This is a genomic window from Bradyrhizobium sp. WSM4873, assembly GCF_055811355.1.
Map to the genome: position 1 here is coordinate 194647 of NZ_JBVVPS010000002.1, position 55188 is coordinate 249834.

58 protein-coding genes and 1 tRNA gene (1 of these 59 only partly in view) are annotated in these 55188 nt (G+C 64.0%); 36 read left to right on the top strand and 23 right to left on the bottom strand.

Annotation, left to right across the window (positions count from 1 at the left end; translation table 11 throughout):
- The first annotated feature begins 164 nt into the window (after positions 1-164).
- From AC0L21_RS04970 to AC0L21_RS04985, 4 genes are all read left to right on the top strand, one after another.
- Positions 165-998: an ABC transporter permease gene (locus AC0L21_RS04970; RefSeq protein ID WP_473258798.1), complete on the top strand. Its 834-nt coding sequence runs from the start codon at positions 165-167 to the stop codon at positions 996-998.
- A 3-nt stretch (positions 999-1001) separates the two neighbouring features.
- Entirely contained in the window at positions 1002-1880 is an 879-nt protein-coding gene (locus tag AC0L21_RS04975; RefSeq protein WP_473258800.1) for an ABC transporter permease, read from the top strand.
- Positions 1881-1884: 4 nt separating this feature from the next.
- Positions 1885-2616: an aspartate/glutamate racemase family protein gene (locus tag AC0L21_RS04980; protein WP_473259431.1), complete on the top strand. Its 732-nt coding sequence runs from the start codon at positions 1885-1887 to the stop codon at positions 2614-2616.
- A gap of 173 nt (positions 2617-2789) precedes the next feature.
- Positions 2790-3284, top strand: coding sequence for a hypothetical protein (locus AC0L21_RS04985; protein WP_473258802.1), 495 nt, complete (start codon positions 2790-2792; stop codon positions 3282-3284).
- Between the two features lie 173 nt (positions 3285-3457).
- Here the strand turns inward: AC0L21_RS04985 and AC0L21_RS04990 are convergent, their stop codons facing one another.
- Both AC0L21_RS04990 and AC0L21_RS04995 read right to left on the bottom strand, forming a co-directional pair.
- Positions 3458-3805 (bottom strand): hypothetical protein, encoded by a 348-nt coding sequence (locus AC0L21_RS04990; RefSeq protein ID WP_473258804.1) that lies wholly within the window; start codon positions 3803-3805, stop codon positions 3458-3460.
- Between the two features lie 104 nt (positions 3806-3909).
- Entirely contained in the window at positions 3910-4212 is a 303-nt protein-coding gene (locus tag AC0L21_RS04995) for a hypothetical protein (RefSeq protein ID WP_473258806.1), read from the bottom strand.
- 111 nt (positions 4213-4323) lie between these two features.
- On the opposite strand from AC0L21_RS04995, the gene AC0L21_RS05000 reads away from it, so the two are divergent.
- Complete coding sequence (locus AC0L21_RS05000) at positions 4324-4488, top strand: ribosome modulation factor (protein WP_198034864.1); 165 nt, start codon at positions 4324-4326, stop codon at positions 4486-4488.
- A gap of 2 nt (positions 4489-4490) precedes the next feature.
- Here AC0L21_RS05000 and AC0L21_RS05005 read toward each other — a convergent pair whose 3' ends face one another.
- Together AC0L21_RS05005 and AC0L21_RS05010 are read right to left on the bottom strand one after the other, a co-directional pair.
- Positions 4491-5021 carry a gamma carbonic anhydrase family protein gene (locus AC0L21_RS05005; protein WP_027567784.1) on the bottom strand — a complete coding sequence of 177 codons (531 nt, stop codon included), beginning with the start codon at positions 5019-5021 and terminating at the stop codon, positions 4491-4493.
- A 90-nt stretch (positions 5022-5111) separates the two neighbouring features.
- Positions 5112-5441 (bottom strand): DUF6949 family protein, encoded by a 330-nt coding sequence (locus AC0L21_RS05010; protein WP_473258810.1) that lies wholly within the window; start codon positions 5439-5441, stop codon positions 5112-5114.
- A gap of 219 nt (positions 5442-5660) precedes the next feature.
- Between AC0L21_RS05010 and AC0L21_RS05015 the strand changes: the two genes are divergently transcribed.
- Together AC0L21_RS05015 and AC0L21_RS05020 are read left to right on the top strand one after the other, a co-directional pair.
- A complete protein-coding gene (locus AC0L21_RS05015; protein ID WP_473258812.1) occupies positions 5661-6368 on the top strand; it encodes a hypothetical protein in 708 nt (235 codons plus the stop codon).
- A gap of 199 nt (positions 6369-6567) precedes the next feature.
- A complete protein-coding gene (locus tag AC0L21_RS05020) occupies positions 6568-6963 on the top strand; it encodes a PaaI family thioesterase (protein ID WP_473258815.1) in 396 nt (131 codons plus the stop codon).
- Positions 6964-7071: 108 nt separating this feature from the next.
- On the opposite strand, the gene AC0L21_RS05025 is transcribed toward AC0L21_RS05020, so the two are convergent.
- Both AC0L21_RS05025 and cysE read right to left on the bottom strand, forming a co-directional pair.
- Complete coding sequence (locus AC0L21_RS05025; RefSeq protein WP_007602550.1) at positions 7072-7290, bottom strand: DUF3126 family protein; 219 nt, start codon at positions 7288-7290, stop codon at positions 7072-7074.
- Between the two features lie 180 nt (positions 7291-7470).
- Positions 7471-8295 (bottom strand): serine O-acetyltransferase, encoded by an 825-nt coding sequence (cysE, locus tag AC0L21_RS05030; protein WP_007602549.1) that lies wholly within the window; start codon positions 8293-8295, stop codon positions 7471-7473.
- Positions 8296-8570: 275 nt separating this feature from the next.
- Between cysE and AC0L21_RS05035 the strand changes: the two genes are divergently transcribed.
- Positions 8571-9944, top strand: a complete 1374-nt coding sequence (locus AC0L21_RS05035; protein WP_473258817.1) for a hypothetical protein — start codon at positions 8571-8573, stop codon at positions 9942-9944.
- On the opposite strand, the gene AC0L21_RS05040 is transcribed toward AC0L21_RS05035, so the two are convergent.
- Entirely contained in the window at positions 9930-10685 is a 756-nt protein-coding gene (locus AC0L21_RS05040) for an alpha/beta fold hydrolase (protein ID WP_473258820.1), read from the bottom strand. The genes AC0L21_RS05035 and AC0L21_RS05040 overlap by 15 nt on opposite strands.
- Positions 10686-10719: 34 nt before the next feature.
- Positions 10720-11853 (bottom strand): hypothetical protein, encoded by a 1134-nt coding sequence (locus AC0L21_RS05045; protein ID WP_473258821.1) that lies wholly within the window; start codon positions 11851-11853, stop codon positions 10720-10722.
- Positions 11854-12158: 305 nt separating this feature from the next.
- Here AC0L21_RS05045 and AC0L21_RS05050 point away from each other — a divergent pair, with 305 nt between their 5' ends.
- A complete protein-coding gene (locus tag AC0L21_RS05050) occupies positions 12159-12404 on the top strand; it encodes a zinc-finger domain-containing protein (RefSeq protein WP_007602543.1) in 246 nt (81 codons plus the stop codon).
- A gap of 19 nt (positions 12405-12423) precedes the next feature.
- On the top strand, positions 12424-13626 hold the full coding sequence (locus tag AC0L21_RS05055) for an FAD-dependent monooxygenase (RefSeq protein ID WP_473258823.1): 1203 nt from the start codon (positions 12424-12426) through the stop codon (positions 13624-13626).
- Between the two features lie 25 nt (positions 13627-13651).
- On the opposite strand, the gene AC0L21_RS05060 is transcribed toward AC0L21_RS05055, so the two are convergent.
- Positions 13652-14065, bottom strand: a complete 414-nt coding sequence (locus AC0L21_RS05060) for a twin-arginine translocation pathway signal (protein ID WP_473258825.1) — start codon at positions 14063-14065, stop codon at positions 13652-13654.
- Positions 14066-14237: 172 nt separating this feature from the next.
- On the opposite strand from AC0L21_RS05060, the gene AC0L21_RS05065 reads away from it, so the two are divergent.
- The 3 genes from AC0L21_RS05065 (at position 14238) to AC0L21_RS05075 (ending at position 15932) form a co-directional block, all read left to right on the top strand.
- Positions 14238-14326: transfer RNA gene (locus AC0L21_RS05065), tRNA-Leu, on the top strand.
- 160 nt (positions 14327-14486) lie between these two features.
- Entirely contained in the window at positions 14487-15737 is a 1251-nt protein-coding gene (locus tag AC0L21_RS05070) for a multidrug effflux MFS transporter (protein WP_473258840.1), read from the top strand.
- Positions 15738-15791: 54 nt separating this feature from the next.
- Positions 15792-15932 (top strand): hypothetical protein, encoded by a 141-nt coding sequence (locus tag AC0L21_RS05075; RefSeq protein ID WP_473258852.1) that lies wholly within the window; start codon positions 15792-15794, stop codon positions 15930-15932.
- A gap of 9 nt (positions 15933-15941) precedes the next feature.
- On the opposite strand, the gene AC0L21_RS05080 is transcribed toward AC0L21_RS05075, so the two are convergent.
- Together AC0L21_RS05080 and AC0L21_RS05085 are read right to left on the bottom strand one after the other, a co-directional pair.
- Positions 15942-17537, bottom strand: a complete 1596-nt coding sequence (locus tag AC0L21_RS05080) for a glycosyltransferase family 39 protein (RefSeq protein WP_473258861.1) — start codon at positions 17535-17537, stop codon at positions 15942-15944.
- A 241-nt stretch (positions 17538-17778) separates the two neighbouring features.
- Positions 17779-19386 (bottom strand): ABC transporter substrate-binding protein, encoded by a 1608-nt coding sequence (locus AC0L21_RS05085; RefSeq protein WP_473258864.1) that lies wholly within the window; start codon positions 19384-19386, stop codon positions 17779-17781.
- Between the two features lie 280 nt (positions 19387-19666).
- Between AC0L21_RS05085 and AC0L21_RS05090 the strand changes: the two genes are divergently transcribed.
- From AC0L21_RS05090 to AC0L21_RS05125, 8 genes are all read left to right on the top strand, one after another.
- Entirely contained in the window at positions 19667-20797 is a 1131-nt protein-coding gene (locus AC0L21_RS05090; protein ID WP_473258866.1) for a M20/M25/M40 family metallo-hydrolase, read from the top strand.
- Between the two features lie 167 nt (positions 20798-20964).
- The gene (locus tag AC0L21_RS05095) at positions 20965-21906 is read left to right on the top strand and encodes an ABC transporter permease (protein WP_007602533.1); all 942 of its coding nucleotides are present in this window, start codon (positions 20965-20967) and stop codon (positions 21904-21906) included.
- Positions 21907-21927: 21 nt separating this feature from the next.
- Positions 21928-22815: an ABC transporter permease gene (locus AC0L21_RS05100; RefSeq protein ID WP_007611875.1), complete on the top strand. Its 888-nt coding sequence runs from the start codon at positions 21928-21930 to the stop codon at positions 22813-22815.
- A 14-nt stretch (positions 22816-22829) separates the two neighbouring features.
- A complete protein-coding gene (locus tag AC0L21_RS05105) occupies positions 22830-24479 on the top strand; it encodes an ABC transporter ATP-binding protein (RefSeq protein ID WP_473259434.1) in 1650 nt (549 codons plus the stop codon).
- A 234-nt stretch (positions 24480-24713) separates the two neighbouring features.
- On the top strand, positions 24714-26219 hold the full coding sequence (locus AC0L21_RS05110; RefSeq protein ID WP_473258869.1) for a M81 family metallopeptidase: 1506 nt from the start codon (positions 24714-24716) through the stop codon (positions 26217-26219).
- Between the two features lie 13 nt (positions 26220-26232).
- Entirely contained in the window at positions 26233-27405 is a 1173-nt protein-coding gene (locus AC0L21_RS05115) for a M20 aminoacylase family protein (protein ID WP_473258871.1), read from the top strand.
- Complete coding sequence (locus tag AC0L21_RS05120) at positions 27398-28819, top strand: amidase (RefSeq protein ID WP_473258873.1); 1422 nt, start codon at positions 27398-27400, stop codon at positions 28817-28819. Before AC0L21_RS05115 ends, AC0L21_RS05120 begins: the two co-directional genes overlap by 8 nt.
- A 149-nt stretch (positions 28820-28968) precedes the next feature.
- Positions 28969-29859 carry a crotonase/enoyl-CoA hydratase family protein gene (locus AC0L21_RS05125; protein ID WP_473258875.1) on the top strand — a complete coding sequence of 297 codons (891 nt, stop codon included), beginning with the start codon at positions 28969-28971 and terminating at the stop codon, positions 29857-29859.
- A gap of 12 nt (positions 29860-29871) precedes the next feature.
- On the opposite strand, the gene AC0L21_RS05130 is transcribed toward AC0L21_RS05125, so the two are convergent.
- A complete protein-coding gene (locus AC0L21_RS05130; protein WP_473258878.1) occupies positions 29872-30849 on the bottom strand; it encodes an NADPH:quinone oxidoreductase family protein in 978 nt (325 codons plus the stop codon).
- Positions 30849-31457 (bottom strand): DsbA family protein, encoded by a 609-nt coding sequence (locus AC0L21_RS05135; protein ID WP_473258880.1) that lies wholly within the window; start codon positions 31455-31457, stop codon positions 30849-30851. The genes AC0L21_RS05130 and AC0L21_RS05135 overlap by 1 nt, the downstream gene beginning before the upstream one ends.
- Positions 31458-31567: 110 nt before the next feature.
- Between AC0L21_RS05135 and AC0L21_RS05140 the strand changes: the two genes are divergently transcribed.
- The gene (locus tag AC0L21_RS05140) at positions 31568-32590 is read left to right on the top strand and encodes a methionine synthase (RefSeq protein WP_473258882.1); all 1023 of its coding nucleotides are present in this window, start codon (positions 31568-31570) and stop codon (positions 32588-32590) included.
- A gap of 100 nt (positions 32591-32690) precedes the next feature.
- Complete coding sequence (locus tag AC0L21_RS05145; protein ID WP_473258884.1) at positions 32691-32822, top strand: hypothetical protein; 132 nt, start codon at positions 32691-32693, stop codon at positions 32820-32822.
- Here the strand turns inward: AC0L21_RS05145 and AC0L21_RS05150 are convergent.
- The 3 genes from AC0L21_RS05150 to AC0L21_RS05160 all read right to left on the bottom strand — a co-directional run bounded on the left by AC0L21_RS05150 (position 32819) and on the right by AC0L21_RS05160 (position 34845).
- Positions 32819-33436, bottom strand: a complete 618-nt coding sequence (locus tag AC0L21_RS05150) for a hypothetical protein (RefSeq protein ID WP_473258886.1) — start codon at positions 33434-33436, stop codon at positions 32819-32821. The two genes, AC0L21_RS05145 and AC0L21_RS05150, sit on opposite strands and share 4 nt — an antisense overlap.
- A 107-nt stretch (positions 33437-33543) precedes the next feature.
- Positions 33544-34071 (bottom strand): xanthine phosphoribosyltransferase, encoded by a 528-nt coding sequence (gene gpt, locus AC0L21_RS05155; protein ID WP_007602504.1) that lies wholly within the window; start codon positions 34069-34071, stop codon positions 33544-33546.
- 36 nt (positions 34072-34107) lie between these two features.
- Entirely contained in the window at positions 34108-34845 is a 738-nt protein-coding gene (locus AC0L21_RS05160; RefSeq protein ID WP_473258888.1) for a competence/damage-inducible protein A, read from the bottom strand.
- A 277-nt stretch (positions 34846-35122) separates the two neighbouring features.
- On the opposite strand from AC0L21_RS05160, the gene AC0L21_RS05165 reads away from it, so the two are divergent.
- The 5 genes from AC0L21_RS05165 (at position 35123) to AC0L21_RS05185 (ending at position 40175) form a co-directional block, all read left to right on the top strand.
- Entirely contained in the window at positions 35123-36541 is a 1419-nt protein-coding gene (locus AC0L21_RS05165) for a circularly permuted type 2 ATP-grasp protein (protein ID WP_473258890.1), read from the top strand.
- A 4-nt stretch (positions 36542-36545) separates the two neighbouring features.
- Positions 36546-37490 (top strand): alpha-E domain-containing protein, encoded by a 945-nt coding sequence (locus AC0L21_RS05170; RefSeq protein ID WP_027567757.1) that lies wholly within the window; start codon positions 36546-36548, stop codon positions 37488-37490.
- Between the two features lie 169 nt (positions 37491-37659).
- Complete coding sequence (locus tag AC0L21_RS05175; RefSeq protein ID WP_473258893.1) at positions 37660-38508, top strand: transglutaminase family protein; 849 nt, start codon at positions 37660-37662, stop codon at positions 38506-38508.
- 123 nt (positions 38509-38631) lie between these two features.
- Positions 38632-39390, top strand: a complete 759-nt coding sequence (locus tag AC0L21_RS05180; RefSeq protein ID WP_473258895.1) for a proteasome-type protease — start codon at positions 38632-38634, stop codon at positions 39388-39390.
- A 26-nt stretch (positions 39391-39416) separates the two neighbouring features.
- The gene (locus AC0L21_RS05185; protein WP_007602492.1) at positions 39417-40175 is read left to right on the top strand and encodes an SDR family oxidoreductase; all 759 of its coding nucleotides are present in this window, start codon (positions 39417-39419) and stop codon (positions 40173-40175) included.
- A 248-nt stretch (positions 40176-40423) separates the two neighbouring features.
- On the opposite strand, the gene AC0L21_RS05190 is transcribed toward AC0L21_RS05185, so the two are convergent.
- On the bottom strand, positions 40424-41662 hold the full coding sequence (locus AC0L21_RS05190) for an MFS transporter (RefSeq protein ID WP_473258897.1): 1239 nt from the start codon (positions 41660-41662) through the stop codon (positions 40424-40426).
- A 158-nt stretch (positions 41663-41820) separates the two neighbouring features.
- On the opposite strand from AC0L21_RS05190, the gene AC0L21_RS05195 reads away from it, so the two are divergent.
- The gene (locus tag AC0L21_RS05195; RefSeq protein WP_473258899.1) at positions 41821-43071 is read left to right on the top strand and encodes a NupC/NupG family nucleoside CNT transporter; all 1251 of its coding nucleotides are present in this window, start codon (positions 41821-41823) and stop codon (positions 43069-43071) included.
- Between the two features lie 128 nt (positions 43072-43199).
- Here AC0L21_RS05195 and AC0L21_RS05200 read toward each other — a convergent pair whose 3' ends face one another.
- Together AC0L21_RS05200 and AC0L21_RS05205 are read right to left on the bottom strand one after the other, a co-directional pair.
- Complete coding sequence (locus AC0L21_RS05200; protein ID WP_473258902.1) at positions 43200-44270, bottom strand: threonine aldolase family protein; 1071 nt, start codon at positions 44268-44270, stop codon at positions 43200-43202.
- A 27-nt stretch (positions 44271-44297) separates the two neighbouring features.
- On the bottom strand, positions 44298-45218 hold the full coding sequence (locus tag AC0L21_RS05205; protein WP_473258904.1) for an amino acid ABC transporter substrate-binding protein: 921 nt from the start codon (positions 45216-45218) through the stop codon (positions 44298-44300).
- 155 nt (positions 45219-45373) lie between these two features.
- Between AC0L21_RS05205 and AC0L21_RS05210 the strand changes: the two genes are divergently transcribed.
- Together AC0L21_RS05210 and AC0L21_RS05215 are read left to right on the top strand one after the other, a co-directional pair.
- The gene (locus AC0L21_RS05210) at positions 45374-46294 is read left to right on the top strand and encodes a LysR substrate-binding domain-containing protein (protein ID WP_473258906.1); all 921 of its coding nucleotides are present in this window, start codon (positions 45374-45376) and stop codon (positions 46292-46294) included.
- Between the two features lie 209 nt (positions 46295-46503).
- Positions 46504-48630, top strand: a complete 2127-nt coding sequence (locus AC0L21_RS05215) for an O-linked N-acetylglucosamine transferase, SPINDLY family protein (RefSeq protein ID WP_473258909.1) — start codon at positions 46504-46506, stop codon at positions 48628-48630.
- Between the two features lie 12 nt (positions 48631-48642).
- On the opposite strand, the gene AC0L21_RS05220 is transcribed toward AC0L21_RS05215, so the two are convergent.
- Both AC0L21_RS05220 and AC0L21_RS05225 read right to left on the bottom strand, forming a co-directional pair.
- A complete protein-coding gene (locus tag AC0L21_RS05220) occupies positions 48643-49182 on the bottom strand; it encodes a cupin domain-containing protein (RefSeq protein ID WP_473258911.1) in 540 nt (179 codons plus the stop codon).
- Between the two features lie 151 nt (positions 49183-49333).
- On the bottom strand, positions 49334-49621 hold the full coding sequence (locus AC0L21_RS05225; protein ID WP_007602477.1) for an usg protein: 288 nt from the start codon (positions 49619-49621) through the stop codon (positions 49334-49336).
- A 378-nt stretch (positions 49622-49999) separates the two neighbouring features.
- Between AC0L21_RS05225 and AC0L21_RS05230 the strand changes: the two genes are divergently transcribed.
- The 3 genes from AC0L21_RS05230 to AC0L21_RS05240 all read left to right on the top strand — a co-directional run bounded on the left by AC0L21_RS05230 (position 50000) and on the right by AC0L21_RS05240 (position 52434).
- Entirely contained in the window at positions 50000-50314 is a 315-nt protein-coding gene (locus tag AC0L21_RS05230) for a co-chaperone GroES (RefSeq protein WP_007611913.1), read from the top strand.
- Positions 50315-50358: 44 nt separating this feature from the next.
- Positions 50359-51999, top strand: coding sequence for a chaperonin GroEL (groL, locus tag AC0L21_RS05235; protein WP_007602475.1), 1641 nt, complete (start codon positions 50359-50361; stop codon positions 51997-51999).
- 147 nt (positions 52000-52146) lie between these two features.
- Entirely contained in the window at positions 52147-52434 is a 288-nt protein-coding gene (locus AC0L21_RS05240) for a GIY-YIG nuclease family protein (protein ID WP_473258913.1), read from the top strand.
- Between the two features lie 64 nt (positions 52435-52498).
- On the opposite strand, the gene lepB is transcribed toward AC0L21_RS05240, so the two are convergent.
- Together lepB and AC0L21_RS05250 are read right to left on the bottom strand one after the other, a co-directional pair.
- Positions 52499-53245, bottom strand: coding sequence for a signal peptidase I (gene lepB / locus AC0L21_RS05245; RefSeq protein WP_473258915.1), 747 nt, complete (start codon positions 53243-53245; stop codon positions 52499-52501).
- 107 nt (positions 53246-53352) lie between these two features.
- Positions 53353-54186 (bottom strand): LysR family transcriptional regulator, encoded by an 834-nt coding sequence (locus tag AC0L21_RS05250; protein WP_473259436.1) that lies wholly within the window; start codon positions 54184-54186, stop codon positions 53353-53355.
- Between the two features lie 132 nt (positions 54187-54318).
- On the opposite strand from AC0L21_RS05250, the gene AC0L21_RS05255 reads away from it, so the two are divergent.
- Both AC0L21_RS05255 and AC0L21_RS05260 read left to right on the top strand, forming a co-directional pair.
- Positions 54319-54912: a cysteine hydrolase family protein gene (locus AC0L21_RS05255; RefSeq protein WP_473258917.1), complete on the top strand. Its 594-nt coding sequence runs from the start codon at positions 54319-54321 to the stop codon at positions 54910-54912.
- A 13-nt stretch (positions 54913-54925) separates the two neighbouring features.
- Positions 54926-55188, top strand: partial view of a glutathione binding-like protein gene (locus tag AC0L21_RS05260; protein ID WP_473258919.1) — the 5' end (the start) only. Its footprint extends 376 nt past the window's final position; 263 of the gene's 639 nt are visible here — the first part of the coding sequence; the start codon lies at positions 54926-54928; its stop codon lies beyond the right edge, outside the window.

Consider the following 55188-nt stretch of genomic DNA (forward strand, 5'->3'; position numbering starts at 1 on the left):
GCGCATTTTTTCCATTTTTTCCGGGGGGTTTTTTTTTTCCCCCCCCCCCCCCCCTCACCCCCCCCCCCCCCCCCCCCCGGGGGGGGGGGGTGGGGGGGGGGGGGGCCCCCCCCCCCGGGGCGCGCCTGTCGCCCTCCTTCATCTCCTGGCTCCAGGCCGGGCCGATGATGCTGGTGTTCCTCGCCTTCTTCCTGATCCCGCTGGTCTTCGTCGTCATCGTCTCGTTCTGGGACTACAACGAATACCAGTTGCTGCCGGCCTTCTCGGGCCGCGGTTACACCGACACGTTCGAAGGCTGCATCGCGCAGCTCCCCGACCTCTGCACGATCGCCAAGACTTATCTGAAGACGCTGAAGCTCTGCTTCCTCGTGTGGGTCATCACCCTCTTCATCGGCTTCTGGGTCGCCTACTTCCTCGCCTTTCACGTCAAGTCGAAGACCTGGCAGATGGGACTGTCGCTACTCTGTACGATCCCGTTCTGGACCTCCAACGTGATCCGCATGATCGCCTGGATCCCGCTGCTCGGGCGCAATGGCCTTGTCAACTCAGGCTTGGTCAAGACGGGGCTGATCAACCATCCCGTTGAATGGCTGCTGTTCTCCGAATTCTCCGTGGTGCTGGCACTGGTGCACCTCTTCACCTTCTTCATGGTGGTGCCGATCTTCAACTCGATGGTGCGCATCGACAAATCGTTGATCGAGGCCGCCTATGACGCCGGCGCCACCGGCTTTCAGACGCTCGTCAACGTCATCATCCCGCTCGCCAAGCCCGGCATCGTGATCGGCTCGATCTTCGTCATTACCATTGTGATGGGCGACTTCATCACCATCGGCGTGATGGGCGGGCAGCAGATCGCGGCCGCCGGCAAGATCATCGAGACGCGGGTGAACGCGCTGCAATTCCCGGCGGCCGCTGCGAACGCCGTGATCCTGCTCGTCATCACGTTCCTGATCATCACCATGATGTCGCGCATCGTCGACATCAAGAAGGAGCTCTAGAGCATGAAGGAAGGACGGCCGCGCTCTTTCTACGTGCTCGCGATCTTCTTCGCGGCCTACACGCTGTTTCTCTACGGCCCGATGATCGCGATCTATGTGCTGTCGTTCCAGGGGCCGCAGGGCGGCCTCACCTTCCCGATGAACGGTGTGTCGACTTTCTGGATCGCAAAACTATTCCAGGGCACCGGCATCGTCGATCTCGGCGCGGCCTTTCGCCGCTCGCTGCTGCTCGGCGTTATCGTGATGATCGTCACCGTCGTGCTGTCGGTCGCCGCCGGCATGGCGTTTCGCCGCAAGTTCAAGGCGCAAAGCATCCTGTTCTACTCGGCGATCGCGAGCCTGATCGTGCCCTCGATTATCACCTCGCTCGGCATCTCGCTTGAATTCCGCATCATCGACGACCTGATCAAGGGCACCTTCAACGAGAATTTCGAGACCTCGATGGGTCTGCTCACCTCGGGCCTCGGTGCACATCTGACCTGGACGCTGCCGTTCGGCCTGCTCATCATGTTTGCGATCTTCAACCGCTTCGATCCCAGGCTCGAGGAAGCCGCGCGCGATCTCGGTGCAACGCCGTGGCAGGCCTTCCGTCATGTCGTGCTGCCGATCATCCTGCCTTCTGTGATCGGCATTGGACTGTTCGGCTTCACGCTCTCCTGGGACGAGCTCGCACGTTCCAGCCAGGCGATCGGGGCGGTGAACACGCTGCCTCTCGATCTCCAGGGCCTCACCACCACCGTGACGAACCCCGATATCTATGCGCTCGGCACCGTGATCTCGGCCGTCTCGTTCACGGTGATCGCGCTTGCGCTCGGCACCATCCACATGCTCAACAAGCGGCAGGCGGCCAAAGGCTCGGACGCCGGCAAAGGGCTTGTCTGATCTGATGCGGCTTCACGTCGTCAATCCCAACACCACTGCGACCATGACGGCGAAGATTGCTGCTGCCGCGCGAAGCGTCGCCCTGCCCGACACCGTGATCGATGCGCGCCAGCCCACGATGGGCCCGGTCTCGATCGAGGGATTTTACGACGAGGCGTTCGCGGTGCCGGGCATGCTCGGCTGCATCCGCGAGGCCGACCGCGACGGCGCGGATGCGCACATCATCGCCTGCTTCGACGACACCGGCCTCGACGCCGCGCGCGCCGCGGCAAAGGCACCCGTGATCGGCATTGGCGAGGCGGGCTTCCACATGGCGAGCCTGATCGCGGCGCGCTTCGCCGTGGTGACGACGCTCGGTGTCTCTATCGTGCCGATCGAACACAATTTGCGGAAATACGGCCTCGCCGATCGCTGCGTCCGCGTCCGCGCTGCCGAGGTGCCGGTGCTCGCGCTGGAGGAGCGCAACACCGATTCGCTCGCAAAAATCTCTACGGAAATTACGGCCGCGATCCGCGACGATCGCGCAGAGGCCATCGTGCTCGGTTGCGCCGGCATGGCCGATCTCGCCAATGAATTCGCCGCCACGCACGGCCTGCCCGTGATCGACGGTGTCGCCGCCGCGGTGACCTTGGCGGAATCATTGGTGCGACTGGGGCTGAAGACCTCCCGGCTCGGACCCTATGCGACGCCGCGCTCGAAGACCTATTCAGGTCCGTTTTCGCCGTTTCAGCCCTGATCTCTGCCTCTGACGGACGTTCGGAGGCCCTAAGGCATCCTGATTGTTGGTTTTTTTGCTCTTGGCCTCTTTTTGGTCCCATTCCTTGCCGAAACGTAACGCTTTCGGGACCCCCGGTGACCTCAGGGTTGCCGGTCTTCGCCACTCAAGTTTCAATTTGGGTTTTGTCAGCGATGATCGATCTCGCAGAGGACACACGGTCCCATCCCCTCCTTCGCCTTGGCGCCCAGCCCATCGCGCTGACGGCCGCCGCGCTCCTGCTGCTGATCGCCGGTGTGACCTCGATCGCGATCTGGCGCGCCTATACCGGCTCAGCCCCCGAGACCGACCGGGTGGTGGCCTCGCGGCAGCTTCAGGCACGTACCGCACAGGCGTCCGAGCAGCTGGTCGAGAAGACCAAGGGGTTGGAAGCAACCCAGCAGGAATCGATTGACCAGCTCCAGGTCGTGCAGGACCAGCTTCAGAGTGTGAAGCGGTTGCTCGCATTCCAGCAGGCCGACACCAAGCGTCTGTCCGAGCAGGTCACGGCACTCAATGAGTCCATCGACGGCCTGCGGCAATCCTTTGCCAGCGCCCGGGCGACCGAGGCCGAGACTCCTTCGGTTACCCGCAGGAAACCTGCACGGCATCGTGTCCAGGCCAGTGCACGCAAGCGCTCGCGCGGCTGAGCAGTCGGCGCCGCTAAATTTTTGGACTTGTGAACTGGATCACATTCGCCCGTATGATTCCAAGCGATGCTCGCCGTTACCGGATGGCGTGAGCCGATTTCAATGTCCGGGGCTGGCAAGGCCGTTGACGGTATATTGCGTCAACGGCCTTGTTTTTTAGTGGCCCACCCGCCTCATTCGCAGACGTCGACGCGACGGTATCGCCATCCCGCAGGCGTCATCACGCGCTTCCGGACGACGTAACAGCCACCATAACCGCCGTCGTCGTATCCGGTACCATAGTAATAGGAGCTGCCGTAGGAGGGGTAACCGTAGCCGTAATAGCTGCCGTAGTAACCGGCGCCGGCGATACCCGCCCCGATGGCGACGCCTGGCCAGAAGCCACCGCCATGCCAGTGGCCGCCATGACCCCAGCCGCCACCATGGCCCCAGCCACCGTGACCGCCCGCTTGTGCCGCCTGCGGTATCGACAGCCCAACCGCCGCCACAGCCAGCGCCGTCAACATCATCTTCCGTAACATCACTCGATCCTCCGCGTGGAGACGCTCCACGCTTCAAAAGCAGGATCAAGCTAATTGGCTTGCGGCGTTCCTGACAGCCTCACTGTCTCACTTCCCCGCGAGCATCAGCAGCCGCGGCAGATGCTCTTGAGCTTCTTGTCGAGCAGCCGGTTCTCGGCGTTGACGGCGGCGTCGGTGGATCCACCTCCACCGGTCCCGGTGGTGGTTCCGGAGGTGGCATTCGCTCCCGATGATTGAGCAGTACCCAGACTGTTGGTGCCGGGCGCAGTCGCCGGAGAATTGGCCACACCTCCAGCCGATCCCGCCGAGCCGCCGGTGGCTTGCGCGAACGATACGGCCGGCATCGCGGCAAGGGCGAAGATCACGATCACGGTCTTGATTGAACAGGTTGTGGGCAATCTGGCCATTCTAATTCTCCTTCGCCGATCAACCGCCGCAGCAATGACCGGTTCCGGAACAAATGCCGTCGCATCAGCTTGAAACCGGGAAGGCTCCGAAAACAGAAAGGCGCAGTCACGATGAACGATCGCGATGCTTTTGCAGAAGGCGAACGCGCGGCGCGTCAAAACATTCCGGCGGAAGCCAATCCGTACCAAGACGGCAGCGACGAGCATGCCCTGTGGTCCGCGGGGCACGAGAAGGTCGCAAGCGCACTAGAAGCGCGCGAGTCCGAAGGAAGCTGAGCTCACCCGATCCGCTTGAGGCCCTTCGTGAAGCGCGGGCCGTTGGCGACGTAGAACTTCGCCGCGCTACCCATCTTCTGCACCTGGGCGTCGTCGAGCGTGCGGATCACCCGCGCCGGCGAACCGATGATCAGGGACCGTTCGGGGAATTCCTTGCCCTCGGTGATGACGGAGCCGGCGCCGACGATGCTGTTGCGGCCGATCCTGGCGCCGTTCATCACGATGGAGCCCATGCCGACGAGCGCGCCCTCCTCGATGGTGCAGCCGTGCAGGATGACGTTATGGCCGACCGTGCAGTTCCTGCCGATGTGAAGCGGAAAGCCGAGATCGGTGTGGCAGGTCGAGCCGTCCTGCACGTTGGCGCCCTCGCCGATCTCGATCCACTCATTGTCGCCGCGCAGCACCGCACCGAACCAGACGCTCGCGCCGGGCTTCAGGCGCACGCGGCCGATCACGGTGGCGGTCTCCGCGATGAAGTAATTGCCGTCGGCGGGAAGATCGGGCGCTTGCCCGTCGAGCTCGTAGATCGCCATGAGGGTCTCCTGTCGCGTCAACCCCAGCCATAGCGAAACGGCAGCCTCGACGCAAAGGGCCGCCGCGCAGGCAGCCCTACAGGGCGGGCATCAGACCAGAACGCCGGCCGCGCGGAGCGTCATCAGGAAGAAGGTGCCGCTCATCATGCTCCAGAAGCCGGCGATGACGGTCGCCATCATCACGAATTCGACGCGGCGGCTCTCCAGCTGCCTGCCGCGCAGGGTGTTGCGCATGATGATGAAAGGCGCCGCGAACACCAGGAACGGAACCGCCGCGAAGGTCTTCGGCGCCACGCCGTCCTGCAACAGACCGAAGCCGGCGGGCCGCTGTGCGATCGTCTGGTATCCGCTCACGAGCGCTCCCGCGAGCGCGAAACCGATGCCGATCGAGAAGAAGGTATTGAGAGCTTCAGGTGTCATCGGAACGGTCCGCCCTTACGCAACGCGAGGTGCCTTCCTGTGACAAATAGTGCCGGTTAACGCTACATTATCCTTAAGGGAAGGTTAACGCCGCCGGCCGACCCACGCAGGCCCCTCTCCATTTCGTGCAGCCGGTGAACGCTCCGCGAAATCGCAGCCGCGTGGCATATTCGCCGCTGATTCGTCGGCCATCGGCCGACTTCCGGCTCATTGCGGCTCATGACGGTGTTTTCGGCAACCTCCCCCCAGTCTCCCCGGGCGCGCACCCGGGCCTACGTCATCCCGATCGTGCTCGGCGGCATTGCCGCGGTGTGTGCCGTCGCGCTCGTCGCCTATTTGTTGTGGCCGACCTGGGGCCCGAGCGGCGCGAGCGCCCCGAACAAGCTGCCGGTGAGCGTCGGCGGCACGCTGTTCAACCTGCCGACCAACGCGATCCGCATGAAGATCCAGCGCCACTCCGGGCCGCAGGAGCGGATCGATCTCGATTTCCTGTACCCTTCGCTGGAGCCGCCGGGCGCGCCGAAGCACGTCACCGCCGATAGCGTGGATGCGGCGATGCAGCCGATCGACCGCATCTTCCTGTCGATCGCCGCGCATCGCGATGCGCTGTCGCCCGAGCAGCGCGCAGCCACGATCTATCCGCGCTATCTCGACCAGGCCGCGGCAATGCCTCAGGACGGGCTGACGATGCGGATATTCCGTGTCGACACGCCCTATGGCAGCGAGGATCTCTATTCTGCCGCAAGTCCCGCGCTGACCGCGCGCTGCACCCGCGATGGAGCGACGCCCGGCATGTGCCTCGCCGAACGCCGCGTCGGCGGCGCCGACCTCACCTTCCGCTTTCCGCGCAGCTGGCTGTCGCAATGGCGCGATGCGGCGGAAGCGATGGACCGCCTCACGGCGCAATTGCGCGGGCCGCGGGGCTGAGCGCGGCGTCTCTGCCGTGCCGCGCGACAGGCATGCGGGGACAAGCCTGGAGCCGTCCCAACAATAATCTCGAAAACAACCCCATGCACAGTAGCCAGGCGTCTGTAATCACTTCGTATTTTTGATACTTCGGTTTTTCGCAATCGAACTTGACCCGTCGGGCAAAACAGGAGCATGATGCCATCATGGGGCGATCGACTTGAACGATGCGGCAGCAGATCTCCCGCCCGGAGCCCAGTTGCTGGGACGGGAATGGCTTGGCTTCGACGACAACGGGGATGCGCTAATCCGCTTCCAGGCTCAGCCGGCTTTCACCAACAGGCACGGGACGATCCAGGGCGGATTTCTGGCGGCGATGCTTGACTCCGCCACCGGCATCTGTGCGCTGGCCGCGCTCTCGTCCGAGTTGACCGTCGTCACAAAGAGTCTTGATACCCGCTTCCTGAAGCCGGCAGCGGTCGGCCCCATCACGGCCCGGGCGCGTGTTGTCGAGCAGACCGATCGCGACATGGTCGTGCAAGCCAAGCTCGTCGATGAAGCCGGCATCACTGTCGCCGATGCCACGGCGCGGCTGCGTGTTCTTGCAAAGAAATAGCGTATGAGCTGCGGGAATAGGATCCGTCATTGCGAGCAAAGCGAAGCAATCCAGACCGCGTCCACGGAGAGACTTTGGATTGCTTCGCTCGCAATGACGAAAAGAAAACTATTCCTGGTCGACCAGGTCGTCCTCGAGGATCGCCATCTGGAACTGGAACGAGCGATCGTCGTCCTCGTCATCGACGAAGAGCACACCGATGAATTCCTCGCCGATATAGACCTCGGCGGAATCATCCTTCTTCGGCCGCGGCACGACGCGGATCTTGGGATTGCCGAATACGCGCTTCAGATACGCGTCGAGCTTCCTAACTTCCTTGACGTCCACGGCAAGTCTCCAATCGAAATCTGGGTTGGCGCGGGTTTTAGGACGAGACGCGACCAACCGCCAGCATGAATTGCCAAAGAATTTTGGGGACGAAAGGGGCGGAAAATCCGCCCCTTCCGACAAGCTCGAAGTCCCGCCTCAGAGTCCGCTCTCAGAGACCCACCTCAAAGTCCCGTGGCGTTAAAGTCCCATGGCGTTGATCATCTGATCCATGGTGCGCGACGGCTCGGCGCAGCCGGCTTCGCCGACGACCTTGGCGGGCACGCCCGCGACCGTCACGTTGTGCGGCACCGGTTTGACCACGACCGAGCCCGCCGCGATGCGGGCGCAATGACCGATCTCGATGTTGCCGAGGATCTTCGCGCCGGCGCCGATCAGGACGCCGTGACGGATTTTCGGATGGCGGTCCTCGTTCTCCTTGCCGGTGCCGCCGAGCGTGACGCCGTGCAGGATCGAAACGTCGTCCTCGATCAGCGCCGTCTCACCGCAGACGAAGCCGGTGGCGTGGTCGAGGAAGATGCCGCGGCCGATACGCGCGGCGGGATTGATGTCGGTCTGGAATACCGCAGATGCCCGGCTCTGCAGATAATACGCAAAATCCTTGCGGCCCTTCAGATAGAGCCAATGTGCGAGGCGGTGGGTCTGGATGGCGTGAAAGCCCTTAAAATAGAGCAAGGGATCGATGAAGCGCGAGGTCGCGGGGTCGCGGTCGTAGACGGCGACGAGATCGGCGCGGAAGGCGTTGCCGAGATCGGGATCGTCGCGCAACGCCTCGTCATAGGTCTGGCGCACGAGATCGCCCGACAGCGCGGAGTGATCGAGCCGGTCGGCGACACGATGAATCACCGCATCTTCCAGGCGGCTGTGATGCAGCACGGTCGAATAGATGAAGGTCGCAAGCTCCGGCTCGCGATGGACGATGTCCTCCGCTTCGCCGCGGATCCGATCCCAGATCGGATCGAGCGTTGCGAGCTTTCCTCCCGGATTGACCTGATGCACTGCCATGAGATCTGCTCTTTCGAATTGGCTCGTTTCACTGGTTCTATAACACAGTCTAGGCGACAAAGTCCTGACGGGCTTGCCTGAGAGTGAACAGTGTGTTGCCCAGCGAGGGTATGCCAACACGTTGAATCACAACAGTTTCTTCCGACACCCCGGGCGGCAAGGTCGGCTCAAAATGGTCAGGGTTTCGCCAAATTCAAGCCGGGCGGCGTCAAACTATTGGTGAATTCCGCCTCAACCGTGATTGCGGGCATGGTCCGAGTGAGGACGGAGCGGATTTGACCATCACCACTGATCATGCGCGCGCGGGCGCCGCGGGCTCACTCTGGCTGCGGCTGGCCGGGATCGCCCTGCCGCTGCTGTTGATCGCGCCGGCGTTCTGGAACGGCTATCCGCTGTTGCAATGGGATACCGGAGGCTATCTGGCGCGCTGGTACGAGGGCTATCTCGTCCCGAGCCGCTCCACGGTGTTCGGCATCTATCTGCACTATGGCGAGAGTTCTGGTTTCTGGATCAACCTCGCGGTCCAGTCGCTGGCGACGCTGTGGCTGTTGCAGCTCACCTTGCGCGTGCTCTCGATGATGCAGACGTTCCGCTTCATCGCGATCAGCCTGCTTCTGATCCTGTCGACTGCGCTGCCCTGGCTGGCCAGCATGTTGCTCACCGACATCTTTGCAGGCCTGTCGGTGCTGTCGCTATTCCTGCTGGTCATCGGTGGACAGCGGACCTCCGGGCTCGAAAAGATCACGCTGTTCGTCTTCACCGCCTTTGCCGCTGCGACCCACAGCGCCACGCTCGGCGTGCTGCTCGGTCTCTGCGTTGCAGGCTGGATGCTGCGGCCATTCCTGCGCGCGCGTCTGCCCGTCGCAGGACTGGCGCAGGCGAGCCTGACCATCATCGTGGGCGGGCTGATGCTGGTGTCAGCCAACCATGCGCTGTCAGGCAAATGGGCCTGGACCCCCGGCGGCACGGGGGTCGCCTTCGGCCGCATGATGCAGGACGGCATCGTCGCGCGTTATCTCAACGACCATTGCCCGCGCGAAAAACTCAAGCTCTGCCCCTATCGCGACCAATTGCCGGCGACCGCCGACGAATTCCTGTGGGGCAAGAGCATGTTCAACACGCTCGGCCGGTTCGAGGGCATGAACGACGAGATGGGCGCCATCGTCGTGGGTTCGCTCGCCGACTATCCCGCCTGGCAGGTCGGCGCGGCGTTGCGGGCGATGGGCCAGCAACTGCTGCATGTGGCGACCGGCGAAGGCGCAAGTGTCTGGATCCCGCACACCTACGGCATCATCGAGCGCTACATCCCCTCCCAGGTCGCGCCGATGCGGGCGGCGCGCCAGCAGAACTGGGCCCTCGACTTCGACTACGTTAACTGGCTGCACGTGCCCGTCGCGCTGGCCTCGATGCTGGCGCTCCTCGTGCTGCTCGGCCACGCGCTCGCACATCGCCGGCTGGACGATCTGACGCTGCTGGCGGCGACCGTGACCCTGGCGCTGCTCGGCAACGCCTTCATCTGCGCCGTCATCTCCGGCCCCCATGATCGCTACGGCGCGCGGATGGTGTGGGTTGCGACCTTCGTGGTGCTGATGGCGCTGTTTCGCTCGTTCGGCGATGAGGCCGCGGACGAGACCTCAGCCGCGGCGTGACAGGAAATCGAGCACGCCAGTCTTGTAGACCTTGTCGCCGACCGCCCGCATGTGATCGCGGTTCGGAATGTCGAGCACTTCCGAACCCGGGATGATGGCGCCGAGTGCGCTGGCCGAGCCCGCGACGTCGTCGATCGAGCCGACCGCGATCAGCACGGGCACGTCGATGCGCGCGGCTTCGTCCTTGGTCATGAGATCGCGCGTGCCGCGCAGGCAGGCGGCGAGCGCCTTGCGGTCGGAACGGGTCTGGTCTGCAAAAGCACGAAACGTGCGGCCGACGGGATCGGAGACGTCGTCGAGCGAGGGCGCTTCCAGCGCCTTGGCGACGTTCTCGCCGGGCCCGGTGCCCTCGATCAGGCCTCCTATGCCGATGCCGCCGAGGATTGCCGAACGCAGGCGCTGCGGCTCGTTGAGGGAGAGCCAGGCCGTCATCCGTCCGCCCATCGAATAACCCATGAGATCGGCCTGCGGGATGGCGAGGTGATCCATCAGCGCGAGCACGTCGCCGGCCATGGTCGGGATCGAGTACTGCGCGGGCTCGTAGAGCTTTGCGCTTTCGCCATGGCCGCGATTGTCGAGGGCAATGACGCGACGGCCGTTCTTGCGCAGCTCCGAGACCCAGGTCGGATAGACCCAGTTCACGTTCTTGCTGGAGGCAAAGCCGTGCACCAGGATGATCGGATCGCCCTCGCCTTCGTCGAGATAGGCAATTTCAACGGCGCCGTTGTGAAAGCTCGGCATCATCAGTTCCGCAATCTTGAGGGGAAGAGGTATCTTAGGCCGTGACGGCAGCGCTTGTCAGGACGGCCTCGGCGATCCGGGCCTGGCGAAGTCGCCGCGCCCGCCTGCGATCGCACCAGGCCTGGGTCAGGCGCTCCGTCGTCGCCTTGATCGAGGACAACAGACCGAACAGCGTCAAGGCCGCGCCGAACAGCCAGAGTGCAAGATTGAACGCCCCGCCGATCAGCAGCAGCGCGCCGCGGCCGAGCAGCTTCAGGATCGCGCGCGTCTTGCCGCCCTGGGCTTCCGCGAGCCGCGCCGCGCGTGCGACGTCCTTGGGACCTTCAGCGATGCGCAGGCTATCCATCGCGCCGCGCGTGCCGGTCTTCTCGACGACTCGCGTGACATCCTTGCCGAGCCGAACCAGCGCGCCGGCTTTCTCGGCGCGGAACGCAGCCTTGATCGCGCTCAAGGTCTGGCCCGGCCGCAACACGGAGCCGGAGGCAACCGCGTTCTGGAGCATCGGGGTATCGACGACCTCGCGTGCGGACCGGCCGGCCCATGCCGCCAATCCCTCGCCGAGCCGGCCCACCTTGCGCGCGTCCTTCACCAGCGTCAGCCCGGCGCGAACCGGCGCGGCACCGCCGACAGACACGTAGGTCACGGCCGTGACCGCGAGACCCGCGGCCGCAAGGCCCAGCACGAGGCGATCGGTCTCCTCGCCCATGGCGAGGTGCTTGCCCTCGCGCACGACATCCCTGATGTCGCCGATGACGAAGAGATCGCCGGCCACGGTCCCCGACAAGCTCGCAACATCGTCCGCGTTGCCGGTGACGAGACCCGTGGCAAACCGTTTTGCGAAATGCGAGGTGGAATCTTCGGCTTTGACCGCGTCGCTGACACGGCTCAGGAGGTTGTCAGGCAGCGCGATGTTCCGGTCGCGCGCCAGCGCGACAAAACTGTCGGCGAGATCGGCATCGCCCGATGCAAGCGCGGCCTCGATGTTGTCCTGAATCAGGCGGTCGTTGTGCCGCAGCAGTGCGTCGAGCTTGATCTCGGACAGCGCGGCGGGATCGTCCCGGGCGGCCAGAATCGCGCCGGCCTCTCGGGCGTGCGGTGCTACCTGCGCGAGCAAGAAGCCGCATGCCGCGATACCGGTCAACGCTGTGCTGATTCGCAACCACTTCATGCGGAGAGCCTGGACGGTCCTGAGATCGTTGACGCCTGACGGTTCGTCTTTCGTCGCAATTACGCTCGTCCACCGAGATAGTATGCCAAAATTGCGACACAACGTCCCCGACGAAAGAAGGGCTTCTCTCAGGCCGCAAGATTGTGTCGAATTTGCATGAGCAAATGAGCATGGGGCATTGCGGAGCTTTCGGTTCCGCTGGACTAGCAATCATCTACACCCAACAGTATGGTCCGCGGCGCCTTAATAATGCCGCGTCAGTCATGATTGTTGTCTGCCGCCATTGCCACTCCAGGATGAGTACGATGTCCGACCATGTCGTCCCGCACTTCCACAACGATGCCGGTGTCCCCGTCATCGAGATCGGCTCGCAAGAGTTCATGTGCGTGGGCGCCAACCCTCCGTTCGATCATCCGCACGTCTTCCTCGACCTCGGCAATGACAACGAGATCATCTGCCCCTACTGCTCGACGTTGTACCGTTTCGCCGCCGACCTGAAGGCGGGCGAAGCCCGTCCGCCGGAATGCGTCCTGAAGGACAAGGTGGCCTGACCGCTTCCATCGGCCAGGGGTGGCGCTCTCCCGAACGATTGTCATCGCCGGTGCCGGCATAGGTGGACTAACGGCTGCGCTTGCGCTCGCGGCCCGCGGCTTCCGCATCGTCGTCCTGGAAAAGGCCGAGCGGCTCGAGGAAGTCGGCGCCGGTCTGCAACTCTCCCCCAATGCCAGCCGCGTGCTGGTCGAGCTCGGCCTTGCCGAGCACCTCAAGCTGCGCGCCGTGATCCCGGAGGCGGTCTCGATCATGAGCGCGCGGGCCGGCGGCGAACTGTTGCGGATGCCGCTGGGAGAAGCCGCCGCCGCGCGCGCCGGCGCCCCCTATTGGGTGGTGCACCGCGCCGACCTGCAATCCGCCCTCGCCGGCGCAGTCTCCGACCATCCCGATATCGACTTGAAACTCGGCGCGACCTTCGAAGACGTCGCGCCTCACGCCAAGGGGCTGACGGTCGTCCATCGCAGCGGCACGATCCGGCGCAGCGATCTCGCCAGTGCGCTGATCGGCGCCGACGGCATCTGGTCGACGGTGCGCCAGCATCTGTTTCCCGAGGTGCAGCCGCGCTTCTCCGGGCTGATCGCCTGGCGCGGCACGCTCGATGCCACGCAACTGCCGAAGGACTACACCACGCGCCGGGTCCAGCTCTGGATGGGCCCGAATGCCCATCTCGTCGCCTACCCGATCGCGGGCGGACGCCAGATCAACGTGGTCGCGGTGCTGCCGGGCACCTGGAACAGACCGGGCTGGAGCACGCCCGGCGATCCCCGCGAGGTGATGGACGCCTTCGCCGCGCCGCGCTGGCCGCCAGCGGCGCGCATGATGCTCGCCACGATCGACAGCTGGCGGAAATGGGCGCTGTTCGGCGTCCCCGACGACTGCCCCTGGAGCAAAGGGTCGGTCGCGCTGCTCGGCGACGCCGTGCATGCGATGCTGCCGTTTGCGGCGCAGGGCGCCGGCATGGCAATCGAGGACGCCGCGGTGCTCGCGCAGCATTTGAGCCCTGAGATCGCCGAGAGCACCGCGGGAATCACGGCTGCGCTGAAACAATACGGCCGGACGCGTCAGGCGCGCGTGCGGCGGGTGCAGCGGACTGCGCGGCAGCAGGGCCGCATCTATCATTTCACTGGGCCGCTCGCGTTCGCGCGCGATCTTGCGGTCCGGGCGCTCGGCCCGGAACGCATGCTGGCACGGCAGGACTGGATCTACGGCTGGCGGCCCTGACGCGAGACGCTGATGGCAGGACGTTTCAGCGCACTGCTCTTGTCGATTTCGGGCCAGGCTGGTTCAGACCAGGATTGGCCGCGGGCGCCTCGGGCGGCGTTTCCCGGCACCTGTTGCGGCGCCAAGCGTCATCGGCCATCTGCGCCTGCCCGCGTACCGCGACGTAATCGTTGCGGTAGGCAAGCTCCGACACCACGGCGCCGCCCGCGCCGGTTTGTGCCTTGTCCATCAGCCTCTGCAAATCAGCGGTGCGGCTGGCGAGCGACTTGCGCTCGCCTTCGAGCTGCTTGCAATCGTACAATTCGTACTTGGCGGGATCGGCAAAGGCCGGAGCGACCGTCTCGCTCATGCCGGCGCAGCCGGACAGCGCGAAGCCGGCCGCGAGCAGCGCGGCGGCCACGCAGCACGTGCGCAGGCGAGATTGGACCAAAGCAGACATGTCGGATGAATAGTCCCCGTCGATTGAGAATGCCTAAAGCAACAACAGATGTCCGGATTGAGGCTTTGCCTTGTGCCGCCGGCTCGCCTAAGGAAGAACCGCCCCTCCGGCCTGCAAATGCCAATTCCAGACCGCCGGTAAGGGACTTAAGTGGCTGATCTCGTTGGATCAAGCGGGCATGGCGGAATTGGTAGACGCAAGGGACTTAAAATCCCTCGGCGCGCAAGCGCTGTGCCGGTTCGACCCCGGCTGCCCGCACCACGAAAGCTGCGCGGACGATCCCACCGACCGCCGCGGCCGCAAGCGCTGATACCTCATCAATTCCTGCCTGCTCCTGCACCGCCTGCCAGCCATCCCGAATCATCGCTTGTGCAACGCAGCATCGGGGTTAGACAAGGACCTCAAATCAGAGGTGAGCTACTTGTCCGACGTCAATGCCGACGATTGGGTGTCCTCGGGACACCGCCCCATGGGTTTTCCCGAATTCATCATCGTGATCGCGTCGATCATGGCGCTCAATCCGCTTGCGATGGACATGATGCTCCCGGCGCTGCCCAACATCGGGTCGGCCTTCAATATCCCCGTCGCTAACCATCTTCAGCTGGTGCTGTCGACCTTCCTGATCGGCTTTGGCGCGGGGCAGTTCGTCATGGGCCCGCTGTCGGACCGCTTCGGCCGCCGCCCGGTGCTGCTCGGCGGGATGGCGGTCTATGCGGTGGCAAGCGTGCTGGCGATTGCCGCGCCGTCGTTCGAGACGCTGCTGCTGGCGCGCGCATTGCAGGGCTTCGGCACCTCGGCGACGCGGGTGATCGCGACCTCGATCGTGCGCGACTGTTACGTCGGCCGCCGCATGGCGAGCGTGATGTCGCTCGCGATGATGATCTTCATCGCGGTCCCCGTAATCGCCCCCTCGTTCGGACAGGCGGTGCTGCTGGTGACGGCGTGGCGCGGCATCTTCGTCGTGCTGATGCTCTACGGTCTGCTCGCGCTTGCATGGTCGGTGCTGCGGCTTCCGGAGACCCTGCCTGAGAGCGAACGCAGGTCGCTCGCGCCGGCCGACGTGCTCACGGCCTACTGGCAGACCGTGACCCATCGCCAAACTCTCGGCTACGCGCTCGCAGCTGGCAGCGTCATGGGTGCGCTGTTCGCCTACGTATTTTCGGCCCAGCAAGTTTTTGTCGGCATCTATCATCTTGGCCATTATTTTCCGCTCGCCTTCGCCGCGATCGCGGCCGGCACCGCGATTGCCGGCTTCCTCAACGCGAGATTCGTCGGGACCCTCGGCATGCGCGTGATCTCGCACGGCGCGCTGACGCTCTACACCGCGGTGGCGGGTGTGATGCTGCTGACGGAAAGCCTCGGCGCGTTACCGCTTCCCCTGTTCATGGTGCTTTCGGCGCTGATGATGTTCTCGTTCGGCATGATGGTTGCCAACTTCACCGCACTCGCGATGGAGCCGCAGGGCCACATCGCCGGCACGGCGTCCTCGCTCTACGGCTCGATCACCACGCTGATCGGCATCGCCGTCGGCATGGCGATCGGGCAAAGCTTCGACGGCACGTTGCTGCCGTTCTCGGTCGGGTTCTTCGTGTCGTCACTCGCCGCGCTCGGGATCGTGCTGGTGGTGGAGAGAGGACGGTTGTTCAAGCCGCATCATCGCGCCATCGGGTGAGGAACTTCGCGGCGCTCTCGATGTTGTACTGCAACAATTTGAAAAGGCGCTTCAATGGAACCGAAAACCCGTAAAGACAACGACGCCGCGGAGCGGGCGAAGACGGAACGCACGCCGTCGGGCGCCGAAAAGACCGCCGTCACCGTGCCATTCGCGAGTGAAGGGCTCGAGCGGGTCCGCGACAGCCACTGCTGACGAAGACGCCTATTGCGTTGCGCGCCTGCTGGCGCTGAAATCGTCCGCAATGCCTTCGGGTGCCGCACCACTTCCACGGGGCGGCACCATCAGCACAACCACTTCCCGTGTGAGACCGGGCCGGCCCCATAGCTGCGCCTGTACAATCAATTCCCGCCTCATGAAGTGCCCGGCACGCCCGGCCACCCAGTCCATCCACCGGCTGCAATCATCCTGATCGCGGAAACAGAGCGCGGCCCAGCCGCGGTCCAGCGTCACCTTGCGCGGCAAACCCCCGGGATATTGATCCTCGAACGGCCGCACGTAGTGCGGATGGTCCGGGCTGTAGAACGCTGTCGCGAACGCCAGCGAATCGTCGCCGCTGACGCCGGCGAGCGGCTCGTCCGTCAGTTCGCGCCACTCGCGTGTCAATCGGCTCGCCGCCTGCGCGTAGAAATTGCGCCCCTCCTCGTAACCGTGATCGTTGCGATAAACCGCGTGGATCGGCGCGGCGACGAGGACGGCCGTAAGCGCGACGCTGGCCACGACCACGGTGAGGTTGACGGTGTAAAAGCGCTCGATTGGATAATTTGTGCCGCAGACCACGAGAATGGCGAACAGAAACAACCCTTGCAAAGCCCACAGCGACGGCAGATCGGTGCCCATCACGAGCGAGATCAGGACCGGCTGCGCAATCGTGCCGACGGCAACGTAAAAGAGAAGCCGCAGGCCCGGATGCATCGCCGCGAAATCGTCCGGAAACTGCTTCAGCCGCCTGCCGGCGATCAACACCCAGGCGACGGCTGACACGCTGATGGCGGCCAACAGCCCCAGCAGGAAGTTCCTGGCCTCACCGAGCGAGCTCACCGCAGTGCCGTTGGCATGGTTCAGCGCGTAGGTGAAGGTCGGTGCCCCCGTCGTCGCGAGCCAATGAACATGCGGTGACAGCGCTGCAAGCCCGACGACCACCGAGATCCAGGGCGAAGCAGAAGTGAAATAGGCGCGTCGCGCCGGATGTGCCAGCGCGGCAAGCGTGAAGCTCGCGACGAGGAAGATCGAATAATATTTGCCGACCATGGCCAGCGCCGTCGTGCATCCCACGGCGATCGCCCACGACGCCGCTCGGGTCTCGAATGCGCGCAAGAAGCACCAGGTCGCCAGCGGCCAGACGGCCAGCAGCACCGCATTGGCGTTGAAGCGCTGGGCATGAAACTGATAGGCCGGTGTCAGCATCAGGAGCAACAGCAACAGCACCCGCTTGTGCCCCGTCACGAATTGCCGCGCGATCCGGTCGACGAAGACCAGCGCAAGCCCGGCATTGGCCATCGCCATCAATTGCAGCGACCACTCGCTGAGCGGAAAGATGGCGCTCCAGCTCGCGGCAACCCAGCCGGTCAATGGCGGATGCTTGTGATAGCCCCAGGCGAAATGCCGCCCCAGCGTCCAGGCTTCCAGCGTATCGGGGTGCAGACCGCCGCCGGCATAGGCGACCGCCAGATAGAGTGTCCAGATCGCGACGAAGCAGGCGATGAGAAGCGGCGCGGCCCAGCCCGTCTCGACGCCATCGAGCCAACGCAGGAATGGCCGGCGCCATCGCGCCGGCGCGCGATCGGACCGTTCGGCCATCGCCTGGAATGCAAAATCGATCGGCACTGGAATCAAATGGAGGAAGGAAGGTGATGCGCAAGAACGGCACATCTAGTTCAGTACGGAAACAAATAGCAATGATTGGAAACTGGAAAAGATTGAAAACGTCCGCCTTCTCAGCCGGCGCAAGGTCGACAAACGACTAAGATCGACAAACGACAACGGCGCCGCTGATGACAGCGGCGCCGCATGGTGAGCCGGAGGAAAGGAAGAGTTCGCCCTACTCCGACTTGTCGACGTTCCAGAACAACGGGGTCGCGGGACCGTCGAGCACGCCGGTCAGCGATTTACGCCAGCCGCTCGGCAGGAGATACTGTCCCAGCGGGATGTAGATCACCTGCTCATAGGCTTCCTTCTGGATCTCAGCGGCGATCTTCTTCTGATCGTCGAGCGAGGCGGCGCGAACGAAGTCATCCTTGAGCTTTTCGATCTTGGCGTTCTCGGCCCAACCAAACCAGCCCTTCTTGCCCTGGCCGCCGATCGAGAGATTGGCGATCGGGTTGGAGACGTCGGCCGCGACCCAGTTGGTGAAGAACATGTTCCAGCCGCCCTCCTTCGGAGGCTTCTGGCTGGCGCGGCGGCTCACCACCGTCTGCCAATCGGTCGCTTGCAGGTCGACCTTGAAGCCGGCCTCGCGCAGCAACTGAGCCGCAACGATCGGCTGCGCCTTCAGCGTCGTGACATCGCCGGGGGCCATGATCACGATCGGGGTGCCGTCATAGCCGGATTCGGCGAGCGCCTTCTTGGCTTCGGCCATGCCGTTGCCCTTCACCAGCGTCTCCCCGCCGACTTCGGTCGCGAACGGCGTATCGCACACGAAGAAAGCGCCACAGATCTTCTGATATTTGGCGTTGCCGACGAGTGCGTCGAGAACATCCTTCTGGTTGATCGCCAGCAAGGCAGCACGGCGCACTTTGACGTTATCGAACGGCGGATAGAGGAAGTTCATCCGGCCGAGAGTCTGGAAACCGAACTTGTTCGAGACCTCGATCGTGATCTCCTTGTTCGCCTCCAGCAACGGAAGCATGTCGTAAGGCAGATTTTCCACGAAGTCGATGTCGCCCGACTGCAACGCGTTCACCGCGGTCTGCGAGTCCGGCATGGTGATCCACTCGACGCGGTCGACCTTCACCACCTTGCCGCCGGAGGTCCAGCTCGACGGCTCCTTGCGCGGCACGTAGTCGGTGTTCTTGACGTAGACCGCCTTCACGCCTGGCTGGAATTCCGACTGCACGAACTTGAAAGGACCCGAACCGATCTGCTCGGGGATCTGCTTGTCCGGCGGCGTCTCGGCGAGGCGCTTCGGCATCATGAAGGCAACGCGGGAGGACGGCTTGCCGATCGAGTCGAGCACGAGGCCGTAGGGCTCCTTCAGTTTCAGCGTGATGGTCTTGGCATCGGTCGCCTCGATGCTCGCGGTGAAGTCGAACAGTTTCTGGCCCATGCCGTCGACTGCGCCCCAGCGCTTGAGCGAGGCAACGCAGTCCTCCGCCGTCACCGGCGCACCGTCATGCCACTTCAGGCCGTCGCGCAGCGTGAACGTGTAGGTGAGCTTGTCGTCGGAGATCTTCCAGTCCGCCATCTGCGGCTGGATCTTGAAGTTCGAATCGGGCGCCACGAGCGTGTCGTAGATCATGTAGCCATGGTCACGCGTGATGTAGGCCGTGGTGAAGATCGGATCGATGATGCGCAGATCCGAATGCATCACCGCCGTGATGGTCTTGCCGGCCGCAAGCACCGGCGAGGCCAGTGCGGTCGAAAGCGCGACGACCGACAGCGCAAGTTTGGAGGCGAACGCGCGAGGCCCCCGGCGCATCAACTTAAACATAAAAAGTTCTCCTGACGTGAAACTGTTCAAAGGCAGGTTATCGATTGAGCATCCGGTTCGTTCTTTAGGCGAACTAACCTCATGCAATGCCTTTATCTTTTCGAGACTTGCAGACAGTGCCGAGCGCGTCAATCCGGTTTCGCTGCAAGCCCAAGCGGCGCGCGCACGGGCTCCACAAGGATCGGTTTGGCTCTACAACGCTCTCCGCCCGTCCTGCCCCGCGCCGATGCAATGCGCGTTCCATGTTCCGAAGCCCAAGAGACATTGGAGAGACATTGAGATGAATCCAGCCAATCTTCCCTTCGATTCCGAAGCGATGCTCCAGGGTCTGCGCGACTGGGTGGAATGCGAAAGCCCGACCTGGGACGCGAATGCCGTGAATCGCATGCTCGATATCGCGGCGCGGGAGATGGCGATCATGGGTGCGACGATCGAGCGCATCGCCGGTCGCCAGGGCTTTGGCGGCGTGATCCGCGCCCGCTTTCCGCATCCGAAGCAAGGCGAGCCCGGCATCCTGATTGCCGGACACATGGATACCGTCCACCCCACGGGCACCATCGAGAAGCTGAAATGGCGCCGCGAGGGCAGCAAGTGCTACGGACCCGGCATCTACGACATGAAGGGCGGCAATTATCTTTCGCTGGAAGCGATCCGGCAACTTGCCCGCGCCTCGTTCACGACGCCACTGCCGATCACCGTGCTGTTCACGCCCGACGAGGAAGTCGGCACACCCTCCACGCGCGATATCATCGAGGCGGAGGCCGCGCGCAACAAATACGTGCTGGTGCCGGAGCCCGGCCGCGCTGACAACGGCGTCACCACCGGACGTTACGCCATCGCGCGATTCAATCTCGAGGCGACCGGCCGGCCCAGCCACGCCGGCGCGACCTTGTCGGCGGGCCGCTCTGCTATCCGCGAGATGGCGCGGCAAATCCTCGCCATTGACGCGATGACGGGCGAGGACTGCACGTTTTCGGTCGGCGTCGTGCATGGGGGTCAATGGGTCAATTGCGTTGCCACGACCACCACCGGCGAAGCGCTTTCGATGGCCAAGCGCCAGGCCGACCTCGATCGCGGCGTCGAGAGGATGCTGGCGCTCTCCGGTACAACCAATGATGTCACCTTCAACGTGACGCGCGGCGTGACACGTCCGGTCTGGGAGCCCGATGCCGGTACGATGGCGCTTTACGAAAAGGCGCGCGTGATCGCCAAGTCGCTTGGCGCAGAACTGCCGCATGCGAGCGCCGGCGGCGGCTCCGACGGCAATTTCACCGGCGCAATGGGCATTCCGACTCTCGACGGCCTGGGCGTGCGTGGCGGCAACGGCCACACGCTCGAAGAGTATATCGAGGTCGAAAGTCTCGTCGAACGCGGCCGGCTGATGGCGGGGCTGCTCGCGACTCTCGAGTAATGGCGCAAGCCAGGTCACCAAAACCGGGCCAGGTCACCAAAACAAGTTGACCGCACTGCAAAAACCGTGGCCCGGATGGCATGGGAATTGCTGAAATGTTAGGCTGGTGGCAGAACGCAGCCTTCAGCCGCTGTCTCTGATCTGACTCTAATCTGACGGGATCCAACTTGCTCGGATATCTCCTTCGCCGAATTCTCGCCGCCGTGCCCGTGATGGGCGTGGTGGCGCTATTCGTCTTCCTCCTGCTCCGCCTCACCCCGGGCGATCCCGCCGCGATTCTTGCCGGCGACAACGCCACGCCGGAGCGGCTCGAGCGCATCCGCACCTCGCTCGGCCTCAACGAGCCGCTGATCGTGCAGTTCATCACCTGGCTGAACAAGCTGCTGCATGGCGATCTCGGAACTTCACTCATCTCTAACCTTCCGGTGATGAAGATGATCGGCCAGCGGGTCGAGCCGTCGATCTCGATTGCGCTGTCGACCATCATCCTCGCCGTCATCGTCGCCGTTCCCCTGGGTGTGATCGCGGCCTGGAAGCACGGCACCTGGATCGACCGCTTCGTGATGGGCCTGTCTGTGCTCGGCTTCTCGGTGCCGGTGTTCGTGGTCGGCTACATCCTGATCGAGGTCTTCGCGATCGACCTGCGGTGGGTGCCGGTGCAGGGCTTCCGCAGCATCTCGAACGGTTTCGGGCCGTTCTTCGAACGCATCATCCTGCCGACCTGTGCGCTGTCCTTCATCTACATCGCGTTGATCGCGCGCATGACGCGCGCGGCGATGCTCGACGTGCTCGGCGAGGATTACGTCCGCACCGCGCGCGCAAAAGGCATCAACGAAGTCGCCGTGATGATGCGCCATGCGCTGCGCAACGCCGCCGTGCCCGTGATCACGGTGATCGGTACCGGCTTTGCGCTTTTGATCTCCGGGGTCGTCGTCACCGAGAGCGTGTTCAACATTCCCGGCATCGGCCGCCTCACGGTGGATGCGGTGCTGGCGCGCGACTATCCGGTGATCCAGGCGATGATCTTGCTGACGTCGTTGATCTATGTCGTCGTCAATCTCCTGATCGACGTCGCCTACACGCTGCTCGATCCCCGGATCCGGTACTAGGGCTAAGGATAACAACGAAAAATGTCGGTCGATACCCTTCCCCAGTCGTCCATCCCGATCACGTCGCCGCTGCGGCCGCGCTTCGGATTCCTGACCTCGACGCCGATTATCGCCGCAGCGACCATCTGCCTGGCGTTGGTTGTGCTGATCTCGATCCTGGCGCCGTTGATCGCGCCGTATGATCCGATCCAGCTTGCGCCCTCGCAGCGGCTGAAGCCCTCTTCGGCGCAATTCCTGCTCGGCACCGACGCCTATGGCCGCGACCTGCTGTCGCGCGTCATGTATGGCGGACGCATTTCGCTTCTGATCGGCATCGGTTCGGCGATCATGTCGATCGTCATTGGGTTGGCGATCGGCCTCGTCTCCGGCTTCTTCAAGCTGGTCGATTCGGTCATGATGCGGATCATGGACGGCCTGATGGCAATGCCGAGCATCCTGCTGGCAATCGCCGTGGTGTCGCTGTCCGGCGCCAGCCTTTGGACCGTCTTGATCGCGATCACGATCCCCGAAGTTCCGCGCGTGGCACGCCTGGTGCGCTCGGTCGTGCTCTCGGCGCGCGAAGAGCCCTATGTCGAAGCGGCGATCTCCGTCGGCACATCCCTGCCGAAGATCATGTGGCGGCATTTGATGCCGAACACGATCGCACCTCTGATCGTGCAGGGCAGCTACGTCTGCGCGTCCGCGATCCTCACCGAGGCCATCCTCTCCTTCCTCGGCGCCGGCATCTCGCCGGAAACGCCGACCTGGGGCAACATCATGGCCGAGGGCCGTCAGTACTTCCAGCTCAAGCCGACGCTGATCTTCTGGCCGGGCCTGCTGCTCTCGATCGCGATCCTCAGCATCAATTTGATCGGCGATGCCGCCCGCGACGCACTCGATCCGCGCATGAAGCAGCGGGAAGGCAAATGATGACCGATCAAGTGATGACCAGCCCCATTCTCGACATCAACAATCTCGTCGTCTCCGTCGGCAAGAAGCCGAATGCCGCAAACATCCTCGACGGCATCTCGATCCAGGTGCACGAGCGCGAGACGCTGTGCCTCGTCGGCGAAAGCGGCTCGGGCAAGTCGGTGACCTCGCTGACCACGATGGGTCTGCTGCCGAAGGGCACGCTGATTCCCACCGGCGGCAGCGTCAAGCTGGTCGGCGAGGAGATTCTCACCGCGACCGACCGCCGCCTGCGGCAGCTCCGCGCGACGCGGATGGCGATGATCTTCCAGGAGCCGATGACGGCACTCAATCCGGTGATGCCGGTCGGCCGCCAGATCGACGAAGTCCTGCGCGCGCACACCAAACTCGACGCGAAGGCGCGCAAGAAGCGCATCCTCGACATGATGGAGCAGGTGCGCCTGCCCCAGGTCGAGCGTATCTTTGCCTCCTATCCTCACCGACTCTCCGGCGGTCAGCGCCAGCGCATCATGATTGCGATGGCACTCGTGCTCGAACCGAAGCTGCTCATCGCGGACGAACCGACCACCGCGCTCGACGTCACCACGCAGAAGCAGATCTTGACCCTGATCCGCGACCTCCAGCGCGATCACGGAACCGCCGTGCTGTTCATCACCCACGACATGGGCGTGGTCGCCGAGATCGCCGACCGCGTCGCGGTGATGCGGCAGGGCCGACTGGTCGAGACCGGAACGCTGGATTCCATCCTGCGCAATCCGACCATGGAATACACCCGCAACCTGCTCTCTGCAGTGCCGAGCCTGGTGCCGCGCGCGGCACGGCCTGAGACCAAGGAACCGGTGGTGCTGGAGGCCAACGAGCTCGGCAAGGTCTACCGCGAGCGCGCGTTCTTCGGTAAAGGCCGCGAAGTCGTCGCTGCCGACAGGGTCACGCTGACGCTACGCAAGGGTCGCACGCTCGGCATCGTCGGCGAGAGCGGCTCAGGCAAATCGACCGTGGCGCGCTGCATCGTCCGCCTGATCGACCCGACCTCCGGCGGCGTGCGCCTCTCCGGCCGCGAGATCTCGGACATCTCGCGGCGGCTGTTGCAGCCGCATCGCAAGAAGATCCAGATCGTGTTCCAGGACCCCTACCGCTCGCTCAACCCGCGCGTCACCGTCGGCGAAAGCATTGCGGAAGGCCCGATCAATTACGGCGTGTCGCATGCCGACGCAATGAAGCGTGCCCGCGAATTGCTGGAGCTGGTCGGCCTGCCCGCCGATGCGGCCGCACGCTATCCGCACCAGTTTTCCGGCGGCCAGCGTCAGCGCATTGCGATCGCCCGCGCGCTCGCGCTCGATCCCGACGTGCTGGTCGCGGACGAGGCGGTCTCCGCCCTCGACGTCTCCGTGCAGGCGCAGGTGCTGGACCTATTCGACGAGATCCAGAAGCGGCTCGGCATCGCCATCCTGTTCATCACTCACGATCTGCGCGTCGCAGCACAGATCTGCGACGAGGTCGTGGTGATGCAGCACGGCCGCGTTGTCGAGCAGGGCCCGGCCGCCGAAGTGCTGACGCATCCGAAGGAGGCGTACACCAGAGCCTTGCTCGAGGCCGCGCCAGGCCGCGGCTGGGATTTTGCGAACTTCCGGCCAGTGGCCGAGGGCGTGGCGGCTAGCGCCTAGTCTCTCGCCTCGTCATTCCGGGCGTCGCGAAGCGATGAGCCCGGAATCCATCGGGCAGCAGACTCCGTCCACGATGGATTCCGGGCTCGCGCCGAAGTGGCGCGCCCCGGAATGACGGCGGAGCAGCATTCCCAAAACGATCTGACGCCATGCGCGCCGCGATTGCTTCCCGGCTTGCTCTCGCCGCAAGCACAGGGCTAACGTCGCGCACTTTCAATTGCTGGACTTGAGTTGATGACACGTATCGCCGTCGGCGGCTTCCTGCACGAGACCAACACCTTCGCTCCGACGAAGGCGACTTTCGCGGATTTCCAGCACGGCGGCGGCTGGCCGGCGATGACGCAAGGTCCCGATGTGCTGGAGGTGATGCGCCGCATCAATGTCGGCCTCGCCGGTTTCGTCGACAGCGCCGAGGCTAACGGCTGGGAACTCATTCCAACGATTGCCTGCGGCGCGAGCCCTTCGGCGCATGTCACCAAGGACGCCTTCGAGCGCATCGTGAAGGTCATGGTCGATGGCATCGCTGCCGCCGGCCCGATCGACGCCGTCTTTCTCGATCTGCACGGCGCGATGGTCACGGAACATCTCGACGACGGCGAAGGCGAGATTCTCGCGCGCGTGCGCCGCGTCATCGGCAAGGACATTCCGCTGGTCACCAGCCTCGACCTCCACGCCAACGTCACCCCCGAGATGATGGAGCACGCGGACGCGCTGATCGCCTACCGCACCTATCCCCATGTCGACATGGCCGAGACCGGCCGCGCCTCGGCCAAACATCTCGCGCTCCTCCTGAACACCAGGCAGCGTTTTGCAAAATCCTTCCGGCAATTGCCGTTCCTGATCCCGATCAGCTGGCAGTGCACCAACGACCAGCCGACCAAGGGCATCTACGAAAAGCTTGCCGCGCTCGAGAGCGACGCCGTTCCGACGCTGTCCTTCTCGCCCGGCTTCCCCGCCGCCGATTTCCGCGATTGCGGGCCGAGCGTGTTCGCCTATGGCAAGACGCAAGCCGATGCCGACCGCGCTGCGGATGCGATCGTGAAGCTGATCGAAAGCCATGAGGACGATTTCGACGGCAAGATCTGGTCACCCGATGACGGCGTGCGCCACGCGATGGAACTCTCGAAGGGCGCCAGCAAGCCCATCATCATCGCCGATACCCAGGACAATCCGGGCGCCGGCGGCGATTCCGACACCACCGGCATGCTGCGCGCGCTGGTCCGCAACAAGGCCAGTGCCGCGACCGGCGCGATCTACGATCCGGAATCGGCCAAGGCCGCGCATGCAGCCGGCGCCGGTGCCACCGTGACGCTGTCGCTCGGCGGCAAGTCCGGCATTCCCGGCGACGAGCCCTATCGTGAGGCCTTCGTCGTCGAAAAACTCTCCGACGGCCGCTTCATCGCGCCCGGTCCCTACTATGGCGGCCGCGAGATGGAGATGGGCCCGTCCGCCTGCCTTCGCATCGGCGACGTCCGAATCGTCGTCTCCTCGCACAAGGCGCAGCTCGCCGACCAGGCCATGTACCGCTATGTCGGCATCGAGCCGACCGAACAGAAGATTTTGGTCAACAAGAGCTCGGTGCACTTCCGCGCCGATTTCGAGCCGATCGCGGAAAAGCTGATGATCTGCGCCGCCCCTGGCGCGATGCCGGCCGACACAGCCACGCTGCCATGGACACGCCTGCGGCCGGGCATCCGCATCAAGCCGAACGGCCCGGTTTTCACTCCCTCCTCACGCTAACTGGACAGAACACATGCCCACGATCGAGCGCATCGACGGCTATGCCGACGAACTCACCGCTATCAGGCGCGACCTTCACGCCCATCCGGAAATCGGCTTCGAGGAAGTGCGCACCTCCGGAATCGTCGCGGACAAGCTGAAGAGCTGGGGCATCGAGGTGCATCGCGGTCTCGGCGGCACCGGCGTGATCGGAATCATCAAGGGCAAGGGTTCGAGCGGCAAGCGTATCGGGCTTCGCGCCGACATGGACGCGCTGCCGATGGAGGAGAACACCAATCTGAAGTGGAGTTCGAAGATTCCCGGCCGCTTCCACGGCTGTGGCCATGACGGCCACACCACCATGCTGCTCGGCACCGCGCGTTACCTCGCCGAAACCAAGAATTTCGACGGCACAGTACACCTGATCTTCCAGCCGGCCGAGGAAGGCCTCGGCGGCGCCCGCGCGATGATCAAGGACGGGCTGTTCGAGAAATTTCCGTGCGACGAACTCTACGGACTGCACAACGCGCCCGACCTCAACCACGGCGAGATCGCGATCCTGCCCGGCCCCGCGATGGCCAGCGCCGACTTCTTCGACCTCCGCATCACCGGCTATGGCGCGCACGGTGCGATGCCGGAGCGCTCCAAGGACGCTGTGATCATCGCGACCACGCTGGCGCAGGCGATCCAGACCATCGTCAGCCGCAATGTCGAGCCGCTGCAAGCCGCCGTCGTCTCGATCACGCAGATTCACGCCGGTTCGGCGTACAACGTCATCCCCGGTGACGCGCATCTCTGCGGCACCATCCGCACTTTCTCGAAAGAAGTCCGCACCCTGATCAGCGAACGCATTCGCACGATCTGCGCCGGCATCGCGAGCGCCTATCAATGCGTGATCGACGTCGACATCCGCGACACCTTCGACGTACTGGTCAACCAGGTCGAGCAGTCCAAGGTGGTCGAGGAGGTCGCGCGCACCATCGTCGACCCCGCCAACGTGATCACCCGCGCCCAGCCGAAGATGGGCAGCGAGGATTTCGCCGACATGCTGCAAACCATTCCCGGCGCCTATTTCTGGGTCGGCCACGACGGCTCGGTGCCCGTGCACAATCCCGGCTTCGTGCTCGACGACAAGATCCTGCCGATCGGTGCCAGCATGTTCGCCCGGATCATCGAGACCCGTATGCCGGTGGGTGCCCATGCATAAAAAGAGCGTCGAAGAGGAAGTCACCTCGTTGCACGATCTCTCCGCAGTCGATCTGATCGCGGGCTATCGCGCCAAGCAGTTCTCGCCGAGCGAGGTGCTGGAAGACGTGCTCGCGCACGTCGCAGCTTGGGAGCCGCACCTCAAGGCGCTTTATGCATTCGATCCCGACGGCGCGCGCGAGGCCGCGAAGGCCTCGACCGCACGATGGTCCGGGGGCGAGCCGTCCGGCGCGCTCGACGGCGTGCCGGTGACCGTGAAGGACAACATCGCGACCAAGGGCGTGCCGGTGCCGCTGGGCGCGGCCAGCGTCAAGCTGGTGCCGGCCGAGAAGGACGCGCCGCCCGCCGCGCGGCTGCGCGAGGCCGGTGCGATCATCTTCGCCAAGACCACCATGCCCGATTACGGCATGCTGTCTTCGGGGCTATCCTCTTTCCATGCGCTCGCGCGTAATCCCTGGGACCTCTCCAAGAATCCCGGCGGCTCCAGTGCCGGCGCGGGCGCCGCTGCGGCGGCTGGCTATGGTCCGCTGCATCTCGGGACCGATATCGGCGGCTCGGTCCGCCTGCCCGCGGGCTGGTGCGGCCTCGTCGGATTCAAGCCGAACTTTGGCCGCGTGCCGATCGATCCCGCCTATGTCGGCCGCGTCGCCGGTCCCATGACCCGCACCGTCGACGATTGCGCGCTGATGATGAGCGCGATCGCAAAACCCGACCGGCGCGACGGCACGAGCCTGCCCGCGGAACCCCTCAACTGGAAGGGGCTGGAGAAATCCCCGCGCAAACTCCGCATCGGAGTGATGCTCGATCCCGGCGTTGGTCTGGCGCTGGAGAAACCGGTGCGCGATGTCGCCGTGAAGGCGGCAAAGGCATTCGAGTCCGCAGGGGCCGTCGTCACCGAAGTCGACGGCATCCTCACGCGCGAGATGCTCGACGGCCTCGACAACTTTTGGCGCGCACGGATGTGGAATGACCTGTCGAAGCTGACGCCCGCCGAACAGGCCAAGGTGCTGCCCTACATTTTCAAGTGGGGCGAGTCCGGCGCGAAGCTCTCCGGTGTCGACGTCATCAGGGGCTTCAACCAGACCATGGCGATCCGCGCGGCGGCATCAAAGCTGTTCTGCGAGCTCGACTATGTGATCTCGCCGACCGCGCCGAACGTGAACTATCCGGCGGAGTGGGCCTCGCCGACCAACGATCCCATGAAGCCGTTCGAGCATATCGCCTATACCGTGCCGTGGAATATGTCGGAGAATCCGGCGATCTCCATCAACGGCGGCTTCGACGCCAAGGGTTTTCCCATCGGCGTGCAGATCGTCGGCCGCCGCTTCGACGATATCGGCGTGCTTGGCATGGCCAAGGCGTTCGAGAGCCTGCGCGGGCCGCAGAAGCCCTGGCCAAGCCCGCCGGCGAAGTAATCTACATACTCCGTCATGGCCGGGCTTGTCCCGGCCATCCACGTCTATACGCTTGCACTGAAGCAAGTACGTGGATGCCCGGGACAAGCCCGGGCATGACGGCAGGCTGCGTAGCAACACCAATAACAAAGAAAAGGAAGGAAACCACCATGGCGTATGAGACCATCAAATACGAGGTCGCCGAGCAGATCCTCACCATCACGCTGAACCGGCCTGACAAGCTCAACGCCTTCAACGCGCAGATGCAGGGAGAGCTGATCGACGCGTTCGATGCCGCCGACAAGGACGACAACGTCCGCGCCATCATCGTCACAGGCGCTGGCCGCGGTTTTTGCGCGGGCGCAGATCTTTCGTCTGGCGCCGACACCTTTGACCGCGACGCGCGTCGCGGGCCGGTGAAGCGCTTCGCCGACGGCAAGGTCGACTACAGCGATTCCCAGGTGCGCGACGGCGGCGGCCAGGTGACGTTGCGCATCTTCAAATGCCTGAAGCCGGTGATTGCCGCGGTCAACGGTCCCGCGGTCGGCATCGGCGTCACCATGCAGCTCGCGATGGACATCCGCATCGCGTCGGAGGCCGCGCGCTTTGGCTTCGTGTTCTCCCAGCGCGGCATCGTGCCGGAGGCCGCCTCGAGCTGGTTCCTGCCGCGCATCGTCGGCATCTCGCAGGCGCTGGAATGGTGCTATTCGGGCCGCGTCTTCCCGGCGCAGGAAGCCCTCGCCGGTCGCCTCGTCGGCAAGGTCGTAGCCCCTGATGATCTGCTGCCGACGGCCCGCGCGCTCGCCAAGGAATTCGCGGCGAAGACGGCGCCGGTGTCGGTGGCACTGATCCGCCAGATGATGTGGCGCATGATGGGGGCCGACGATCCGATGGAAGCGCACAAGGTCGACAGCCGCGGCATCTACGCCCGCGGCCGCTCTGAAGATGTCAAAGAGGGCGTGGTGTCTTTCCTGGAAAAGCGCCCTGCGCAGTTCAAGAACAAGGTGTCGAGCGATATGCCCGACTATTTCCCGTGGTGGACGGAGCGGGAGTACAAGTGACCTTGTAGGCACTTAGTCCATCATCAACGCCACACGCCCGATCGCCTTGCGGTCGATCAGCAACCGCATCGCCTTCGCAACCTCCTCCAGCGGCAGGCGGTGCGAGACGTGGGGCCGCAGCTTGCCCTCCTCGGCCCATTGGAGCAGTGCCTTCAGCCTGACCTCGCCGAGCGCGGGATTTTTCCGTACCGCCTCACCGGCGCGCACGCCGAGCACGCTGGCACCCTTGATCAGCAGGAGATTGGTTTTCGCCGAGCCGATGCCGCCCGTGAAGCCGATCACCAGCAGCCGCGCGCCCCAGGCGATGCAACGCATCGAATTCTCGAACACTTCGCCGCCGACGGGATCGAACACGACGTCGGCACCGCGACCGTCGGTGATGCGCTTGACAGCATCACGAAACGGCTCGCGGTCGTAGCGCACGAGATGATCGGCGCCGCGCGCCTTGGCAATCGCGAGCTTTTCGTCGCTGGACGCGGTCGCGATCACGGTCGCGCCCAGCATCTTGCCAATCTCCACGGCGGCAAGGCCCACACCCCCACCGGCACCATGCACCAGCAGCACCTCCCCCGGCTCGACCCGGCCGCGGTCGATCAGCGCGTGATAGGCGGTGCCGTGCCCGGCGAGATAGGTCGCGGCTTCCGCATAGTCGAACGTCGATGGCATCGGCGTGAGCTGCGACGGCATCACCAGTGCTTCATCGGCGAAGGCGCCGTGCCGCATCTTGACGATGACCTTGTCGCCGGCTGCGACGCCGCTCGCCCCTGCGCTGACCTCGGTCACGTCGCCGGCCGCCTCCATTCCCGGCGTGAACGGCAGCTCCGGCTTGAGCTGGTACTCGCCGGCCGCCATCAGCATGTCTGGAAAATTCAGGCCGGCGGCACGGATCGCGACGCGCACTTCGCCCGGCTTCAGCTCGCGCGACGGAAACTCTTCGAGCTGCAATTTTTCGGGCGCGCCGAGCGCGCGGCAGACGACAGCCCGCACCATCAGGCCGCGCTCGCCTTGTCGCGCAGCAGCGCCTCGCGGATCAACGGCAGGCGGTCATTGCCGAAATACATGTCGGTCTTGCCGACAAAGATCGTCGGCGAGCCAAAGCCGCCGCGAGCGACGACCTCTTCGGTGTTGGCCTTGAGTTGGTCCTTGATCCCCTGCCCGGAAATGCCGGCGAAGAATTTCTGCTCGTCGACGCCGACCTTCCTGCAGATCTCGGCGAGCACTGAATCCCGCGAGATGTCCTTGTCCTCGCCCCAATAGGCCTCGAACACCGCCGTGGCGAAAGGCACCGTTTCCTGTCCGAGCCAGATGCAGCCGCGCATCGCTTTGACGCTGTTCACCGGAAATACCGTCGGCGGCATCTTGATCGCGAGACCGGCCGAGCGCGACCAGTCGGCAAGGTCCTTTTTCATGTAGCGCGCCTTCAGCGGCACCGGTGTCTCACGCTGAGCATAGACACTTGGGTTGGCCGTATTGAAGATGCCGCCCACCAGGATCGGCCGCCAGATGATCTCCGCGCCAACCTCCCGGGCCAGCGGCTGGATGTTGTGGAAGGCGAGATAGGTCCAGGGGCTGGAACAGTCGAAGAAGAATTCGATCATGGCGTTTCCGGTCCGGCGCCGCCGGTTTCAAGGCGACTTTTGTTGTTCTGTACCTCGACGTTAAGACATGGCAGGAAGGGGCGCAATCACAACCCGCCGAGAGGGCCGCCATGCTGTTTCCAACCACGATCGCCGGCTCCTTGCCGAAGCCGGAATGGCTCGCCGAACCCAACATGCTCTGGGCGCCCTGGAAGTCGCAAGGCGACGAGCTCGTCCGCGCCAAGCGCGATGCGACGATGCTTGCCGTCAAAGTCCAGGAGGATGCCGGGATCGACATCGTCACCGAGGGCGAGCAGGCCCGGCAACATTTCGTCCACGGTTTCCTGGAGAAGATCGAGGGCATCGATTTCGCCCACAAGGTCGAGATGGGCATCCGCAAGGACCGCTACAAGGCGATGGTGCCGCAGGTCGTCGCCCCGCTCCGGCTGAAGAGCCGCGTCCACGCCGACGAGGCGCGCGTCGCCCGCGCGCACACCAAGAAGAAGCTGAAATTCACCCTGCCCGGTCCGATGACCATCATCGACACGATTGCGGATCGCTACTATGGCGACCGCGTCAAGATGGCCTTTGCGTTCGCCGAACTCCTGAACGAGGAAGCCAAGGCGCTCCAGGCCGACGGCGTCGATCTCGTGCAATTCGACGAGCCCGCGTTCAACGTCTACATGGACGAGGTCAACGACTGGGGTATCAAGGCGCTGGAGCGCGCCGCGCACGGCCTGACCTGCGCCACCGCCGTGCATATCTGCTACGGCTACGGCATCAAGGCCAACACCGACTGGAAGGAAACGCTCGGCGCGCAATGGCGGCAGTACGAGCAGATCTTTCCCGCGATCGACGCCAGCCCGATCCAGCAGGTCGCGATCGAGTGCCGCAACTCGAAGGTGCCGCTCGACCTGCTCGCGCTGCTCAAGTCCAAGATCGTGCAGGCCGGCGTGATCGACGTCGCCAGCGACACGGTCGAGACCGCCGAGGATGTCGTGCAGGTGATCGACGCGGTGTCGAAATTCGTACCCAAGAGCAACATCATCGCCACCACCAATTGCGGCATGGCGCCGATGCGGCGCGAGATCGCCGAAGCCAAGCTGATGGCGCTTGGGGCCGGTGCCGCGCTGGCACGCGAGAAGCTGGGTTAAGGCGGTGGTCCGTCTGGCGTTCACCATTGCAGCGCTTGCAGCTTTCGCGCTGCCTGCGCATGCAGAGGATCGTTCCGTGCTTCTCAATTGCAAAGCAATCATGGAGCGTGCGTCGAAGGATGCGAATGCCGCGAGCGGAGCCGAGCTGACACGCTGCCGCCAAGTGATCCGCGAATGGGCGCTGCGCGATGCGCGCACGACAGTGGATGAAGACGGCAAGCCGCTGCGCTAGCTGCGCGCGGTCGGATGCAGCACAGGTTGATATCCAGCGATGATCGCGCGCAGCGTGGAAAGCGGCGTCAGCAACATCGGATGATCGAGAGCGCTCGGATGCGGGGCGTAGCCCGCGGGTGACCACGGCAGCGCCTTGCCCTGCGCGACGACGAAGCAGTCATCGCCCTGTTGCACCATCGCGCCATCCGGCAATTCCGCGAGTGGCATCGGCAACGCATGCAGCCGTTTCTTGCCACGATCGAGCCGTTCCCGATGCAGTACGGCGTCCATTGCCTTGGCGCTGATGCCGCGGGCACCGTTGCCCGTCTCCCATGCAACGCGGAAGCGCTTGGCATCGTCGCGACGGCAGAAGAAGCAGGGACGGTGGCCTGCGGCAAAGGCCGTGGCCTCGTCGAGGAAGAAGAGCTCGGTCCAGCTCCGCCGCGCCATCACCGGCCGGCGCCAACCGCGGAATTCGCACAGGCAAACGATCCAGGCCGGCGACGACCAGCGCTTTTTCAACAGCGTCTTGGTCGCGGGATCATGGATGATGCCGCGGTTGCCGGTGAACAGGCCGCGGTGCGGCGTGGCAACGATCTCGCCGGTCGGCGTGACGCGGTTTTGCAGGGGCATGGTCGCCTCCGCCCGTCATTGCGCGGAGCGAAGCGACGAAGCAATCCAGATTATTTCCGCGGACACATTTCTGGATTGCTTCGCTGCGCTCGCAATGACGGCGATGATCACGCCGCCCCGTCGCGCAGCGGAGGGTGATAGGACAGCGCGGTGTCCCAGGGGAAGAAGATCCAGGTGTCCTGCGAGACTTCCGTGATGAAGGTGTCAACCAGCGGACGTCCCTTCGGCTTGGCGTAGACGGTGGCGAAATGCGCGTCGGGCAGCATCGCGCGCACCAGCTTGCCGGTCTTGCCGGTGTCGACGAGGTCGTCGACGATCAAAAGCCCCTTGCCGGTGCCGCCGCCAAGCTTCATCACGTCTTCGGAAATGCCCTTCAGCACTTTGAGGTCGCCCTGCTTGTCGTGGTCGTAGCTGGCGATGCAGACCGTATCGATCACGCGCACGCCGAGCTCGCGCGCCACGATCGCCGCCGGCACAAGGCCGCCGCGGGTGATCGCGATCACCGCATGAAACGGACCAACCTCATTGAGCCGCCAGGTCAGTGCCCGGCAATCCCGGTGGAACTGGTCCCACGAGACCGGAAAGGGGCGGCCCGCCCGTTCTTCCGCACTTAGTTCCGGTGCTTCACCAGCCATGGTCGTCTCCTGCTTCGTCTGCCGGCAGCTCGGTTGCTAACGGGTGATGTTCAATCCCGCCAGCATTTCCTTTACTGCCGCCATTGCGGCTGCGAGCTTGTCCGCATCGCGCGAGCGCACCACCAAATTGGTATTCGGCTTCTGCTCCTCGTCCATGAAAGGATAGCTGCCGATGATGGTGTCGGGATGTTGGGCGGCAATCGCCCGCAGCGGGCTGCCGATGTCGCCCTCCCGCGCGTCGGCGCGGACCGATTCGGAGAGCATGCGGACGCCCGATTTCAGCTTGGGCGAGACGATGTCCATCATCGCCTGCATGATCGAGGGCACGCCCGCCATCACGATGACATTGCCGATCTTGAAGCCGGGGGCGAGAATGGTCGCGCTCTGGATCAGCTCGGCACCATCGGGAATGCGGGCCATGCGCAGGCGGGCCTCGTTGAGGTCCTGCTCGCTCCAGCGCTCGCGGAAACGGGCGACCACCTCCGGGTGATGGTCAATGCCGACGCCGAACGCCTTGGCGACGCTATCAGCGGTGATGTCGTCATGGGTCGGCCCGATGCCACCTGTGGTGAAGACATAGGTGTAGCGATGCCGCAGCGCGTCCAGCGCGGCAATGATGTCGGGCTCGTCGTCGGAGACGACCCGGACCTCCTTCAGGTCGATGCCGATATTGGTCAGGTATTCGGCGATGAAGCCGATGTTCTTGTCCTTGGTCCGGCCGGACAGGATTTCGTCCCCAATGACCAGAATACCCGCCGTGACGATCTCGCTCATACCTCAAGTCCCTCACCTATCGGCCCGACTTTGCCGAGGTAACGCGTTGAAGTCACGCGGTTTTGCTGCCGAAATAAGCACTCCTCAGCCATTTTTTCAGGCAAGCCGCCGGCCATCCCCGGCAAATGTCCTCTCCCCATGCTTATCGCGCTGGCCCGGCCCTTGCTACCGCATGAAAGTCATGCACTCTTGCCGCATGGCCAGGACGTTGCGGTCTTCACCAAGGCTTGGCGGCCTGTCGAATGGCGCAACGCCTTGCGGAGACAAGTCGGGATCTATGGCAGTCGCGTTTGATGAAATGAACATTCCCGGTGGGGACCTTCGCCCCGCCTATCAGGAGCTGGCGCGCTGGCTCAAGGAGACGCCTCCCGAGGCGCTCGAATATCGCCGCCAGGAGGCCGAGCTCCTGTTCCGCCGGATCGGCATCACCTTCGCCGTCTATGGCGAGGCCGAGTCCACCGAGCGCCTGATCCCCTTCGACGTGATCCCGCGGATCATGTCCGGCAAGGAATGGTCGCTGCTGGAGAAGGGCCTCAAGCAGCGCGTGCGCGCGCTCAACATGTTCCTGCGCGACATCTATCACGGCCGCGACATCCTCCGCGCCGAGATCGTGCCCGACGACCTGATCTTCCAGAACCCGGTCTTCCGTCCCGAGATGAACGGACAGCAGGTGCCGCACGACGTCTACGTGCACATCGCCGGTATCGACATCGTCAGGGTCGATTCCGAGGACTTCATCGTGCTGGAGGACAATGCGCGCACGCCCTCGGGCGTGTCCTACATGCTGGAAAACCGCGAGATCATGATGCGGCTGTTTCCGGACCTGTTCGCCCGTCACAGGGTGGCGCCGGTCGAACGCTATCCGGACGAGCTGCTATCGGCCTTGCGCTCGGTGGCGCCGCAAAGCGCCTCCGGAGAGCCGACCGTCGCATTGCTCACGCCGGGCGTCTACAACTCGGCCTATTACGAGCACTCCTTCCTCGCCGACAAGCTCGGTATCGAGCTGGTCGAGGGCCGCGACCTCATCGTCAAGAACAACGAAGTGTTCATGCGGACGACCGAGGGCGTGAAACGAGTCGACGTGATCTATCGCCGCGTCGACGACGACTACCTCGATCCCCTCACCTTCCGCCCCGATTCCGCGCTCGGCGTGCCCGGGCTGATGTCGGCCTATGCCGCCGGCAACATCACGCTCGCCAACGCCGTCGGCACCGGCATCGCCGACGACAAGGCGATCTACTCGTACATGCCAGATATCGTAAAATTCTACCTCGGCGAGGAGCCGATTCTGAAGAACGTGCAGACCTGGCGCTGCCGCGAGCCGAAGGATCTCGCCTATGTGCTGGATAATTTGAGCGAACTCGTCGTGAAGGAGGTTCACGGCTCCGGCGGCTACGGCATGCTGATCGGACCTGCCGCGACCAAGGCGACGATCGAGGCCTTCCGCGAAAAGCTCAAGCGCGAGCCCGAAGGCTTCATTGCGCAGCCGACGCTGGCGCTCTCGACCTGCCCGACCTGCACGGCATCCGGCCTTGCGCCGCGCCACGTGGACCTGCGGCCGTTCGTGCTCACAGGAAGCAAGAGCACCACGATCGTGCCCGGCGGGTTGACACGCGTTGCCCTGAAGGAAGGCTCTCTGGTGGTGAATTCGAGCCAGGGCGGCGGCACCAAAGATACCTGGATCCTGGACGAGTAGAGAGATGCTGTCGCGTACCGCCGAAAACCTCTATTGGCTCGCCCGCTACGTCGAACGGGCCGAGTATCTCGCGCGCACCATCGATGCGACGCTGCGCGTCACCGCGCTTCCCGCCGCCTATATCGGCAAGACCAACGAATGGGACTCGGCGCTTTTGACCGCCGGCGTCGCCGCGAGCTTCTATCAGCAGTATGAAGAAGCCAACGAGCACAACGTCGTCGATTATCTCTCGTTCTCGGCTGACAATCCGTCGTCGATCAGGAACTGCATCGAGGCCGCGCGGCTGAATTCGCGCTCGGTGCGCACAGCGCTGACGAGCGAGATGTGGGACACCATCAACTCGGCCTGGATCGAATTGCAGGAGGTCTGGAGCAGAGGGACCTCCACGCGCGAGGACCTCGCAAAATTCCTGCGCTTCGTGCAGGAGACCTCGCTGCGCTTCGACGGCTCGGCCTACCGGACCATGTTGCGCAACGACGCCTACTGGTTCTCGCGGATGGGCCTGCATCTCGAACGCGCCGACAACACCGCGCGCATTCTCGACGTGAAATACCATGTGCTGCTGCCCGAAGAGGAGCACGTCGGCGGCCCGCTGGATTTCTACCAGTGGACCTCGATCCTGCGCTCGGTTTCGGCGCTGACAGCCTATCACTGGGTCTATCGCGAGACGCTGAAACCCTGGCTGATCGCGGATTTGCTCATCCTCAACGATTCGCTGCCGCGTTCGCTCGCAAGCTGCTACGGCAATCTGGTGCGCAATCTCGATCAGATCGGCGTCGCCTATGGCCGCCAGGGTCCGGCCCAGCGCCATGCCCGCGGCATCCGCAACCGGCTGGAACACAGCAATATGAACGACATTTTCCAGCATGGCGTGCATGAATTCATTCAGGAATTCATCTCGGACAATTCCAGGCTGGGCGAAATCATCACGAAGCAGTATTTGATCTGATGTCCCCCGGCTGATGAAAACGGGATATCGTCGTGGCCGGGCTTGTCCCGGCCATCCACGTTCTTGCTTTCGCGTGCGAAGAAGATCGTGGATGCCCGGGACAAGCCCGGGCATGACGAGCTTCTTCGCAGTAGGCAGTCGGGTCTAACCACTAACTTCACGGTCCACCATGCGCCTGCGAATCCTGCACACCACGACCTATCGCTACGAGCCGCAGGCCACGAGCGTGATCCAAATCCTGCGCATGACGCCCGGCAGCCATGACGGGCAATATGTGGCGGAGTGGCAGATCGACGTGTCCACCGACACCAAGCTCGACACCCACGAGGACGCGTTCGGCAACGTCACCCACGTGCTGTCCTGCGGACCGGTCGGCGATATCAAGATCACCGCCGAGGGGCTGATCGAGACCCACGACACCGGCGGCGTTCTGCGTGGCGCCGATGAACGCTTTCCGGCAGGGATGTTCTTGCGCGCCACCGACCTCACCACGGTCAATCCGGCGATGCATGCGGTCGCGCGCCAGCTGCGCAGCGAGGCCGAGAGCGACACGCTGGGCTTCCTGCATACGCTGATGACGCAAATCAGCGATCACATGACGTTCGACGAGGACCCGACCAACAGCGGCACGTCGGCGGCGGAAGCGTTCACGCTCAAGCGCGGCGTCTGCCAGGACTACGCGCACATCTTCATCGCCTGCGCCCGCAGCGGGGGCGTGCCGGCGCGCTTCGTCTCCGGCCACTTCCTGCGCTCCGACGGTACGGTGCAGCAGGACGCGGGCCATGCCTGGGCGGAGGCCCATGTCGACGGTCTCGGCTGGGTCGGCTTCGATCCCGCCAACAGCATCTGCGCCACCGACGCCCACGTCCGCGTCGCGATCGGGCTCGATTATCTCGGCGCAGCCCCCGTGCGCGGCACGCGCTATGGCGGCGGAGCGGAGACGCTGTCAGTGGCGGTCAAGGTCGAGCAGGCCGGCCGCGGCGGCCAGTCGCAATCGCAGTCCCAGCGGCAGAGCTGAACCGCGCCACGCAAGCCCCTCGCCCGCGCACTAGCTTCACCCTGCCGCCCCGCGGCAATCGGGGGTTGGAGCGGCCCTTGAAATTGGCTAGTAATTCCGCGCAAACGCGTTCGGGGACTGGAAATGACCTATTGTTGCGGAATTCTGGTTCGGGACGGTCTGGTGATGATCGCCGACACCCGCACCAATGCCGGCCTCGACAACGTCTCGACCTTCCGCAAGCTCCACATCTTCTCCAAGCCCGGCGACCGCATCATGGCGATCGCCAGCGCCGGCAACCTCGCCGTCAGCCAGTCGGTGCTCTCGACGCTGACCGAGGGCCTCGAAGACCCCAACACGGGTGAGATCGAGACGCTGATGAACGCGCCGACCATGTTCCAGGCCGCCCAGCGCATCGGCCGGGCGATCAGGGCCGTGCACGCGACCGAGGGCCCGGCGCTGAGCTCCGAGGACGTGTCGTTCGACGTCTCCTTCCTGTTCGGCGGCCAGATCAATGGCGCGCGCATGCGCCTGTTCATGGTCTATACCGCCGGCAATTTCATCGAATGCACCACCGACACACCCTATTTGCAGATCGGCGAGCACAAATACGGCAAGCCGGTGCTCGACCGCGCCATGCACTACGACGTCGAGCTCTACGAGGCGCTGAAGACCGGGCTGATCTCGATGGATTCGACCATGCGCTCGAATCTCGGCGTCGGCCTGCCGATCGACGTGCTGGTGGTGCGCGCCGACGCCTGCGAGGCCGATCTCAACCACCGCATCGAGGCGGGGGAGCCCTATTTCCACGATTTGCGCTCGCGCTGGTCGGCGGCCTTGCGCGCCGCGCATCAGAACATTCCGCGGCCGCCCTACAAGAACGAAAAAGAATCCAAAACCTGACAGCTCAAGAGAAAAGGCAGGAAACGATGAGTGAAGCGAAAAAGATCGCAGTGGTGACGGGCGCCGGCACCGGAGTCGGGCGCGCGGCTTCGCTGGCGCTGATGAACACAGGCTTCACCGTGGTGCTGGTCGGGCGCCGGCCGGACATGCTCGAGGAGACGGCCAAGCTCGGCCCCGCCGGAAAGAGCCTCTGCGTCACCGCCGACATGACCAAGCCGGACTCGATCGCCGCGCTGTTCGACAAGGTGAAGGCCACCTATGGCCGGCTCGACGTGCTCTTCAACAATGCCGGCATGGGCGCACCGCCGGTGAATTTCGAGGATCTCAGCCTCGAGCAGTGGCAGGCGGTGGTGAACACCAACCTCACCGGCCCGTTCCTGTGCACCCAGCACGCCTTCCGCATCATGAAGGACCAGAGCCCCCGCGGCGGCCGCATCATCAACAACGGCTCGATCTCGGCGCATGCGCCGCGGCCGTTCTCGGCGGCCTATACCTCGACCAAGCACGCCATCACCGGCCTCACCAAGGCGTCCAACCTCGACGGGCGCATGTACGACATCGCGGTCGGCCAGGTCGACATCGGCAACGCCGCAACGCCCATGACCGACCGCATGGTCAACGGCCCCGGCGTGCTGCAGCCCGATGGCACGTCGAAGCAGGAGCCGCGCATGGATGCGAAAGCGGTTGGCGATGCCGTCGCCTACATGGCCGGCCTGCCGCTCGATGCCAACGTGCTGACCATGACGGTCATGGCAACCAAGATGCCGTTCGTGGGACGGGGCTGAATAAAAAACGCGAAAACAACCCCATGCACAGTAGGCGCCCTATTGATTCATCTACGGTATTTCCGCAGTGGTCATTGCGCGCAAAGCTCTCTCCCTCTCCCCGTTCTCCTACGGGGAGAGGGTTGGGGTGAGGGGCTGTTTCAGCAATCACGGTAGCAACTAGACTCGCGGAGAGTCCCCCTCACCCGGAATCCACGCTACGCGCGAATTTCGGCCTCTCCCCGCAAGCGGGGAGAGGCGAAGAGTCCCTACTCCAAGCTCTCCACCCGCCTCAGGCTGGGAAACAGCTTCATCCACAACAGCGCCACCGCGACCGTGCAGACGCCGCCCAGCACGGCTGCCGGCATGGCGCCGAACAGTGCGGCGGCAACCCCGCTCTCGAACTGGCCGAGCTGGTTGGAGGCGTTGATGAAGAGGAAGTTCACCGCACCGACCCGGCCGCGCATCTCGTCGGGGGTCGCGAGCTGCACCAGCGAGAAGCGGATCACGACGCTGATCGTGTCGGCCGCGCCAAGAACGGCGAGCGCGAGCACCGACAGCCACATCCAGGACGACAAAGCGAACACGATCGTTGCGATGCCGAACACGATCACCGCCTGGAACATGCGCAGGCCCACATGCCGCGAGACGGCGTGACGTGCCAGCACCATGGTCATCAGCAGCGCGCCGACCGCGGGCGCGGCGCGCAGGATTCCGAGCCCCATCGGACCGGTCTGGAGGATATCTCGGGCATAGATCGGCAGAAGCGCGGTGACGCCGCCGAACAGCACCGCGAACAGATCGAGCGAGATGGTGCCGAGGATCGCTGGATTGCTGCGGATGAAGCGGACGCCGGCGAAGATATTGTCGGCGCCCGCGATATCCTTGGCGATCGCCTGCGGGCGCGGCCGGATGAATCCGGTCAAAATCATCCCGAAGATCCAGAACAGCACCATCACGGTGTAGGCGAGATGCGGTGCGACCGCATAGGCGAAACCGCCGAGGGCCGGACCGGTAATCGTCGCGACCTGCGCCGCGCCGCTGGAGACGGCGGTGGCGCGCTGGAGCGAGCCCTGCGGCGCGATCGCCGGCAGCAGCGCGGCAGTGGTCGGACTTTCGAAGGCGCCGGCAATGCCGAGCACGAAGGTCGCCACGAAAATCTGAACTTCGCTGACCAAGCCGAGATAGGTGATGATTCCGAGATAGAGCGCCGTCGCCGCTTCCACGAACTGGCAGAGCTGGACCACGCGCTTGCGCTCGTAGCGGTCGGCGGCATGGCCGGCGACGAACACCAGCAGCGCCGTGGGCAGGAATTGCACGAGGCCGACCATGCCGAGGTCGAAGGCCGAGCCGGTGAGATCGTAGATCTGCCAGCCGATCGCGACCGCGGCGATCTGGCTGGAGAAACGCGACAGGCTGCGCGAGAGCAGAAAGAACAGGAAGGCGCGATGGGAGAGGAGCGCGCGGGCACTGACCGGCGGGTTTCCCGACATTGGCTGGTCTGGCATCGCCTGTTCGGTCACGCTCGGCCTATCCGGCTCCTGATGTCGACGTGCTCCGCGTGGCTGACGCGGACCTGCTTGTCAACAGCGGGACGCTCCGACAATCTCCCGGCATTGCGTTTGCAACGCAGGGGTGGCCATAATCATCGGGGTTTGGGGACATCATGCTGCGGCTGCAATCGGCACTCGGCGTTTTCGCATTGCTGTTGATCGCCTTGGTCCTGAGCGAGAACCGCCGCGCGGCCTCGCTGCGCCAGGCGGCGATCGGCCTCGTCGCCACCTTCGTCACCGCGATCGTTCTCCTGAAGGTGCCGGTCGTCGCGCGCGCCTTCGGTGCCATCAACGACGCCGTGGGCGCGATTTCGGCGGCCTCGCGCGCCGGCTCCTCCTTCGTGTTCGGCTATGTCGGCGGCGGTCCCCTGCCCTTCGACCTGAAAGCACCGGGTGCCGATTTCGTCCTGGCGTTCCAGGCGCTGCCGATCGTGCTGGTCATGAGCGTGCTGACGACGCTCTTGTTCTATTGGCGCGTGCTGCCGCCGATCGTGCGCGGCATGGCCTGGCTGCTGGAGCGGACGCTCGGCGTCGGCGGCGCGGTCGGGCTCTCGACCGCCGCCAATATCTTTCTCGGCATGGTCGAGGCGCCGCTGTTCGTGCGGCCTTATCTCGTGCAGATGACCCGCAGCGAGTTGTTCCTGGTGATGACCGGCGGCATGGCCGGCATCGCCGGCACGGTGCTGGTGCTGTATGCGACGCTGCTTGCTCCCCTCATTCCTGACGCAGCCGCGCATTTCGTCATCGCCTCGGTGCTGGGCGCGCCGGCAGCGATCCTGGTCAGCCTCATCATGGTGCCCGAAACATCCGACAAGCGCACCGGCGGCGCACTGGAAGAGCCCGAGACGGAAGTCTCCGGCATGATGGACGCGATCGTGAAAGGGACCGGCGCGGGGATCGAGCTGCTGATCAACATCGTCGCAATGCTGCTGGTGCTGGTGGCGCTGGTCTACCTCGTCAATGCGATCTTCGGCCTGCTGCCTGATATCGGCGGCGCCGCGATCTCATTGCAGCGCCTGCTCGGCCTCGTGATGGCGCCGGTGTGCTGGCTGATGGGATTGCCCTGGGATCAGGCCGTCACCGCAGGCAGCTTGATGGGCACCAAGACCGTGCTCAACGAATTGATCGCCTATGTCGACTTCTCAAAGCTGCCGCCGGGCACGCTCGATCCGCGGTCGCGCCTGATCATGCTCTACGCGATGTGCGGCTTCGCCAACTTCGCCAGCCTCGGCATCATGATCGGCGGTCTCGGCGTGATGGCACCGGAACGGCGCGAGGAAATCAATGCGCTCGGGCTGAAGTCGATCGTATCAGGCACGCTGACGACGTGCCTGATGGGGGCGGTGGTGGGGGTGCTGACGTAGTAACGATCTCGTAGCCCGGATGGAGCGCTGCGCAATCCGGGAAGGTGTATCCCCTCGCAAGCCGCAGCCCCGGATTTCGCTTCGCTCCATCCGGGCTACAAGAGACCCGATTCACATCGGCGGTTGCTCTAAACCAAAGCCGCAGCCACTGTGCGAAATGCCCTGACCGCGCGATCAATATCCGCATCATCGATATGGCGATGGGTCACACAGCGCAAGCGATGCCTGCCCCAAGGCCTCGCCCTCAGGCCCGCTCTCTCCAGAGCCTCCGACCAGGCGGCGCTGTCGCGCCCCGACAGAGAAACATCGACCTGCACGATATTCGTCTGCGGGATTGTCGCGCTGAGCTTTGGATGCATCCCGTTCAGCGCATCACTCAGGACTCGCGCGCGCCGGTGATCCTCCGCCAGACGCGGCCCCATGACCTGAACCGCCTCCAGGCCGGCCGCGGCCAGGACGCCGATCTGGCGCTGCGTGCCTCCCAGCATGCGGCGAAACCTGCGGCTGCTGTCGATCACTGCGCGTGGCCCGGCGAGCACGGCACCGGCGGGTGCGCTCAGGCCCTTCGAAAAACACAGAGAAACCGTGTCGCAATGTCTCGCAATTTCGGCCGGCGCCGTTTCAAGGGCGACGGCGGCGTTGAACAGCCGCGCGCCGTCGAGATGCACCGGGACACCGCGGGCCGAGGCCATGGCGTGCACGGCCTGCATATGATCCAGCGGCAATACGGCGCCGCTCGCGTTGTTGTGTGAGGTTTCCATTGCGACAAGAGCGGTCCCGAGCTTGAGCCCTTCGCCCTGCAGGGCATCCTCCAGCAAGTTCAGGTCCATTGCGCCGGCGGTGCCTGAAATTGCGAGGTAGAACTGCCCCGTAAACGTCGCCGCCCCTCGTTCCGAGGTGTACATATGGGCGTTCGATTCCAGCACGATCTGTTCGCTGCGTTGCGACTGCGCCAGCGTCGCCAGCAGATTGGCCATGGTACAGCTCGGCACAAACAGGCCGGCGTCCTTGCCCAACGCCGCAGCTGCGACGGCCTCCAGCTCCTGCACCGTGGGGTCACCGTCCAGCCCGTCATCGCCGAGCGGCGCCGAGGCCATGCGGGCATACATCGCCTCGGTCGGCTTGGTGACGGTATCGCTGCGCAGGTCGATGGGTGGCAACCCGGCGCCCGCCGGACTTGAACCGTGTTGATGTGCCATTGCGAGACCTCTAGAGCGCTTGTCGCGTCATTCGTAGACTGCCGGGTCGCCGGAATCGGTCGGGTTGGCCAGCGCTCGCTTGAGGGCGGCGCTCATCGGGAATTTCAGGTTGAGGCCATGCGGCGGGATCGGTGAATTGAAATATTTGTCGTAGAGCGCCGCAACCTGCCCGCTCTTCATCAGGTCGATCACGGCATCGTCGACCATCTTCTTGAAAGCAGGATCATCCTTGGGTTGGACGATACCATAGGGCGCCGTCTCGAGACTCTTGCTGCCGATCAGGAATTCATCGGGCGTTCTGGACGAGGCGACCGTGGCAAAGGCGAGACCGTCATCGTTGGCAGTACCGGCCACCCGGCCCGTCGACACCAACAAGAAGGTTTCGGCGGTGTCCTTCGCCGGCACCACCGTGATGCCGAGATTGTCCTTGGCGTTGATCAGCGTAATCACCTTGAAAGTCTGGCCGCCGGCCTGGGCGGCGATGGCCTTGCCGCGAAACGAAGCCGGGTCGTTGACATCGACCCCGCCATCCTTGCGCGCGACAAGGACGACCTGCGCAACGAAGGTGGTGGGAGCGAAGGCAACGAGTTTATGCCGCTCGACATTATTGGTCGTGTTGCCGCATTCGAGATCGATCGTGCCGTTGGCGAGCAGCTGAATACGTGTCGCCGAGGTTATGGGGTTGTAGCGAATCTCGAGCTTGGGGAGCTTGAGGGCCGTCTTGATCGCCTGCACCACCCGTTCACAGATTTCCACGGTGTAACCGATCGGCTTCTGGTTACCGTCGAGATAGGCGAAGGGCACCGAGGTCTCGGGGTACCCCAATGTGATCGAACCGCTCTCACGGATCTTGTCCAGCCTGCCCGCACCCTGGGCCATGGCCTCGCTGGAAAGAAGAACACCAGCGACGGTCGCCGCGGCCAGTGCCTTGATCATCGTCGCTTTCATATGTCCCCTCTTGTCGCGAATGCCTGTGACGCCGTCCACGGGGCGGGTGAGCAACCCCAGGACAGCTCCGTGCGAACAGCTCCGTGCTCTGGACTATCGTCCAAAAGCTCGATCTGATGAAATTCCAGTTTCATACTCTCCTATACGGATTTGATATGGCCACCAGACGCATGGGCCTGAAGCATGTGGAGGCTTTTCGGGCGGTCTTCGTGACGGGATCGATGACGCAGGCGGCTCAGCGCATGCATACCTCGCAGCCCCAGATCAGCCGCCTGATCGGACAGCTGGAAGCGATCACACAATTCCCGCTGTTCGACCGCAGTGGCGGCCGCCTCCGCCCGACGGTGGACGGATCGCGCTTTTTCCAGGAGGTCGAGAAGACTTTCATCGGCTTGGCGGGGCTGGAGGCCAGCGCAGACAGCATCCGCTCGTTCGGTATGGGCCGGTTAAGCGTTGCGGCGATGCCGCGCCTGGCCGGCGGCCTGCTGACACGCATCGCGGCACGCTTCAAAGTGGACTATCCACACGTGATGATCTCGATCCGATCCGGCACGGCGAGCGCCGTGCACGACTGGGTCAGTTCCGGGCTTTGCGACACCGGATTGGCAATGCTCTACGGCGAGGTTGCGGGGGTGCATGTCGAGCCGGTGCTCAAGACCCGTTGCGTCGCGATCATGCCGAAGGCGCATCGTCTTGCGCAGAAGAAAACGCTACGCCCTGCCGATTTCGCCGACGAGGCCTTCATCTCCTTCGCCACGGGGAGTCCACTCTACGATCGCATCGATACGATCTTCGCGCAGGCCAGCGTCACGCGCCGCATCGTTGCTGAGACCGATCTCGGCGCATCGGTCTGTGCCCTGGTCGCCGCGGGCCTCGGCATCAGCATTATCAACCCGATTGCCGCGCATGACGAAAGCTCTGGCGCGGCTCTGATCACGCGCCCGTTCAACCCGGCTGTCCCCATTACGATCGCATTGCTCTATCCACCTTACGCCGCGCGCGCCCGGTTGATCGATGCCTTCAGCGAATATGCTCGCAAGGTCATGAGCGCGGAACTGGGCTATCTCGAGCGGTAACGGGTCGATCCGCCTCGAGGAAATCAACGCGCTGGGCCTGAAGTCGATCGTGTCGGGGACGCTGACGACGTGTCTGATGGGAGCAGTGGTGGGGGTGCTGACGTGAAGCTTGTGTGAGGCTGGCGTCCTCGGCGCTCCGATGGGGCGCAGCGCAATCCGGACAATCCTTCCATGTTAATCTCGTCAGGAGATTCGGGTGGACTTGATTCATGAGCAACAGCGCAGGCCAGCGGGCATTTCAAAATGCCCGGCTTCAGAAACGGCAGAAAGCCGAGGTCGGGCCGTTGCTCGCGCGCGCCCTCCAGCTGCACAAGGCGGGACTTCTCCCCGAGGCCAAGACGGCCTATCGCGAACTCCTGGAGCTCGCGCCCAATCAATTCATCGCGCTGCATTTGCTGGGCGCCTTGGAGTCTGAAGCCAAAAACTATCAGCAAGCCCAGGTTCTGCTGAGCCGAGCGGTCGCCGTGGATCCGCGATCTGCCGAAGCTCATATGAGCCTGGGTGTCGCGCTCAACGGGCTAAAACGTCACAATGAGGCCCGCGAGAGCTATCGAAAAGCCCTCGCCTTGCGACCCAACTACGCCTTGGCCCTGTCCAATCTCGGCAACGCGAGCGCGGCTCTTGAACTTTACCAGGACGCCCTCGATAGCTACGACAAGGCGCTCGCAATCGACGGAGGACTTTCCGAAGCCCATAACGGCCGGGGTTGGGCGCTCTGCCGTCTGCGCGCCTATGACGAGGCCATCGCAAGCTTAAACCGCGCGCTATCGATCAAGCCCGACTATGCCTCGGCGCTGTCGACCCGCGCCGTTGCTTTGCGGGAGCTTCAGCGATTCGACGAAGCCATGGCGGATTGCAATCGAGCAATCGAGCTTGCACCCGGCGACGCGAATGGGTGGCTGTGGCGGGCCAGTATCTTGCTCCTGACCCGGCAAGTTGCCGAAGCATTGTCCGATTGCGAGAAGGCTCTCGCGATCGATCCCGGCTTCTCTCAGGCCCACAGCCTGCTCGGCCAATGTCTCGCGGCACTTGGCCGGGTCGACGAAGCCCTCGCCAGTTTCGACAGAGCTCTCGACATCGAGCCTGATCAGAGCACGATCTCCAGCAAGATATTCACCCTCGATTTCATGGCCGACGCCAGCGTCGCGCAGCATCAGCAAGCGCGGCGTCTATGGTGGGAGCAGATCGGTGCGAAGATCGCTTCAGCAACGGCGGGGCCGCATGAGAACAGCCGCGATCCGGATCGCCGTCTGGTGCTGGGTTATGTCTCTTCGGATTTTCACACACATTCGGCGGCGTTCATTTTCAAGCCGGTCCTGCAGCACCATGATCGGGCACAGTTCGAGATCGTGTGTTACGCGTGTTCACCGAAAACGGATGCGACGACCCGCGAATTTCAGGGGATCGCCGATCGCTGGCGCGACGCCTCGCAATGGTCCGATGATCGCCTCGCCGCCCAGATCCGCGCCGATGGCGTCGATATCCTGATCGATCTGTCCGGCCATACCAGCGGAAACCGCCTCGGTGTGTTTGCGCGCAAGCCGGCACCAGTTCAGGTGCATGGCTGGGGCCACGGCACCGGCACCGGGCTGCCAACGATCGATTGTCTGTTCTCGGACCCGGTCGCGATTCCTGTCGCGGTTCGGCATCTGTTTGCAGAGACCATCGTCGACCTGCCGTGCTTTGTGACGCTGGCGCCGCTGCCGGCCGGGATTGCGCGGGCGCCGACGCCGGCGATTGCGAACGGCTTCATCACATTCGGTGTCTTCAACCGCATCAGCAAGATTTCGAACGAGGCGGTGGGAGTCTGGTCAAGGATTCTCGAGCGGGTGCCGGGTTCGCGACTGCTGATCAAGGATACTGCGCTGGACGCTCAGCTGGTCCGCGACAATCTGCTGGCGCGGTTTGCGGCTTGCCGGTTGCCGGCCGAACGCGTCGATCTGCTCGGAGCCACGTCGCGAGACGAACATCTGGCAGCGTTCAATCGCGTCGATATTGGCCTCGACCCATTCCCGCAGAATGGCGGCGTCAGCACTTGGGAAGCCTTGCAGATGGGCGTGCCGGTAGTGGCGAAGCTCGGTCACAGCCTGCCGAGCCGTGCTGCCGGCTCCATCCTCGCCGCGCTGGGCCTGCCGGACTGGATCGCGGAAAGCGATGAGGCCTATGTCGAGATCGCAGCCAGCCGTGGGGCCCAGATCGGCGACCTCGATAAGTTGCGCGGCGAACTGCCCGGACAGATCAGGGCTGCGGCCGCCGGCAATCCCGTCTCATACGCGCAAGCGGTTGACGATGCCTATCGCGCGATGTGGAAACGCTATTGCCACGGCGGTGGCTGATCTCCGCTTCGCCTAAGCCTTCAACTCTACTGTCCTGAACTCCGCCGGCAGGATCACCTCCAGCAGCTCGACGTCGTCCGAATAGTCCAGGATCATGTGCTTGATCTTCGGCGGTTGGGTCCAGGCGCTGCCTTCTTTCATCAGCGTCTCGCCCTCTCCGTCCATATAGGTCTTCACCCAGCCCTTGAGCACGTACACCATCTGGAATTCGACGTCGTGGAAGTGCAGCTTCGACACCTCGTCCGGATTGCAGGGGCCTTGCAGCCGGATCACGTGCGCCTGCGCGAGCCCGTGGCTCGCGGCGGCGATGCCGAGATCGCGATACTTCGCGTAGGTGCGCAGGCCGTCGGCCTTGAAGTCTTCCTCGCGGTGATGGCTGATGGCGATGCGCTGCTTGGGACGCGCCGGTTTCTTGACGGATGACTTTGCCGTTGTCGTGGGGGCTTTCGCCTTCACCGCCTTGCGCGCCGAGGACCGTGCGGCGGGTTTGGCCCCGCTTCGCTTCTTCACCGCCGCCTGCGATGCGCTACGCGATTTTGCTTTCTTGGCCATGGGCGGTCTCCCCTGTCGTTATGGGGAGAGGCTAGCACAGAATGCGAAATCGCAGGGTGGGTTAGCGCTAACGTACCCACTTCTTTCCGCAACCGTTGCAGCATGCAGGGTTACGCTGACGCTAACCCACCCTACAGCACCGCGCTCGCCTTCAATGCAGCCGGAACACGCCGTCCACCGCGCGCAGCTCGGCCGGCTTGATCAGCTTGGAATGCGCGACCGTGACCGAGAATAGCGGACCGTCGAGCTTCTTCTGCCAGAACGCCAGGAAATCCGTCAGCGCGGGAAATTTCGGAAACATGTCGTAGTTCTGCCAGACATAGGTCTGGAGCAGCGAGCGATGATCCGGCATCCGGTAGAGAATTTCGGCCGTCGTCAGCCCGTAACCCAGCACCTGTTTCCGGAAGTCGTCGGAAACAACCCCAACTCGCGAGACCATGCCAACCTCCTTTGCAGGAGCGCATATTCAAGGGATGGCTTTCCGGTACGCGCCCTACGAGCCACCCGGTGGAGATGCGCTCACATGAGTGAAATGTGACGCAAACTGACAATCCATCTCAAGCCTAAAAGTTTAACAAGCTGTTGAAATTCAATGCGTTAGCAGCAGATGCGGCTCCGTGCTAATACGGGCGCTGGCGGCGATTAACGATGGAAAGAGATTTTGGCAGGCGGCGCCTCCGAGTGCTATTTTTCTGCTACAAGCCCTTGCTCCCGCCAAAATCCTGCCTTATCTCAGCTGTGCCTGTGCTAGCACTCGCCGGCACAGACTGCTAACAATCCAAAATTCCCAACTCGTGCAAAAGCTTAGGAGAACTGCATGAATTTCCGTCCGCTTCACGACCGCGTCGTGGTCAAGCGCATCGACGCAGAAGAGAAGACCGCTGGCGGCATCATCATTCCCGACACGGCGAAGGAAAAGCCCTCGCAGGGGGAGATCGTCGCTGTCGGCCCGGGTGGCCGCGACGAAGCTGGCAAGCTGATCCCGATCGACCTGAAGGTCGGCGACCGCGTGCTGTTCGGCAAGTGGTCCGGCACCGAGGTCAAGATCGACAACGTCGACCTGCTGATCATGAAGGAAAGCGACATCATGGGCGTCCTCGACGTCCCCGCTTCCAAGAAGAAGGCGGCCTAAGAGCCCCTCTCTTATCCAGTTAAACACCTAAGGAAAAAATCCAGATGGCAGCTAAAGAAGTCAAATTCTCCGTCGATGCGCGCGACAAGATGCTTCGCGGCGTCGACATCCTCGCCAACGCGGTGAAGGTCACGCTCGGTCCGAAGGGCCGCAACGTCGTGCTCGACAAGTCGTTCGGCGCTCCCCGCATCACCAAGGACGGCGTCACCGTCGCCAAGGAGATCGAGCTCGAGGACAAGTTCGAGAACATGGGCGCGCAGATGGTGCGCGAAGTCGCTTCCAAGTCCGCTGACGCGGCCGGCGACGGCACCACCACCGCCACCGTGCTGGCCCAGGCGATCGTGCGCGAAGGCGCCAAGTCGGTTGCCGCCGGCATGAACCCGATGGATCTGAAGCGCGGTATCGACCTCGCGGTCGAAGCCGTCGTTGCGGACCTCGTCAAGAACTCCAAGAAGGTCACCTCGAATGACGAGATTGCCCAGGTCGGCACCATCTCGGCCAACGGTGACGCGGAGATCGGCAAGTTCCTCGCCGACGCCATGAAGAAGGTCGGCAACGAGGGTGTCATCACCGTCGAGGAAGCCAAGTCGCTCGAGACCGAGCTCGACGTCGTCGAGGGCATGCAGTTCGACCGCGGCTACATCTCGCCCTACTTCGTCACCAACGCCGACAAGATGCGCGTTGAGATGGACGACGCCTACATCCTGATCAACGAGAAGAAGCTCTCCTCGCTGAACGAGCTGCTGCCGCTGCTCGAGGCCGTGGTGCAGACCGGCAAGCCGCTGGTCATCGTCGCCGAGGACGTCGAAGGCGAAGCGCTTGCGACCTTGGTCGTGAACCGTCTCCGTGGCGGCCTGAAGGTCGCGGCCGTCAAGGCTCCGGGCTTCGGCGATCGCCGCAAGGCCATGCTGCAGGACATCGCGATCCTGACCGGCGGCCAGGCGATCTCGGAAGATCTCGGCATCAAGCTCGAGAACGTCACGCTCAACATGCTCGGTCGCGCCAAGAAGGTGATGATCGACAAGGAGAACACCACGATCGTCAACGGCGCCGGCAAGAAGGCCGACATCGAAGCGCGCGTGGCGCAGATCAAGGCGCAGATCGAGGAGACCACCTCGGACTACGACCGTGAGAAGCTCCAGGAGCGTCTTGCCAAGCTCGCTGGCGGCGTCGCGGTGATCCGCGTCGGCGGCGCGACCGAGGTCGAGGTGAAGGAGCGCAAGGATCGCGTTGATGACGCGATGCATGCGACCCGCGCGGCTGTGGAAGAAGGCATCGTCCCGGGCGGCGGCGTCGCCCTGCTCCGTGCCTCCGAGCAGCTCAAGGGCCTGCGCACCAAGAACGACGACCAGAAGACCGGCGTCGAGATCGTGCGCAAGGCGCTCTCCGCGCCCGCTCGCCAGATCGCGATCAACGCCGGTGAAGACGGCTCCGTGATCGTCGGCAAGGTCCTCGAGAACAAGTCGTACGCCTACGGCTTCGACTCCCAAACCGGCGAATATGTCGACCTCGTCAAGAAGGGTATCATCGACCCGACCAAGGTGGTCCGTACCGCGATCCAGAACGCAGCCTCGGTTGCGGCTCTCTTGATCACCACGGAAGCCATGGTCGCCGAGCTGCCCAAGAAGGGCGGCGCCGGTCCGGCGATGCCCCCGGGCGGCGGCATGGGCGGCATGGACTTCTGATCCAGCCATTCCGGCAAACGACAAAATGCGAAACCCCGGCAGCGATGCCGGGGTTTTTGTTTTTTGATGTTACACGTCAAAATGGTAGATTGGTCTTTCCGGGGCGGCGCAAAGCGCCGAGCCCGGAATCCATTTCGCCACTTGCTCATGACCTACTACGTCTACCTCCTCGCCAGCCAGAAATACGGCACGCTCTACATCGGCGTGACGAACGACATTGTCCGCCGCATTCACGAGCATACGAGCAAGGTCGTGGCGGGCTTCAGCAAGCGGTACGCCATCGATAGGCTGGTATGGTTCGAGATTTATGATGACCCCATCACCGCCATCGAACGCGAGAAGAAGTTGAAGAAGTGGCGGCGGGAGTGGAAAATTCGGCTTATCGAAGAACAAAATCCCGAGTGGATTGATCTGTATCCGCGAATTGCGACCTGAGATCGTGGATCAATGGATTCCGGGCTCGCGCCAAAGTGGGCGCGCCCCGGAATGACCGTGGGACTCACCACACCTTCCCCAGCCGCTCCATATGCGGCTCGCCCTCTTGGTCGAGCGACCAGAATATCCGCGTCACCTTGCCGACCAGATTGTCCATCGGCACGAATCCGATCGACGACATCACGCGGCTGTCGCTCGAGTTGTCTCTGTTATCACCGAGCACGAAGAAATGGCCTGGCGGCACCGTGTAGACGTCGGTGTTGTCGTAGTAGCCGTTGTCGACGCAGTCTTGCGTGATGTAGGAAGCGCCGTTCGGCAGCGTCTCGCGCCAGCGCTTGGCCTTCGCGCCGTCATCCGCGCCGCAGGTGGAGCCGGCAACCACCGCCTTCAGGGCAACGCGCGTCACCGGGCGGTCGTTGAGGATAAGTTGGCCCTGCCGCATCTGGATGCGATCACCGGGCAGCCCGACCACGCGCTTGACGTAGTCGACCGAGGTGTCCTTTGGCGTCCGGAACACGACGACGTCGCCATGCTCCGGCTCAGTGGCCCGGACACGCCCGGAGATCCATGACGGCGCGAAAGGAAGCGAATAGCGGCCATAGCCATAGGCATATTTTGCGGCGAAGACGTAGTCGCCGACGACCAGCGTCGGCGTCATCGAGCCGGACGGGATGTTGAACGGCTGGAACAGGAAGATGCGAAACAGGAACGGCGGTGACCACAGCACCGGGATCAGAAGGATCAGGATGACGATCGCCTTCCATTCCCGCACTTTGGCCTGCGGGTGGATGGTTTCCTGAAGAGTGGTCATGCGCCTGCCCTGATCAAGCCCGTCGTCGCTGCGAGATTACGCAACCTTCGCGGGCGCGCAATCCCATAACTTGGTCGCGCCGCGCACGGATCGCGTTCACGCCGCAATCAGCCGCGCGCGAGATCGCTGAAGCAGCGGCGGATCCACTCGATGGTGAGCCGCGTCGCCGGATCCCGCTTGAGATGGTTCTGCACCAGCAGCCAGACGTCGCGGCGCCCAGGCAGCAGTGTGGCGCGCAGGCGGCGATCGCCGAGCAAGTCCGCGCAGACCTGCTCCGGCAACACGCCGGCGGCCTGATGCGCCCGGATCAGGTTATGGATGACGCGAACGTTGTCAGTGACGCAACGCGCGCGGGCTTTCTTCGTGCGCAGGAATTGCATCTCGGGAATGGCACCGAGTTCGTCCGGATAGGCGCACAGCACCGGCTCGCCCTCGGTCGCAACAGGCTCGAAATAATAGAGCTTGACGTCACCGAGCCTGGAGATCGCAAAGTCTCCCTTGTCGGGTTTGCGCAGACGGATAGCGAGATCGGCTTCCCAGCGCGAGAACTTGACGTTCTCGCTCGAGGTGAGGAATTGCAGCGTCAGGCCGGGATTGGCGCGCAGGAAGTCGCTCGCGCGCGGCGACAGAACCTCCTCGGCGACCGTGTTGGTGGAGGCGATACGCAGACGTCCCACCGGGCCTGCCAGACTCTCGCCGACGCGACCGATCTCGGCGGCATGTGCGGCCATCGCCTCGACATGCGCCAGCACCGCCTCGCAACTCCGCGTCGGCCGGCGCTGGCCGTCCACCGCATCGAACAGCGGCACGCCGAGATCACGCTGGATGCGCGCGAGCCTGCGGCCGACGGTGGTCTCGTCGATGCGCAGCCGGGCGCTGGCGCCGGCATAGGTGCCCTCGTCCCTCACCGCGGCGATGATGCGCAGATCGTCCCAGTTCATGGCGATGAGCCTAGCAGGCACGGCGGGCTCCTGCAAATTTGCAGCCATATGCTGCAATAGTCCTGCACATTGGCAGGCCATCGCCGCGCTACTGTCGCGCCATCCGATATTCCCCAGGAAGGCCTGCCCCGCATGACCGCCCCAAAAACCCTGCTTGAATTGTCCGGCGCCGATCTCAATCCGCCCAGGCTCGCCGATTGCTGCCTCGTCCTGATCGACATCCAGAACGAATATTGCGCCGGCCCGCTCGCCTTGCCGGATGCGGAGCCCGCGATTGCCGCCGCCGCGCGCCTGCTCGCCCGCGCGAGGGCGAGCGGCGCGGCGATCTTCCATATCGCGCACAAGGGACGTGCCGGCAGCCTGTTCGACCGCGAGGCCGCGCGCGGCGCGATCGTCAGGAACGTGGCGCCGCTCGCCGGCGAAGCCGTGATCGAAAAGGCGCTGCCGAACGCTTTTGCCGGCACCGACCTGCAGGTTCGGCTGGCCGCAACCGGACGCACGAACATCGTGTTGGCCGGTTTCATGACCCATATGTGCATCAGCTCGACCGCCCGCGCCGCGCTCGACCTCGGCCTGCGCACGACGATCGCAGCCGATGCCTGTGCCACACGCGATCTTCCCGACGGCCGCGGCGGAGCGCTCTCGGCAGGGACCATTCACGAGGTCGCCCTGGCCGAATTGTCGGACCGGTTTGCGATCATCGCGCAAACCGAGGCGCTGACCTGAAGGAGCGTGGGCGATGCTGCAACTCTATTTCTCCCCGATGGCCTGCTCGCTTGCGAGCCGCATCGGGCTGATGGAAGCGGGCCTCGACGCGCGCTATCATCCAGTCCATCTCCAGACCAAGCAGGTCGTCGACGACCACAGCGATTTTCGCGGAATTTCGCCGAAGGGTGCGGTGCCGGTCCTGGTGCTGGAGAATGGCGAACGGTTGACCGAAAGCGCGGCGGTGCTGCAATACATCGCCGATCTGAAGCCCGGGACAGGCCTTGCACCCGCGTT

Bases quoted from the DNA above. Each gene is read 5' to 3' on its own strand.
- AC0L21_RS05210 (WP_473258906.1), top strand. From the start codon at position 45,374: ATGGCCACCAGACGCATGGGCCTGAAGCATGTGGAGGCTTTTCGGGCG.
- AC0L21_RS05120 (WP_473258873.1), top strand. From the start codon at position 27,398: ATGCATAAAAAGAGCGTCGAAGAGGAAGTCACCTCGTTGCACGATCTC.
- AC0L21_RS05175 (WP_473258893.1), top strand. From the start codon at position 37,660: ATGCGCCTGCGAATCCTGCACACCACGACCTATCGCTACGAGCCGCAG.
- AC0L21_RS05040 (WP_473258820.1), bottom strand. From the start codon at position 10,685: ATGCCGAGCTTTCACAACGGCGCCGTTGAAATTGCCTATCTCGACGAA.
- AC0L21_RS05220 (WP_473258911.1), bottom strand. From the start codon at position 49,182: ATGGCCAAGAAAGCAAAATCGCGTAGCGCATCGCAGGCGGCGGTGAAG.
- AC0L21_RS05085 (WP_473258864.1), bottom strand. From the start codon at position 19,386: ATGTTTAAGTTGATGCGCCGGGGGCCTCGCGCGTTCGCCTCCAAACTT.
- AC0L21_RS05000 (WP_198034864.1), top strand. From the start codon at position 4,324: ATGAACGATCGCGATGCTTTTGCAGAAGGCGAACGCGCGGCGCGTCAA.
- AC0L21_RS04995 (WP_473258806.1), bottom strand. From the start codon at position 4,212: ATGGCCAGATTGCCCACAACCTGTTCAATCAAGACCGTGATCGTGATC.
- AC0L21_RS05080 (WP_473258861.1), bottom strand. From the start codon at position 17,537: ATGGCCGAACGGTCCGATCGCGCGCCGGCGCGATGGCGCCGGCCATTC.
- AC0L21_RS05115 (WP_473258871.1), top strand. From the start codon at position 26,233: ATGCCCACGATCGAGCGCATCGACGGCTATGCCGACGAACTCACCGCT.
- AC0L21_RS05180 (WP_473258895.1), top strand. From the start codon at position 38,632: ATGACCTATTGTTGCGGAATTCTGGTTCGGGACGGTCTGGTGATGATC.
- AC0L21_RS05230 (WP_007611913.1), top strand. From the start codon at position 50,000: ATGAATTTCCGTCCGCTTCACGACCGCGTCGTGGTCAAGCGCATCGAC.
- AC0L21_RS05150 (WP_473258886.1), bottom strand. From the start codon at position 33,436: ATGCCCCTGCAAAACCGCGTCACGCCGACCGGCGAGATCGTTGCCACG.
- AC0L21_RS05105 (WP_473259434.1), top strand. From the start codon at position 22,830: ATGACCAGCCCCATTCTCGACATCAACAATCTCGTCGTCTCCGTCGGC.
- AC0L21_RS04970 (WP_473258798.1), top strand. From the start codon at position 165: ATGATGCTGGTGTTCCTCGCCTTCTTCCTGATCCCGCTGGTCTTCGTC.
- AC0L21_RS05160 (WP_473258888.1), bottom strand. From the start codon at position 34,845: ATGAGCGAGATCGTCACGGCGGGTATTCTGGTCATTGGGGACGAAATC.
- AC0L21_RS04975 (WP_473258800.1), top strand. From the start codon at position 1,002: ATGAAGGAAGGACGGCCGCGCTCTTTCTACGTGCTCGCGATCTTCTTC.
- AC0L21_RS05255 (WP_473258917.1), top strand. From the start codon at position 54,319: ATGACCGCCCCAAAAACCCTGCTTGAATTGTCCGGCGCCGATCTCAAT.
- groL (WP_007602475.1), top strand. From the start codon at position 50,359: ATGGCAGCTAAAGAAGTCAAATTCTCCGTCGATGCGCGCGACAAGATG.
- AC0L21_RS05225 (WP_007602477.1), bottom strand. From the start codon at position 49,621: ATGGTCTCGCGAGTTGGGGTTGTTTCCGACGACTTCCGGAAACAGGTG.
- cysE (WP_007602549.1), bottom strand. From the start codon at position 8,295: ATGGCAGTGCATCAGGTCAATCCGGGAGGAAAGCTCGCAACGCTCGAT.
- AC0L21_RS05060 (WP_473258825.1), bottom strand. From the start codon at position 14,065: ATGTCTGCTTTGGTCCAATCTCGCCTGCGCACGTGCTGCGTGGCCGCC.
- AC0L21_RS04990 (WP_473258804.1), bottom strand. From the start codon at position 3,805: ATGTTACGGAAGATGATGTTGACGGCGCTGGCTGTGGCGGCGGTTGGG.
- AC0L21_RS05100 (WP_007611875.1), top strand. From the start codon at position 21,928: ATGTCGGTCGATACCCTTCCCCAGTCGTCCATCCCGATCACGTCGCCG.
- AC0L21_RS05185 (WP_007602492.1), top strand. From the start codon at position 39,417: ATGAGTGAAGCGAAAAAGATCGCAGTGGTGACGGGCGCCGGCACCGGA.
- AC0L21_RS05110 (WP_473258869.1), top strand. From the start codon at position 24,714: ATGACACGTATCGCCGTCGGCGGCTTCCTGCACGAGACCAACACCTTC.
- AC0L21_RS05130 (WP_473258878.1), bottom strand. From the start codon at position 30,849: ATGGTGCGGGCTGTCGTCTGCCGCGCGCTCGGCGCGCCCGAAAAATTG.
- AC0L21_RS05050 (WP_007602543.1), top strand. From the start codon at position 12,159: ATGTCCGACCATGTCGTCCCGCACTTCCACAACGATGCCGGTGTCCCC.
- AC0L21_RS05135 (WP_473258880.1), bottom strand. From the start codon at position 31,457: ATGATCGAATTCTTCTTCGACTGTTCCAGCCCCTGGACCTATCTCGCC.
- AC0L21_RS05205 (WP_473258904.1), bottom strand. From the start codon at position 45,218: ATGAAAGCGACGATGATCAAGGCACTGGCCGCGGCGACCGTCGCTGGT.
- AC0L21_RS04980 (WP_473259431.1), top strand. From the start codon at position 1,885: ATGCGGCTTCACGTCGTCAATCCCAACACCACTGCGACCATGACGGCG.
- AC0L21_RS05125 (WP_473258875.1), top strand. From the start codon at position 28,969: ATGGCGTATGAGACCATCAAATACGAGGTCGCCGAGCAGATCCTCACC.
- AC0L21_RS05045 (WP_473258821.1), bottom strand. From the start codon at position 11,853: ATGAAGTGGTTGCGAATCAGCACAGCGTTGACCGGTATCGCGGCATGC.
- AC0L21_RS05010 (WP_473258810.1), bottom strand. From the start codon at position 5,441: ATGACACCTGAAGCTCTCAATACCTTCTTCTCGATCGGCATCGGTTTC.
- AC0L21_RS05140 (WP_473258882.1), top strand. From the start codon at position 31,568: ATGCTGTTTCCAACCACGATCGCCGGCTCCTTGCCGAAGCCGGAATGG.
- AC0L21_RS05015 (WP_473258812.1), top strand. From the start codon at position 5,661: ATGACGGTGTTTTCGGCAACCTCCCCCCAGTCTCCCCGGGCGCGCACC.
- AC0L21_RS05170 (WP_027567757.1), top strand. From the start codon at position 36,546: ATGCTGTCGCGTACCGCCGAAAACCTCTATTGGCTCGCCCGCTACGTC.
- AC0L21_RS05250 (WP_473259436.1), bottom strand. From the start codon at position 54,186: ATGAACTGGGACGATCTGCGCATCATCGCCGCGGTGAGGGACGAGGGC.
- AC0L21_RS05215 (WP_473258909.1), top strand. From the start codon at position 46,504: ATGAGCAACAGCGCAGGCCAGCGGGCATTTCAAAATGCCCGGCTTCAG.
- AC0L21_RS05240 (WP_473258913.1), top strand. From the start codon at position 52,147: ATGACCTACTACGTCTACCTCCTCGCCAGCCAGAAATACGGCACGCTC.
- AC0L21_RS05165 (WP_473258890.1), top strand. From the start codon at position 35,123: ATGGCAGTCGCGTTTGATGAAATGAACATTCCCGGTGGGGACCTTCGC.
- AC0L21_RS05190 (WP_473258897.1), bottom strand. From the start codon at position 41,662: ATGCCAGACCAGCCAATGTCGGGAAACCCGCCGGTCAGTGCCCGCGCG.
- AC0L21_RS05200 (WP_473258902.1), bottom strand. From the start codon at position 44,270: ATGGCACATCAACACGGTTCAAGTCCGGCGGGCGCCGGGTTGCCACCC.
- lepB (WP_473258915.1), bottom strand. From the start codon at position 53,245: ATGACCACTCTTCAGGAAACCATCCACCCGCAGGCCAAAGTGCGGGAA.
- AC0L21_RS04985 (WP_473258802.1), top strand. From the start codon at position 2,790: ATGATCGATCTCGCAGAGGACACACGGTCCCATCCCCTCCTTCGCCTT.
- gpt (WP_007602504.1), bottom strand. From the start codon at position 34,071: ATGGCTGGTGAAGCACCGGAACTAAGTGCGGAAGAACGGGCGGGCCGC.
- AC0L21_RS05195 (WP_473258899.1), top strand. From the start codon at position 41,821: ATGCTGCGGCTGCAATCGGCACTCGGCGTTTTCGCATTGCTGTTGATC.
- AC0L21_RS05075 (WP_473258852.1), top strand. From the start codon at position 15,792: ATGGAACCGAAAACCCGTAAAGACAACGACGCCGCGGAGCGGGCGAAG.
- AC0L21_RS05005 (WP_027567784.1), bottom strand. From the start codon at position 5,021: ATGGCGATCTACGAGCTCGACGGGCAAGCGCCCGATCTTCCCGCCGAC.
- AC0L21_RS05090 (WP_473258866.1), top strand. From the start codon at position 19,667: ATGAATCCAGCCAATCTTCCCTTCGATTCCGAAGCGATGCTCCAGGGT.
- AC0L21_RS05145 (WP_473258884.1), top strand. From the start codon at position 32,691: ATGGAGCGTGCGTCGAAGGATGCGAATGCCGCGAGCGGAGCCGAGCTG.